The following is a 54,840-nucleotide window of genomic DNA, read 5'->3' as shown; positions in this document are numbered from 1 at the left end:
AACATACCTATGAGCCTCGGCAATCTGTTTCAAACGATAACGTCTGCCGCTCACTGATTTCATCGTTCCTGCCTCAATCAGCTCTTTGAGGAAAATTAGGTCTTCTTTACCTCCAGCTGTTACCCTAACAATGACACGCTTCCGCAGCGGTTTCCTATTGGGCATAGGTAGTCGTCTTATAACAAATTGGGTCGAACGGTTGCAGTCATGGAGTTTCCTCTACACAGGTTACAAATGGGTGTTGTTTGAGTTTTTTAACTCAAACAACCAATGTGCTGCAAGGAACGTTATGGAAGCGTTTGCAAAGGCGTGATAATGCAGACTCAAGCTCCCTAACAATTGAATCTTTAGATCAGGCTGGTCATTCATTAGGGAGAATAGGTGTTACTTATCGAGATCGAGAATTAATCTCACAAAAGCTATCCTCCCTAGTATTATCTACGAACTTGACTAAAGATAGCTAAGGGCAACTCAAAAAATATGAATCTTATTGAGAGTAGTAATAAGATTGCAGGGTTTCTAGGTTCTATAATTTAGAGATAGAGATAAGGTAATTAATTGAGGTACCCTTAAAAGGGTTGCCAGCAATATGAAGTTAGAGGGAAATATTGACCCTCGACGGTCAAGGGTAGCACTACTAGCTAGTGGAGATCGCTACAAACAGTGGACAAAAACGAAGCTGTCGTAGGCCGTATTAGGCAGCTCACAGATTAGTTGCCCCGCGCCGCAAAGCAGCATCACAATTGCTCTCGGCAGATCTTTCGTGAGACGTTCCAAAATTTGTCCAACGCGACGTTTGACACCTACCACGCAGCTGCATCGACGTAAGCCAGATCGGCTAGCTGCGCAACTACTCGACCCACAAGCTTTGAGCAAGTTAAAGCCATTGAGCACTCAGTTTGCTCGATAGTCATCTCAGCTACCTCCCAGCAGTGCCATTCTGCCCATTCAAAGTCGACTTTTCAGAAAACAGGTTGATTGCAAGAGGTCTAATGTCCCTGTTAAGCAGCTGCTAACATTCACAGCTTCTATACCAAGATTCCTTTTCAATCCGCTCTAATAGGGTTGTTATGTCGATTTTCAGTAATAACAGCCCTCACATATCCAATTCGGCCCAATCTCGTCAAAATCAATTACCTCAGGGGTCGATTGTGCTTATCCACTAGAAGTTTGCTTGAGTGAACAGAACTTTTGACAGTTTCGGTCAGCGTTCAGAAATAGTTTCTCGGAAAATAGAAGATGGAGGACGAAAGCTAATCGGTTCGTCCTCCATCTTCGTGTGCCATAACTAAAAACGCCTTAGAAGTTCGGTGAATTTTGCTGACGCACCTGTTGATCTAACTCGTTCAACTTAAATTGGAGGTCAGCAGAGTATTGCTGAATGTGAATTTTATCCCCTTCGATTAAACGTGCCTGCAACTGCCCGATCAAGATTTCAATACATTGACGGAGACTTGGAGCAAACTGCATCCCAAAATCTACGCTGCCAGCTTTAGTTGTTTTTGCGCTTGTAAGATTAAGGCTTCAGCACGAATACGCTTCTCGATCGAATCGTAAATCATAGCGTCACTCCAATGTTTTGAAAGAGAGGAAATTATTTTCTCTAACTATAACGTTTCAATTGCTTGGTGCATTAAGCTGTTAGGACAACTAGTAGTGTAATTCCTGCTTGATAATGATCAAGATAAGCAGCGGCATAACGGTCCGGGTCAGCGATTGCTAGAACCTTCGGATTCAACCAGAGCGGCTTCGGGAAAGCCGCTACGCCCGAATTGTTAGACATACTGTAGCCTACAACTCGATTTGCAAAATTTTATTGCAAGTTTTTTAGTAGAGATTGTAGTTGCAGAGGCGCATCATTAGCCATGATATGTTTCCCATAGCGCCGCCATAATAATGATTCAACTAAGGTAGCTTTCTTCTTTTCACCTAGGTTATTTCCCCAAATAGCTAAATCTGGATCACCCTTAGCTTTCCATTGCTCAAATACTTTTGCGAGATGCTGATCAATCTCCAGACTTTGTAGTTCTTTCGATTTTTCACTAGCAGTTCTTGAAGATACTGAAAGGTATATTCCTAATTTGATCAAGGCATCCCCTGCCTGCGCCTCGGCGTATATTCCATCCCAATTTACTAACAGCTCTGGATATATGTTGCGCAGGATATTAATGGTAGACTGCGCTGCTATAAGCTCAGCATCAACTCTTCGTTGGCCTTTTCCAGTTCCTTTAACTGCACGCCCATCTGGGAATATCACTGTTACAACAGTAGAATGCTGAGAGTTAGGAGGGGGTGATAATAGTGTCTTTTGAAAGGCAGCGTGCTCTTCAAGGCATCCAAGATTTTTGAGTATTTCAAAAAGCTGGTTCTTTGCATTTTTGCTCATACACACCTTCAGATTTCGGCTCAAGCACTATTCTTATTGGACAGAACAATCCTAGGTTCAGTGGAACGCTTATAGCAGAACCATGAGTCGGTTGCAAAGGGAGACACCCAGTCAGATAGCTCTGAATTCTGGAGTAGCTGCCTCACGCCACAACCAGTCCATAGCTAAATAGCATTACCAACTATGTCCGATAAGGCATGCCAGAAACCAGAGAGGTTTGACGTTGATTAGAGAGCTATCAGGCTTTCATGGGTGGGTAGATGAGGCGGATCGCACTGTGCATGACGGCAAAGCGGCAAAACACGGTGCGATCGCCCCTCATGAGTTGATGTGGAGATTAGGCAATGGCCAAACTGGTCAAATTACCGTTGAAGCCAGTAATCTCGATGACGGCATCGCTGGCCTCCTGAAATCCGGCCGTATCGTTGTTCAAGGCGATAAAGGTGCGGGAGCCTAGGCTAAAGGTCGCCGCTCGATTGATCCCAAAGGCACCAGCCGTCAGTACGGCACTAATATCTGCTTCAGTCAGAGACGCAACCGCACTTAGCTCGGCTACGTTGGCCGCGCTGACCGCAGCAGGACCATCAATCACATCAGTGCCAATTTTTAGGTCAGTAATGCGGTCAATGTTGCTCAACAGCGAGTCACTTAAGCTAGAGACGACAAACCTGTCAGTACCATTGCCTCCAGTTAAAGCATCGCCCGCAGCATTACCCACCAGACGGTCATCGCCATTGCCGCTGTTTAGGTTGTCATTGCCTGCGGTGCCGATGAGGGTATCTTTGCTGTTGCCGCCGGTGACGGTTTTGCCCACCACGATGCTTACCGTAGCGGTATCGCTCAAACTGCCGTCGCTGAGGGTGTAGACAAAGCTAGCCGTACCGTCAAAGCTGGCGTCGGGAGTGAAGGTGACAAAATCGTCAGCAAAGTCATTAGGGGTGTCATTGTTGCTCAGCGCCACGCGGCCGCCTGTGGCACCGCCTACAGCGGTGATGCGCAGTACGGTGTTGGCATCAGGATCGGTGTCGTTGGCCAGCAGCGCCGTCGCGGAAGTTACCAGGGGGGTGCTTTGGTTGGCTGTGAAGCCGCTGTCGTCGAGGGCGTCGGGCGCAAAGTCGTTTGCCCTGCCAAACACTACATAGCTCTCACCAGCTAAATAGTTGCCGTTGGGGGCTGCTCCGGATGCTCCAATGAGCAGGTCATCAATGCCGTCATTATTGATGTCCCCCGCACTGCTGACGGAGAAGCCCGACTCGTCATTGACATCGATGCCATTAATCACAAAGCTGTTGCTGCCATTGAGGTCAGAGAGGTTGAGGCTGCCCCCAGCGCCCACACCAGTCCCACCAAACACTACATAGCTCTCGCCAGCATCCTCAATGCCATTAGGGTCTGCTCCGCTTGCCCCAACGATCAGGTCGTCAATGCCATCACCGTTGATATCCCCCGCACTGCTGATAGAGAAGCCTGAGAAGTCATTGACATCGATGCCGTTAATCACAAAGCCGTTGCTGCCGTTTAGGTCAGAGAGGTTGAGGCTGGCCCCCAGCGCCCACACCGACCCCACCAAACACCACATAGCTCTCGCCAGCCTCACTGGTGCCATTGGAGTCTGCTCCGCTTGCCCCAACAATCAGGTCGTTGATGCCATCATTGTTGATATCCCCCGCACTGCTGACGGAGATACCTAAGTAGTCAAAATCATCAATGCCGTTAATCACAAAGCCGTTGCTACCGTTAAGAGCAGAGAGGTTAAGACTGCCCCCTTCGCCCATACCGCCCCCACCAAACACCACATAGCTCTCGCCAGCATCATTGGTGACATTGGGGTCTGCACTGGGTGCTCCGATGATTAGGTCACCGATGCTATCGCCGTTAATGTCGCCTGCACTGCTAACGGAAAAGCCCGACTGGTCAAACTCATCAATGCCATTAATTACAAAGCCGTTGCTGCCGTTAAGCTCAGAGAGGTTGAGGTTGCCCCTGCACTGCTAACGGAAAAGCCCGACTGGTCAAACTCATCAATGCCATTAATTACAAAGCCGTTGCTGCCGTTAAGCTCAGAGAGGTTGAGGTTGCCCCCTTCGCCCACACCGCCCCCACCAAACACCACATAGCTTTCGCCAGCATCATTGGTGCTATTGGGGTCTGCACTGGGTGCTCCGATGATCAGGTCGTCGATGCCATCGCCGTTGATGTCGCCTGCACTGCTAACAGAAAAGCCCGATTGGTCAAACTCATTAATGCCATTAATTACAAAGCCGTTGCTGCCGTTAAGGTTAAAGAGGTTGAAGCTACCGCTGCTGCCCATACCAGCCCCACCAAACACCACATAGCTCTCACCAGCCACATTGTTGCCGTTGGGGCTTGCAAGATAGGCCCCAATGACCAGGTCATCAATGCCATCGCCGTTAATGTCCCCCGCATTGCTGACGGAGTAGCCTGAGTGGTCAAACCCATCAATGCCGTTGATCACAAAGCCGTTGCTGCCGTTGAGGGTAGAAAGGTTAAACACAGGGTCGAACATGGAAGAACTCCATAGATAACATTCAAACTAAGCACTGAGCAGAACTAGGAACAGCCGGGAGTGTGTGGGCAAACGGCGCAGATCAAACCAGAAATAATGCCTGTTGAAACAGAAGCAATCTCCCCTTTCCCTCAGGAATCGAGTTCCCGATGCGGACAATCGTGCGATTCTCCCCACAGAACACAATGCTCTCCGTTGTTCTAGCGATACCAATACAGCTTGCTCAGTCAGGACAAGCCACCTTAGCCTGAATTAATTCATCAGTCAGAATCCGCATTTTTACGGAAACAGTCAAGCGCAAGCTTTGTCCTTTATACGAGTTTTATAAGTCATCTACGAAAGATAGCGTCAGGCTCTGTAGTTTCTCGCGCCTTAGCCGTTGCAGAGTACGTTTGCTCCGCAGCAACTCACCCTGCCAGATCTGCGAGCTCACGCTACGGTTTTTTCCCTTCCTTAGAGGAGTGTGCAATCAACACAAGGTATTGAGCCGTTACACAGGATCAGGGACAACGGGCCTGTCGAGCTTGCCAAAAAGGGAAACAACCTTAAGTCCTGATTTAACTGCCCCGCGCCGCAACCACTCCGCAGCTGAGTTCCTGCGGAAACCCCTTCAAAACAAGGCATCTAGGCCAATCGAGAGGTTTGGCTGCGACTTGTAGATAGAACGGTAAAATCAGGCCTTTAGACAACTGGCACAAGCCAGCCCATGCCAAACTTAGTCCATTTTTCTGCGCTACTGGCACAGAGCGTATGTGCTTATAGCCTATGAAGTGAGATAACCAACGGTTCATTTTGTACAACCGTCGCGCTAAGCATTGATGATTCTACCTACACCGAATCATCCGCCCAACCACAATGCCCACAGTCCCAATGAATCTGGCCCTCAGTTGCTTTGGGCACCGGCATCTCACAATTAGGGCAACGGGAGGTAAACAGAGGGTGAACATCTAACATCTCCAACCGCTGCTCCAAAGTCAGCCGCTGCACCGGGTCTAAGATCAGCTCACCATCGTAGTAGCTAGCCCCCTCTGGCTGCCATTCCTCTCCGTACCAAGCCAACGAGTCATTAGGAATGGCGATCGCCTTAGTGGCCAACCTGAAGCCTGAACAGCTATCTTCCTCCACTCTCTGGGGATGCTCTACACAAACTAGGTAAGGACTATGGGCGCAATATTCACAGAGGTCGCAGCAGTCGAGCTTAGCCGTTAAAATCCGCAGTTCTTTGCACCAAAAGACTTAGTGATCGTACCGTCTGGTTCCAGCGTTGCGCACTAAATGCCATCGGCCTGCCAGAGCTGGTAATGGTCAATGCCCTCAACAAGAAGGACTGCCCCAACCATGATCAGGACGGCCTCCGCTACACTCGTTCCCAATACTCGCAAAGGCCAAACTGTAGTTGGAGTAATCGGTCGAACGTCCTTCATTCTGCACCCTAAACACCTGCCCGTAGAATGCCCAGATTCTAATGAAGCTGCGAGTAAGCTAATCTGCTGTCAACTCACCTGTCGCTTGTTGTTGGCATAGGCGTTGTAGTCTTCGTGAGAAAGAACCATCAGGGGAATAATGCAGCCCTTGTCTTCCCGGCAAAGCATTCGGTAACGAAGACCGACCGGAATACGAACTACAGATTTGTCGAAGTGCATTCTCTTACCGCTGAGCTTTTGGAAGTGCTTGCCCTTGTGAAGGTCTGCCAAGATGCAACGTGATTTCAGAACGACATGCTCCGGTAGCCCTCTGAGGTCTACAGCATCCTGATCAAAGCTTGCCACCCACTCATTCCGCTGCCGCTGCCGTTCTGCCTGCTCCTGGGCCTTTCTGGCAGATTCATGGGCCTCCTGCCGACAGTAGGCGCACTCTTTGCCGTGACCCTTATGTCCACAGAGGAAAGTCTTCTTGTGCTTACGTTTTGACAAAACCTCAGTAGCTCCAGCCCAAGTGTGACAATTAATACTCAGTATTGCCTTTGCCTAAGCTTCTGTCGTGGGGTTTTCTTTACTCAAAAAGATCGGTTTCCTATTCGGTTGGACAAGCTTTGCCTTGGGATGGTAAATATTCCCGGACCGTTTTAGCACTGGGCAGAAGAGGAAGTAGCTAAATGCGAACTCCCATATCAGAAAGGGCACTCTTTGAATGGCGGTTTGAGCTTAGCTACAGATCAAATAATTTCTAGACATTACGGAAAGTTAGATATGGTTGCTGCGAATCCAATGGAGTTAGCTAAGCAAGGCGATGCAGATGCGATCGCAGCGCTTATGAACAAGGCTCTACAGTCTAAAGGCATTAAAGTAAGTGGAAAAGCAACCAAAGGTTGCCTAACAATTGTTGCCGAGTCTAAAGAAGCTCCTGACCAAACTTTTTTGACTGGTTATCTTAGCAAAGGCGTTAAGTCAATAAATCCTACATCCCTTGAGCGAATGGTAGTCCAAGGGAAAGAGATTGGGCAATCAAAAATTGTCTGGCGGGAAAATGTCAACCTTAAAGTCTCGGAGCCCACCAAAGAAGGGAAGATCGCTGAGGTAAAGAATAAGCTTGGCGTGTTTAGAAGTGTATTAGATATTGCAAACACTGCCCTTTTAGGTGGAATTTTTCTCACGCTGTTAGGTAGCCAGCTTAAAGCTTCTCCCACTCAGGCATCATTTTGGGAATACAGTGTTGAAGGTGTTAGTGATGAATCTTTCACAGAAACCATGCTAGAAATGGGTGCAAAAGGATGGGATCTTGCTTCCGCACGCAGGGCAGTGAGTGGAGAAGGATCTTACAGCGAAGGACTATATGAAGTCATCTTCAAGCGCCCAATTTCTGAGTCTGAAGCAGAAAGCAATCTAAAGAATATAGAAATTATTGGCAAGGAGAATGGAATTGAGTCATTCCTGTCATTGACTAACAGTGAACAGGAATTGAATTATATTCAAAATGACATTCTATCTCGTGATTTTAGTAGCACCGAAGCATTCTTGCAAGATGACTCAGATAACTACGATGTCGAAATAGCACAGTCATTACCGGAGCTATTTGTTGTCAATGCAACTCCGAAGAGCAATAATCTTAGGAGTTTTGTCAGTGCAGTGGCGGTCGTTGATGACTCTACCAAATCAATAATTTGCAAGACCGATGAGCCTGGAAAAACTTTGCCTGATCCCCCTCAGGTTGTAGATGGTTCCTTGGAATGCGCTGCTGGCTCATTTGAACCCTAACATTCCTTTCGAGAGATAGGGCTTGAACCGCAAGTAAGCTATTCGGCACAGTTAGGCTGCTTCCTGTGTCGAATATTTAGGCATAGCGATCGCATCCACAGACCAGGCTACTACCACCCGGTTGTAGTCCCCCGGTATTGGAATTCCCGCTGCTTCAAAGTGCTGCACTGCCTCGATCACCATTCCCTCCACTGGGGCAATCCAGTCCTCTCGCTCGACTAGCTCCCAACGGGGCTCTCCATACTCATTAGCGATCAGCCCCTTAGCAGTAGCATGAATCACCAGCAGAGGGCCGTTACCATCATGCCAGGGCTCACGGGCAGGTACTGAGCCATCGAGAGAGGCAATTGCCAAGTGAAATGATTCTAGGGCTGTCTCATACTGATTCAGAGGCTGATAGGTCTGCACTCGTGCGATCGCCCACTGCTGGCCATAAGCTTCAAACTGCTGGCCCACTATCGGAGTTGCTTCAGCAAAGGCCAAGTCATAGTCTTCAATGCTGCTCTCTGGCACATAGCCCTCTGGGGCATCCCAACCGCTGGGAACGTGGCCAGGGGGATAGCTCATCACAGTCTTGATCAGATGCGTCATGGCTCACCTCATCCTCTGAACGTACAAACCCAGCGAGAACCCCGCTAGCTGGCTCTCCTGACCCGCACCACAGTAACTAGGCTACCGCCTTGGCCAGTGTACTGCTCGGCCAAAAGGCTACACTTTCGGCGGACCTGCTGCTCGTTGTCGGCCCAAACATAGTCCTCCCAATCTTCTACCTGCTGCTCAGGGTTGGGAGTGTAAGACAAGACCGGAATCCGCAGCTCCTGCCCATTGTTGGACAAAACCCAATACGTCACTCCAGCGATGGCTACTACGCCGACTACACAACCAACACTGGCAACGCAGGCAGCTACCGCTGGCACTGCTACTGGATTAGCTCGGACCTGTGCCGCTTGCCCCATCACCAGGGCACCAGAAACTGTGAGTGCTGCTGCACCCTTCCAATGGTTCATAATGCTGCTCCTAAACGAAGCCCCCGGCGTGGCCGAGGGAAAATGCCGTGTTGTAGTTCTTAAGCTACTGAGGCCGCTTCTTGCTCAGTCTCGGGCTCTAACCGAAGGAACCCTTTCTCAGCCAAATGCTTAATGCGGGAAATCAAAGGTCTGCGATCGCTCAGGCCCAGAGGCACCAGAAGTTCGGTTACAGAAACCTTCCGGCCCTCAGCCAGCTTTGCTTTCAGCAGGTCGTAGGTTTCAAGCTGAACTGTAGTGGCCGTTGCGCGGTTAGCACCGTCTAGAAATTCAATGATCATGCTAATCATCTTTGATTTCCACTCCTGATGATACTAGCGTACTCCAGTAGTCTTCAATCTCGCTTTCGGTAGAAGCCTTTACGTCAGACTGGGTTTCCTGACGATAATCCTTCTCAAAGTCGCCCCAGTCCTCAAAGGTGCCTTCGGGCGTTACCCCCTCCTTCATGTTGCAGTTCTGCTGATGCCGCCCTTCGGCGTCCAAATCGTCGCCATTTAACTTCCTTGCCATGCCAATGCTCCCTACTCTGTCCTATAGCTCGTGGCCTGCGGGCCTGAATACTCGATCACAATCCAGCTGCTGCCTTCTAGGCGGTAGTAGTCCCCGGTCTCTGTGCGATAGGTGGGAAAGCCAAAGTTGTTGACCATATCGGTGTAGGTCTGAGGCCAAGCTAGCACTTGCAGATAGACCAACTGTTGCTGAGTGATGCCGCCATCCACTCCGTAGGGCTGCTGGCCAGGGGCAAACTCATTAGTGCTAGCTGGGGTCGCTGTAGTGCGGGCTTCTGCCATCGCGCAACCCGTCACCAGTCCGCCTAGGCCAGAGAGACTGCTACTCTCATGGCTGCTCCTGCCCAGTGTCCTCCTGCATTCGCTTTTTCTTGAGCAGGTTATAGGTGCCAAGCTCAGCCTGCGTCTCGACCTTGAACCGGCGAACTCCTCGCAGGGCTCCCTTAGCGCGAAACATATTCAGCTCGGCCTCGCTAAAGTCGTCCTCAACCTCGCTCAGCTGATCCACGAAAGCTTCGATGTCGGCAATCTCGGCGGCAAGCTGGGTCTGGAGGCTGCTGCCCTGGGTTTGAAGCAAGGCCAGGGCGTTGCCCACCTCTTCAGGCATGAATTCCCCATCAATTACTCCGGCATTGCCCCACTCATGGGAGAACCGAGCTTTAGCATCTTCCACCCAGGCTTTGGAGTCCATACGATCGCGCTTCACTCTCTGAGCAAAGTCGTCAAACAGCTCTGCGGCCAAGTCGGTGTACTGATGCCCCACCTTCAACAGTGGCTCTGGGGCTACCCGCTCCAGCCACACGTACCAGCGGGTTTTCATGTTGGAGCTGTAGAGGTTGTTTCCTGTGCGTCCTAGTGTGCGGTCGCCCTGTGCGGGAGTGTGCGACTGCACAGTATCCGTTACTTTTCGATGTGCAGCGGTGCGTACTTTGGTGCGTTTTCCATCCGTGCGTCCTCCTTTAAGAAAGCGGTAAAACCTTTGAAATAGAAGCGTTTTTACCTGTTCGACCACTGCACTAGCGCTGTGCTTGGGGTGTTTGTCCCTTGTGCGGCTAGCTGTGCAAAAAAGTGCGGCAGGTGTGCGCTTTCCTGTTCGATAGCACGGTTGTACTGATTGTCCAATAAGACAATTCGGTAAGCTTTGGAGCAATGCTGGTTTCAGGTTTTGGGGGACACTATCTGTCCCCAGAACAGTTCAGGGAAAGAATTCGCCCAATAAAAAAAGCCCTAAGAACATCACTCTAGGGCTGGTGTGTTTGTGTTTTTTGGTAGTTCAATTGTACTGCAAAAAGAGTGTTCTGGAGTTCACAAATCCTGCCATCGTGGCTATGGTGGCAAGACAATACATTAGACAGTACAGCGAGAGCGCTTGGGATTAAAGGCTTTCTAGTGCCCTGTCTGAGCTAGACAAAACACCAGCCATGACAGAACCAGTAGAGTGCGCTTTGGTGGATGAACTGCCTCTTAAAAAGCCTACCCAACCGCTATGGAGTTGCCCGTTCTCAGATCTACAACCGCACCAATGTCCTCGGGATTGTGACGGTCAAACGCGATAAAAACAAAGCCTACGTAACGGCGGATCACATCAAGTTGCTGGATCAAATCCACGAACTGATTCAGCAGGACTACACGCTAGAGGCTTCTGCCGCTGCCATTCTAGGCCAACCTACGAGACAGTCCCATGAGACACCAGTACCTCATTCATACTCCTAGCCCAACTCCAGAACAGTCTCACGGGGCAACAGGACAGCTAGAGATGCTTCAGGCTTTGGTGCTGCGATCGCCAACCAACAGCCCTCATCTGCACCACCGGCACCGCCGAACCCACTCTCTCGCTTTGAACAACTTCAGGCGATCGCCAACAACGACTGGCGGCCTAGCACCAGTGAACTAACCGATATCCTTGGCCTCTCATCTCTCTATGAGGCAACCTTCGAGCGCTATGGCTTTCGCTTCACTAGGGCAGGAAAAAACGGGGCACAGTCGGCTTGGAAAGTGGAGAAGATCCATGAGTAAGGCCAAAGCCAAAAAATTGTCTCGTTTATGAGGCATTCGGTGATGATGGACACGGACTCAAGCCCTTTGACCATCCTACATGTACTGAAAAGCTCTACTAGGCCTATATTGCCTTCATTTTTGAACTTCCTATTTCAGAATGCCGCTCTAGTTTCCGGAATCATCTTTTATCAGGTTGTTTCTTTCTAAGTAAGTTCACGGGCAGTAAGCAAGGTCCAGTTTTCAAGCAAAGACGCGACCGCCTACCTTGACTTAATCATGTGCATTAACAGTATTGATGAGGATGTTTTGATGCCTTCGAATTCAATGAAGAAGTATTTTTCTGTTCTATTTCGCTTGATTGCTTGTATATTCGCAATCTTGATTCTGCCCCTAGGCAATGTTGCTCTGGCTCAGTCTATCTTCGAAGACGGAATGGATATTGGACTAACCAGTTTTTATACTGATGCGTCAGGTCAAGAAAGCAAGGTGAAGGTACTAAAAGACATCCTGGACTACGATATTTCAGTTCCCCTCAATGTCAGAGACCTCAATCCGACTCAAGTAGGCAATGGTAAATTTCAAGGTGCCGACCTAGATTTTTCAACAGCTGAGCCTAAAATTCCTGGCACTGCCACCCGAATTCAGTTTTCGGGCCCGGTAACTTCTGAAAACGGCCAAAACAAGACGGGCTTTATCTACTCAGTTGTTGGGGGCAAAACTAAAGAAAGCAGTTGTCCTGTTGAGATCAAGGATACGCAAATCGCCTTCTTCGAAACCGCATCCGAGGCTGAACAAGCAGCCAAGAGCCTAGAGAATAAAGGCTATCTCGTATATGTGTCTGTCAATTCAGAGGCTCAAGACAAAGCGATCGAAAAGATTAAGGAATTAAACTGTCGTCCCAATGCTGAAGGCATTGTAGTCAACGGCAAGACCCAGCAAGTCACAGTCGACTTCACTAAGGTCTTCAACCTACTGCCACCCCGCTTGCAACAAGCGGCTCGGGAACAACCCTTTGTTTACTTCCCCAAAGGTGATGCTATTTACCTCGTCAATGCGCGTAAAACATACGGTATTACAGACCTCGAAGTCGGGTTGTTTGATGCCGATACTGATGAACTCATTACCATCATCGATGATAATGATATTATTCGCGCCAGTGATATCGCTAATCGCAATGTGACCATTGCCGCTGTTGTAACTCCTGATAGTGCCTTCAAAAACAAGGTTGGCAGTATCGTATTCAATCTCAACAACGCTCAATTAACCAAAACGGAAAATATTTCACCCTACGCTATTTTCGGCGATGACCCCACTGGGAATCTTAATGGTGGAAACTTGAACCTCAAGCAGGAAAACACGATCTTTTTGAAGGTCTATGAAAGCCGCCAAGCAAAGGGCAATCTACTAGGCGAGGCAAAAGTCAATTTCAAAGTTAACAACAATTAGAGGAACCTTGAACAGGCACTTATCTGGACAACTGCAGGAGCACTCTTTGTCCTCAACCGAAGTTAGCTATTCAACTTCATCACTAGTCCGTTGAATTGTCCGGAATCAACTCACTGCTAGCTCTCCAAACAATATAAAAGCTATCGCATCTGATAGATGCGATAGCTTTTTAAGCACTCGGTCGAGTAGCTTAGAACAACAAACGATACTAAGGCTAAATCCGTGCCGAAAAACTCTCTAGCAATTCACTCATAAGGTCTTCTAAAGCAGCATTTCTTTTATCAGTTAAGGTGAGCAGAGGCCAATCAAAGAAGGGATTAACAACGTGATTGACCAACTGAACGCCTAGCGGCCTGAGATGTCCACCATTGAGATATTTTTGATTTTCTCTAGATGGTTTTTTAAGCACCTCTAAAAACCACTGACAGGTTTCCGCAGCAATCTTGTCAGATTGAAAACACACTAACCCAAGTAAGCCAAAAAGATCAGATTGTTTAATCAGGGCACAGGTAGTCGCCGTCGTCGGTTTAACTCCCATTCCCCATTTGTCGACTAGTCGAGCAAAGGCCTTGGGTTTGACTGCACTGGAGGTATCACTGGTGCAAGGTGCCAGTAAAACAGAGGGCTGATTCTTAATAAACAGGTTTAAGAAGATCGATTCAGCACTTTCATCGTAGGACTGCCCAATGCTCTGCTGATAATCATGAATGAGTTTCTGGGTGCTTTTCGCCTCGATCTGCAAATCTCCAAACAAGCGGTCAATTTGAGCCACTACCTTCTCAATAGCTGTCTCGCTATACGACTCGTCCGGCAGATTTTTGAGCAGTTCACGGATAAATTGAGTCGCCTCGCTTTTATCATCGGGCAGGGCACTAAATGCTTCCAGCAGCGAGACATACTTACATCCGATGCTATGGGCAATCCAATAGTAATTTGAGTCCTTCAGATAAAATTGGTGGTCATAGCCTGCAAGCATCGCCAGTCTGACTAAGTCAGGCAGAATGTGGTACTGCTCTTTAACCAAGAAAATGGCTTCTCGGTAGTGATCAAACGAAAAATTGAATGGTAACAATACGATAGTGTACGACTTTTCATAAAGGTATCGAAGTAAGTGACGGTAAAAGAACATCGGCCCAAAAGTACCGAAAAAAGCCCCACCGACAAATTGAATTACTCCCTTAGGATTGGGATGTAGGGCCACCCAGCTATGAGAGATGGGCTTAAATCGTAATTTTGAAGCCATAGTTGTCCCTAAATTCCTTGATTTTACTGCAGGCAGCTAGTTGACAGAATTGTGTCCTTCATTCTTGCATGCCAAGAAAGTACAGGTTCATTCTCCCTACCATCAAAGCAATAAATTCCAGGTTTTTAAGCCCCATAGGGGCCCTCCCCGTCCCTAGCGATGCCATCGAGCAAAGCCTCAACTCAATCACCACCCACCCATAACCCCGCTGCCACCTTCTTCATGCAGGTCGAGGGAGCTATAGCGGCGGATCAGGATGGGTAGCTAGGGAATTTGCTGGTGGTCGATCGCTCCCAACCGGCCCAGGACGTCTCTCTGGTGGTAGCGACGAACGCTGGTGCAGGCTATGGACGACCTCAACCGCAAGCTCAACCCCAATGCGGTCAAGTTTGGGGCGATGGGCCTAGGGCCCACTTGGGCGATGCGCTCAGAGTAGTTCACACTAAGATATACGACCACTGGGGGAGATTCCTAGCGTGAGGGTTGGTTAGGCGAAGCGCGATCTAGCAACAAGACTGCCCCGTGAGACATTCCTTAAGAACTATTAATAGTCCGGATACTCTTCTGAGCAAGCGCTTAAATTCTTATTTTTTCGTAGGCTAAACGGTTGTGGAACAGGTCTTAATCTCTTAATCTCTTAATCCTACCGTTGCCTGTCTGCTTGTTAAAAATCATTCTAAGTGTTGAGCTATGAAAAGCGCTCTATGGTATTAGAACAGAATCTATTAGCGTGAAGAACAAAACCGTATGACAACAACACCTTTAGATTTCAAGCAGTTTCCAGAAGAGACGCCCAAAGATTTGTCTCAGATTCCAATTGGGTTATCTTTATCAGGGGGCGGCTACCGTGCAGCAGCGTTTCATCTTGGAACCCTAGCCTATCTTGAGCGCATTAAACTACTTACTCAGTTATCTAGGTTATCCACAGTATCAGGGGGAACGTTCACAGGATCAAAATATATCTTGTCATTGGTGGAGGGAATTGGATTTCTTGAATTCTTCCAAAACTTCTATCGCTTTCTCCGTGATCAGGATTTATTTAAAGCTGGATTAGCAGATTTAAGTCAAGGCCCTAGTCGAGTGCCTTCAGGTCAGCCAAAGCTGATATTATCGATGGCAAACGTGTATGCTGACACTTTTCTAAAGTCCCCTCAAGGACATCCATACACTTTAGGTGAAGTTCTTGACGCAGAGATCTCTATTAAGGAAATTTCATTTAATACAACTGAATTTCGAACTGGTGTAGCTTTTAGGTTCCAAAAAAGCGCTAATGGCCGTGCTCGTATAGGTAATGGCAATGTGTCCATTCCTAAGGATGCCGCAAAAGAGATTCGACTAGCTGATATTGTAGCAGCCTCATCTTGTTTCCCTGGTGGGTTTGAGCCACTAGAATTTCCTCAGGATTTTGCCTGGCCCAACAATCAGATTCCTCCTAAGGTGAAGGATGCTGTTGGCGAAAATGGGCAGTTCCGCTCTTTAGCGTTAATGGATGGTGGCATTTTCGATAACCAAGGAATTGACAGCTTGATCTTGTCAGATAGTTGAAAAGATTCAGAATCTCTGGGGCTATTTATTATTTCAGACGTAGATTCTCTTCAGGATAACTTGTATGAGTATCCTAAAAATGACAAGCCATCTGGCAATTTAACCTTAGGGCAATTAGACTGGTTTATCCGTTTTTTTCTACTTGTTTGTATCTCAACGGTGGTATCGGTAAGTTATGAGCTTTGGAGGGAAATCCAACAGGGGACATTCATCTTTTGGCAGCATTTCTTCTCGGTATTGATGCCACTGATTTTAGCTTTTGGAGTCATCGCTAGTCTTTGGTGGGGACGAGAGTTAGTCAAAAACCAGTTATTGCCACGTATACCCCAGGCAGGACTAGCAGGATGGCAAGATCTGAAATTGTTAAAGGTAGATGAATTCTTATATTTAGTAGAGTTACGCGTAACATCTCTACTAGCGCTAACCAATGCTGTTTTTATGGATCGTATTAAAGCATTGATTTTCGCTCGGGCATATAGCGATAAAAGATACCAAGGAAAGCTTATTTCGAACCGGATTGATCGGTTAGTGAAACCTAATGTAAGTCTTCCTGGGGTAACGTCTCTCAGCTCACAGTTAAAGCAGGTTGCTGAGAATGCGGCAGCAATGCCTACTACTTTATGGTTTGATAGGCCTCAGCAGCTAGCAGATGTAACCGTAGCAGGGCAAGCAACTATTTGCTTTAACCTGATGCAGTATATTTGTCGAGTTTACAAAGATTCACCAGAGAACTATCCCCCAGCAGTTAAGAAATTATGGGATGAACTCAATCAAGATTGGGAAAGACTAAATATAAATCCCTATGATTTATTAGAGGAGTTGATGCCAGAGGAGAAGTTGCTTCGGCTCTAACAGAGTATCTTGAATATGATCCAGAAAACTGATGGAGTTTTTTTAGACTAAGCTCATATTAGGCCAAATAAAAATTTGACCGTTTGAGTTAGTTACTTTCACGGAACTGGCCAACTTCAAAGCAAATATCTAAAGTTTATATTAGTCATAGCAGAGGTCGGTAGTCACAAGCAAGAGAGAGTAATATGGCTGGTAAAGGCTAGGCAAGACCAGTGGCACTTATCGCCTCAGATAAAGTCAAGAGCATTAACTTCAATTGCTTTAAAAAAGCAAAGGCTAGAAGATTACACTCCTAGCCCATTCTGAGAATTCATCGAGCAAGTGGCTTAAAAGCTAGCAGCCATAAATGCCATTCCAGCCCCTACAGCAATGTATCCGGCCAAACGCAGAAAATCAGGGTAGCTAACGCTAGACTTTATGGCTTCTGTAGCTATCTTGAAGGAAATCAAAGAAATAATTGCCTGAATCAAAGTAAACCCAGCTAGATAAGCTGCTAAAGGAACTGCCGTAGCGCCAATAATGGCTTCTCCATAAGCATAGCCATGAAACAATCCTGCAATACCTGCCAAAACTGTAATGATGGCTGTGCCAGGTTTCTCTAACTTTGCTAACAAGATGCCAGAGACAAGCACTGAAGCTGAAATAACTATTTCAACTATAGGCATATCTACCAGCATTAATTGAAGCCCTGTTCCTACAAGAGCTGTTGAGACAAACACAACAGGAACCCAGAAACCTCTGGCAACAGTTGACGCTAGCAATCCCACAGATATAACAAAAACTAGATGATCAAACCCAATGATTGGGTGACCAAGCCCTGACAAAAATCCCTCCATAAAAGTAGCCGATATTACACCTCCAGATGGGTGATGGGCAAAGGCGGGAGAAGCTACTCCTAGAAGGGCAAAGATACCTATAATAAGCTTCACGAAACTGCTCAGACCCAGGCCAGCCCGATGTCTAATGCCAGTAATCTTTGATGCCACTTTTGTGTTCCTCACGATTAAATTGGCTGCAAGAGAGATGCCCAAATGACAAACAACCTTCTAGGAGGGTTGAAAGTATTTGAAGAAACAGAACAAAGCTAGGCTAAAGGTACGAAACGGGAAGAGTTAGCTCAGGTTAAATCGAGGTTTTATTGGCCTCAACCAGTATCTGACGAGTTCGTTCTTTTAACTCCTCTTCGCTGACAAGGGAAGACTCAAGTACTAAATTCTCTAGAGATGCAAGCCAACGAAGATAATAATCCCAATCTGGGTCATCTTTACAGTGAGTCGCTTCCCACTCAGCTATTGATGCTATGAGCCCTTGCCGAAAGTCTTCCCACTCGTAATGTCCTTTTTTGGACAGAGCAATTGCCATTCCAAAGGCACGGCCTTCCCAGGGCCTTTGAAACAGAATCTCCCCATTATCGCGTGGGGGAGAATCAGCGCTACCCAGCATACTAGCGGCTGCGAACTGTTCAAATTTAATCTGCATGGCTACCTAGTGATTCTTAGACGTTGCTTAATGATTAAGCTGGCACTACTACCCTGGCCGCCCCTTGCATGGATTCAGGAGTGACAATGGCCGCTAGTTGCTCTTCTGTCCACCCTTCCGTTCCTTCAGGGCGTTCTGGCAGAACAAACCATCGAATCTGAGCACTGGTATCCCAGACCTTAACTTCAACAGACTCAGAGACATCTAGACCAAACTCTTTGAGCACTTTCCGGGGTTCACGGATAGCCCTGGCTCGAAAGGTAGGATCTTTAAACCAATAAGGCGGCAGGCCCAACACTGGCCAAGGGTAACAGGAGCACATCGTGCAAACAATCAAGTTATGGACGTCAGGAGTGTTGGCAACAGCGGCCATATTCTCGCCTTCCGCCCCCGCCATACCACGGGGAAAACTCATCTCCGCAATTGCTGAAGGAGTATCTGCTAGTAGACGTTCCTTAAATGCTGGGTCAACCCAAGCTTTAGCAACAATTCTGGCACCATTAAATGGCCCCATATCCTTCTCAAAGAAGTCAATCACTTTATCGACAGTTTCGCTAGTGATGATTCCTTTTTCGATCAGCAGAGACTCTAGTGCCTTAACGCGGGCGGCACTATATGTTTCGCGGCCAACATTCTCAGTCATACCTAATTACCCAAGAATACTTAATAAAAACCCATGAACTATTCTGGATCTTCTAGATAGCCCTCAAAAATCTGAACGTAGATTTTGGTATTGGGCTCAGTAATGTCTTTCCAAATGTCGTGGGAATCAAAGACGACATTGTAGATAGGCATAGGATCGCCTACTCCATCACCCGTTGGAAAGTAATAGTTGTAGGTACCTTCGTAGACCTCATCAACAATACCTTTCTTAGTTCGCAGATACCCTGGTAGCTTGCAGTGATCAACAGGGGGTGGATTTCTAACAGTAACGGTATCACCAACCTTAAACTTAGGTTGAGCCTCCACATCACAAGCGGGTGAGTCTCCAACCCTCAGGTACTCAATTATTTGCTCATCAATAGCTGTCTCACCGCCACTCGGTAATGGTGCATCTAAGTTTCCTAAGTATGCTGCTGTTTTTGTACTTAGCTCTTCCTCTGTTACATAACCCGATTCAACAAAGAATCCAGAAATACCACCTAACCACTTCTCATAGTATCGGTACTTAAAGTAGTCAAATGGGTTCATCCCCTCTGCACCTTGGCGGAGATGGCCCCAAGTCCAAAAGCTACTGAACTTAGTTGGGACGGACTCAACGGCCTCTAAATGGTTACTCAGCCCCATCATGGCAACGTGAATGCCAAAGATACGTTCTTCCCACGGTTGAACGAAGACTTTCTTCTCAAAGCTAGAAGGTTCAAGTCCTTCAATTCCACCGATGTAATGCTGTAGCTTCATTTTATTTGTCCTAACGAAAGCATATTGAATAAATTCGAGCTATTAGGGAGGCTTAGGCGCGAGTTTGATTACTTACAGCGGTAACTTCGCTTGTTGTCATAGCATCACCCCAAAACTCAGAGAGATAACCAAATAGCCCCCCTAAAATCATTGCTGCTGCCGCTACTAAACCCGGATTGGTCAGACCCACCGTAGTAATAGGCACTCCTGTAGCAACAGTAGTGCCCACTGTTGAAGCAAATCCCCAAACAATTGCAGGGATTGCAGTAAGTAGAGTAGCTTTAGATGCCTGGACCATGGCAGCACTTCCCAATCCAACACAGACGGCGGCAATAAACGGATTTGCACCCAAAGCGGTGATCGCAAGCAAAGTGAGCGAGGCAATCACAATGCCTGTCAAATTGGAAGCAATACTTTGTTTGAGGCCAGATGACTTCCCTCCTAAAATGAAAAACGATGCCCAAGCAATGAACGTGACCCAAACTGGCACAAGAATCACTGTTGCTGTGAGAAAAGTATCTATAGCACCTAATACTCCGATACTGACACTATAGGCATCTAGCTTCTTCATGGAACGACCTTTTCCTAATTTTTCAAACCACTCACTTTTTGGCAATACTCGTTATGCAAGGCAAGCCTGAAAGCCATCTTTGAGTTCCATCTCTGATAAGTTACGACCGATGAATACGAGTTCATTCCTACGCAACTCATCACTTTTCCAAATGCGCCCAGGTCTACCATCTAATAGCATGTGAACTCCCTGGAAGACGAAACGCCTATCTTCTGAGTCAATATCTAGAATGCCTTTCATACGAAAGATATCTGCCCCTCTATCTTGTAAAAGCTGATAAATCCAGCGGTTAAACTTATCGCCGTCTACGCTACCTTCTTCAACGATAGAAACCGAATAAACTGACTCATCATGCTCATGAGCATCTTCGTCTAGAAAGTCTGGATCTATATGCAGAGCCTGTTTCAGATCAAAGGCTTTGATGCCAAGAACGGAGTCCATGGCAATATCACTGTCCTGAGTTCTATAAACCTTGGCAAAGGCTGTCATTCCGCGAACTCTTTGCTCCAGTTCATCAACGACCTCTGAAGATACTAGGTCAGTCTTGTTAAGCAATATCACGTCTGCGAAAGCAATTTGCTCTTGAGCTTCGTCACTTTCCCAGTGCTCCCAAATATGCTTTGAGTCAACGACTGTAATGACTGCATCTAGCTGAGTCTTAGTCCTCATCGTTTCATCTGCGAAAAATGATTGAATGACGGGTGCTGGGTCAGCTAACCCTGTCGTCTCAATCACCAAATGGTCAAACTTATCCTGTTTTTCTAGAAGGCTATCAAAGATGCGAACTAAGTCACCTCTGACAGTACAGCAGATACAGCCATTATTCATTTCCAAAATTTCTTCGTCAGCATCAATGACTAGCTGACTATCAATTCCTACCTCGCCAAATTCATTGACTATGACAGCAATTCTTTTGCCATGCTCCTCAGTGAGCATACGATTAAGCAAGGTTGTCTTTCCCGACCCTAAATACCCAGTAATGACACTTACAGGAATTGGTGAAGCATTAAGGCTCATGAGTTTCAGGAAGTGATTAATTTAAACATCAAAAAGCCAACCTAAAGTACACTGTTGCTCTAAAATTTGGGTTTAAGTAACCGAACCCAAAAGCATTTTTAGAAGCGTAAACTAAGCGAACTTTAAGCCAGTTATTATGACAACCTATCCTAGGAGGGAGGACAAGGAAGAGTTGTATCAACCAAGACATTTTTCACTTCTCACAGGACAGTCTTATAGGACAGCTTCAAAACCGGGCAACCTAGGGTTTATGCCCTTCCTGGCTGTTCTCTCTCCAAAATGACATGCGGTTTATATTCCTGAAGCTGCCCTCACTCATCACTCGAACACTGTTTTACCTAGCAGTCTTCCTATCCCCAGTGCTAGGCGTGTGGTTAGCTTCCTCTCTTGTCGCCTATGTCAACGGTCCTAAGCTACTGACAGTTTTCTCAGGTATCCTCTTATTCCCCCTAGTGCCCATCCTGTGGGATATGCGAGGCCGCAAACGGCAAAAAGCACCCAGCATTCTGACTTGGGGCGATCGCATTGTCTTGAGAACGCTGTTGCTCAACCTGGCCTTCCTCTTTTTGCTGCTGATCCTGCGACCTCAGACCTCCTTCCTGGCCCTGTCTACCCGTGGCGATTGGTTCCTTGATGGCATGCAGGGGCCACAAGCAGAACTGACTCGTAAGGGCCTGTTTACGCTTGCCAGCGGCCTCGAAGGGCTATATCTGCGATTCCACAACAATCCTTTCGACCAATACGCCGATACAACGCAGGTGCGACCCCAGCCTGCCCCGTCAACTCGTCCGGCAGGGCAGGACAAAGGATGGCCTTGGACAGGGGCCGAGCTACATCCCGCCGTAATCGGCATGCCTCCTAGCGCTGAAACCAGCATTGCTTCTGTCGCTCGGTACATCGCCAGCCAGGAAAAGAATCCAATGCTGCGCATCAAGGCACTCCACGACTACGTAGCGGATCGCATCGCCTACGATGCCCCCAACTATTTTGCGGGCAACTATCCTCCTCAAGATGCTGAGACAGTCTTCCATCGCCGAGTAGCCGTTTGTGCAGGCTATGCCAAACTGCTCGAAGCTCTGGGCCAGGCAATTGGAGAAGAGATTGTTTATGTAACAGGCGACTCCCGCAACTCCACCAGCGATCTAGAGGGCCAAAGCCATGCTTGGAATGCGGCAAAAATAAACGGACAATGGTATTTGATTGATCCAACCTGGAACAGTGGTTATGTGGATCGAGAGTCAGGTTTCACTAAGGCCTACAAGACCGATTACCTCTTCCCGCCCCCAGAGGTGATGGGCATTAGCCACTTTCCTGAGGACCAGGCATGGCAACTGCGCCCACAACCCATTACCCGTGGTGAGTTCCTGCGCCAACCGATGATGAAAGCCCAGTTCTTTGCCGAAGGGATGAAACTGGTTGCTCCCATGCGATCGCAATCAGATACTCATCAAACTGCGGTGATTCAGCTTCAGAATCCTAATCAACGCTGGTTGCTGCCTAGCTACTCTCTCAAAAGCTCTACCCAAGCTGAGCATTGTCTAGAGAGCGCTACCCAAGGCCCCCAAATAACCTGCTCCCTTCCTGGCCCTGGAGCCTATGAAGTCAGCTTGTTCAGCGGTGATGAACAGTATGGAGAGTTCGTCTATGTAGGCCAGGTTGAGTTCAATCGGCGCTAAACCCTGATTTACTTGAATTTCCAGATAACCTTAACCACAGGAATCATGCCGCTTTTCACCCTTAAAGACAAACAAATCGCAGCAGTAAATAGCACTCAGTTTGGAGCGGAAGGTATTCAGGAGCGTACTGACTTGCAAGCTGCACTCAGAGACAACATCAACGTTATTTCACCCGATACGATGGTGTTATCTGAGGAGTTCTCAGGCTGGACTGAGGGAGCACGGCGAATCGACCTACTGGGTATCGATAAGCAGGCCAACCTAGTTGTGATTGAACTCAAGCGTGATGAAACTGGGGCTCATATGGAGCTGCAGTCTCTGCGCTATGCCGCGATGGTTTCTACACTGACCTTCAAGCGAGCCATCGAGATTCACCAGCAGTACCTCGATAAGCGGGGCATTGCGAAAGATGCTGAGGTAGAAATCCTAGGCTTTCTGGGGTGGAGCGATCCGCAGGAGGAGCAGTTCCCTACGGATGTCAGAATTGTGCTGGCTTCTGCCAATTTTTCAAAAGAGTTGACCACAGCCGTCATGTGGCTGAATAAGCGTGACCTAGACATTCGCTGTGTTCGCCTTCAGCCCTATAAATTCGGAAACGAATTGCTGCTAGACATTGAGCAGATTATCCCCCTGCCGGAGGCAGAGGAATACCAGGTAAGAATTCGGGAGCAGGCAGAGGCGCAAAGAGCGGCCGCTCGATCTAGTCGAGATAACACTCAATATGAGTTCCTGGATCAGGTGTACAACAAGCGCAACTTGGTGCTGGCCGTAGTTACTCAATACATTCATGATCACCCCCAGACAACTTTAACTGAGCTGAGGCAGGTATTTCCCAACTTCCTCCACAGGTCCTTTGGGGTGGTAGCTCCGATTGAGAGAGCCTTAGAGAAGGGTCAAAAGCGCTACTTCCTAGATGAGAGTCAGATTTTGCGGACAGGGGATAATCAAACCGTTGCAGTCTGCAACCAATGGGGCATCGGCAACATCGTCCCTTTCCTCGATATAGCAAAGCAGCTTGGCTATGAAATAACAGCGCAGTAAGCCAGTGCTAGCCTCCGATAAAGTGATCAGCACCATTCTCAAGCATGATACGAAAGTAACGAGCTACAAGATCGCGCTGCTGCGAGCTATCAATGACGTAGTGCTAACCTACCCCGACCTAAGAAGCTATCAAAGCGACGTGGCGGTTCCTCTCAAACTGCTAGCCGAGTTCTGGATCGCTTACTACTGGCCCTTCGTAGATATTGACCAGCCCATTCAACAGGGACAGCGGGCACAGCGTCAGGGGCAGATCATCAACAATGTGGCTTTCAGACCTGCTCTGACCAAACTACGGCGGCAGTGGGAGCAGGTGATTGGAGGGTTGAAGAATCCCGCCGATGGCTTCTTCCTCATCAACGAATTACGGTCCCCACGCAAACACCAGTGCTACCCCCAATTAGGCACCGCTTTTACCTGCCCCTGGACAGAGAAGCGTATTGCCCAGGGCATTGATTACAACCTCGACCACATCTTGCCGATAGCGGTCTACCCAACCAATGAGCTGTGGAACTTGGTGCCGTCTGACCCAGACTTTAACTCTCACAGGAAGCGCGATCGGCTACCAACGGCTGAAAGGTTGGTGACGGCTTTTCCATGGTTAGAGTTGGCATATTCGAATTATGGTGATTCTATATCGTCAATAGAGGTATTGCAGGAGGATATATCACTACGTTTTGCAAGAGTTCGACCAGGAGAATCTTTTGCTACAAAGGTTGCAATTGCGGTTATAGACTTGGTAGAGGTAGTAGCCAAATCTCGGAATTTAGCTAGATTTTAAGACTTGAAAGAGTCAAATTTTTAGATAATCCTTTTCAGCAATATGACACACAGCTAAATTTTCAAAAAACCAATTTTCTTTTGACAGGAAAACGATCACATGAACTTCTTAAATAAGAATCCGTTGACTAGCATTAACATTCTGATGGCAGCTTGTCTATTTGGCGGATTAACTGGTGCCTGTGTTCTATTATTGTCATGGCCGCCTAGTCAAGAACTGGAGGCATTTAGGAATACGCCCGATTTTGTCACTTGGCTTTTTATTGTTTGCATTTTGTTTTCTGCTATACCATTTGCATTCATTCATGGATTGCTTGCCCTCCTTCACTTGAAGAAGAAGTTGGCTTCAAAAAACTTTCTGAATATCATCTGGCAATTGCTATTATTAATAGTTATTTTCTCTGTACCCTTTCTCTTTTTCCAAGCTTTTGGACCAGTGTTTAGGCCTGGGGAAATACTTACACTCGATGTTCGCACTAATATCATTACTATTCTGTGTGGAATTTCGGTGTTGCCTTCTATTTTAGGGCTATTTTCTCTTTCGAGTCTTGCTTCAAAAATTAGAGTTGACGGCGAATCATTTTTAGCTGAGTATTTTCTGCTTAAAAATTATCTCAGTAGTCTTATTTTTTCGGTGAGCATAATCATTGGGCTTGGGACGTTGGCCACAGGAGGACTTCAACGTGCTTTGCAAAATTATGCTGATGCAGGCTTTACATCTTCTCCTTTTCCGCCTGTGTTGACAATTGTTTATGGTGCTTACTTTAGCTTTATTCTAGTCATTCTATATTTTCCTTCTGAAGTTATGCTACCCAAAAAAGGGAAATTATACATTCTTCAACACATAGAGATTCCTCCATTAAGTTCAAAAGACTGGTCAGAGTGCCACGAAAAAAGGTTAAAAGCGGAGGAGTGGCTAAACATAATGAAGCATCCACTATCCAATCTGTCATCTAATTTAGTGATTTTAGTTCCTCTTCTAGGTGGTTTGATATCATATTTAATACCCCAGAGCTAGCTGCCTCTTCACAACTGCTATTCACCACTTGAGAAGTTTTAGAACTTCTATTTCATCCCCATAGTCCTCTCAACGCCTCATCTGCCTCCTGCTGCCCAATCTCCAAATACCTGGCCAGGTTGCCGATGTCCTCATGCTGCGTAATTTTCTGAAGGGTTCGTAGAGAGTAGCCCTTCTCAAAGTGCATCATCGTCAGCAGCGATTGCCGGAAGCTATAGGTAGACATGCCCCGAATGCCTAGGTAATCGAGCGTTTCCCGCAGAGCTTTGTCAAAGGCTCTAGTAGTGATGTGTCTTTTGAGCCGCTCAGGGAGGTGGAGAGATATATTCCGGTACTTTGAGTGCGATCGTCAACACCGCAAACTTTCTCTGCCCCACCCGGATGAGCCCCAACGCATGGCCCTGAAAGTGCTGAGCTGCTGTAGTGAGTTGGAAGGGCATAGTGTAGGGGCGATTGCCAACCTGGCCGAGTTGTATCAGGAATCAACCAGAGCTATTTTGAAGTCTTTGGAAGGCAAGTGGTCGCTGAAGTGACAGTTGGAGGAAAGCTGTGGAAACTTAATCAATAAATATTGGTCAAGCACAAGTAGCTCAAATCCTAATTCTGACAAAGCCACTATCCTTAGAATATGGATCTATCCTAAAGGTCTCACTAATGGCTGATTTAACTGCTGATGAATGGGCAAATATCAATGCCCTGTTAGAGAGCGATCCCTATAAATACGGCATTCCTCAGCGTACTTACGGCTCTGCTGTACTGGGATCTTTTAATATCCGCAAGCTAGGTAGCGTAAGCAGTCGAAGCACAAATACTTGGAACTTTCTTGCGAACATTTGTAAGCGCTTTGATCTGCTATCCGTCCAAGAGATTATGGGCGATTTGGAAGGCTTTGACAAGCTAGTAAGCTTAATGGGGCCTGAATATGACGCTATTGTTTCTGATAAGACTGGGCAATTCCCTGGCGAACAAGGACTAGGTGAACGTCTAGGGTTTATCTATAATCGAAACCTTATTCGTCAGGGTAACATTGTCTCTGATGTCTCCTATGACCGTACCAAGCTTCTAACAACCATCGTTGCTCACTACAAGGTTTTGGTCGAAACTGCTAAGCCTTATCTAGACTACCTTCAAACTCGGGATGCTTGGCGAGCCAACCCTATTGGTTCCGAACCTAAAGCACCAAAGATTCAAATACCTGTGTTCTTGACGTTCATTCGACAGCCCTTTTGTGCCAGCTTCGAAATAGTAGGCCATCCTGAGACAAAGCCCTACCAAATCATGGCTATCAATGCTCACCTGTATTTTGGTACTTCTCTTGAGGATCGCCGTCAAGAATTCGATGCATTGATGGAATGGATTATAGGCCGAGTTCAGGAGCAAGATAACACTTATTTCTCTAACTATGTCTTGATGGGTGACCTTAACTTAAGCTTTAGCAATCCAAAAAAGGATAGGCCTCAAATAGAGAAACACATCAAAACCTTTAATCAAGGCATGCAGGCTGCTGGCAGTACCACTAACGTCAATTTTCCATTTTTAGATGTCCACAAAGGTTCAACTGAACCATTCCGTACTAATGCACGTTTGAGTGAGACATTTGATCAAATTGGCCTATTCAGCCATGACCCACGCCTTCCTTCCTATGACAAAAACCCGGAGATGGGACCTGAACCACCTCAAGGTCCAGACTATGGTGTTGTAAATTTTGTAGAACTGTTTCGTGAAGCCCTTGAGCTACCGCCTATTAAGGACTTAAGTAGCCAAGAGAAGAAAGAGTTTTATGAAAAATTTGAACATGAGGTGAGTGATCATCTGCCCATTTGGTTGCGGTTGCCATTACCGGAGGTTTAACTAAGTAGGCTTTTTGATGTGCTTATGGTTTGCCTGCTGGGCTTTGCTCTGTTCTGGGGATAACTAACCACAGTGGCTTGACTCAACATCTATGGCTCTCACCATCCCCGAAACCATTCCTTCCACCGCCAGCCAGGGTGAACAGCGGCTATTCAATATCCTCAAAACTAAGCTGCCCGAGGATTTCATCGTTTGGTATGAGCCACGTCTACAGCGCAACCTCTATCCTGACTTCACCATCCTCAGCCCGCCTGCTGATCATCGAGGTCAAGGGGTGGTATGCCGGCAACATCATTGAGGCTGGAGAGCGATTCTTCAAAGTCAAGGATAAGTATGGGACAACAGAGAGCCACCAATCTCCCCTCAGACAAGCCCACAACTATTTCTGCACCGCCGCTGAACGATTCAAGGGTTACCCCATCCTCCGCTAGCCTGATGGCAACTATGAGGGCAAGCTAGTCCTTCCCGTGGGTACCGGCGCTGTAATGAGCAACATTAACGAACCGCAAGCTCATGAGGAGAGCATCTACAACTTTCTCCAGCAGCCCCAGGTCGCCTACCGAGATGAACTACTGAAGTGGGAGAGCTACAGCCCAGAGATGCTGGTGCAGCGGCTGCGGGACATGTTCAAGGTCTACTTCGACTTCCCGACGCTTACAGTAGACCAGGTGAACACGATTAAGGGCTGTCTGCATCCCGAGACCGTTATCAAACAAAAGCCTGCTGGGCCTAAGAGCGTGCCTACTGGAGCTAACCTGCCCGAAGGCAGCACTGTGATTGTCCCCCTCGATCTCGACCAGGAACGCCTTGCCCACAACATGAAGGATGGCCACCGCTGATCTCTGGCGTAGCTGGCTCTGGCAAAACCCTGATCCTCCTAGCCCGCGCCAAAGTCCTGGCCAACAACTGCTCGACCAGCGCATCCTGATTCTGTGTTTCAACATTACGCTGGCTGCCCACCTGCGATCGCTTTTGCATGGCGACACAATGAACCCTCAGTACAGAGACCGCATTGAGGTCATGCATTTCCACGGCTGGGCTAAGTCAATCCTTGGCCGACTTCCCTTTGTGAGCAACCCAGACACCTATGATGCTCTCTTGGGTCAGCAGGTTCTAACCGCCCTCCAGCGGTTTCCCGAAGCAGACCGTTGGGACTCGATCATGGTGGATGAGGCCCACACTTTTACCCGCGAGTGGTTCCAGTGCTGTGTCGCTGGCCTTAAAGACCCAGAGAATGGCGATCTGCTGGTTGTCTCAGATGGTAATCAAAGCCTCTACAACCGTTCCAAGTCCACCTGGAAATCAGTGGGCATCAAAGCCCAAGGCCGCACGATGAAGCTGGCCCAAAATTACTGCAACACCAAGGAGATCCTAGAAGCCGCGTGGACAGTGGTGAAGAACACTGACCAAGACCTGACCGACGATGCCACATTCCCCACTGTTATGCCTGAAGCAGCCCTGCGCCAGGGGCCTCGACCAACTCTCTACCAATCAGGTACTAAAGCCAGGGCTGTAGATGTCGCCGTCGAGCAGGTGCAGCGTTTGGTGATGTTGGGCTACAGCCCCTCGGATATTGCCATTCTCTACCGTAAAAAGCCAAAGCAGGATACGGCTTCGTTCAACTCCATGCTCCAACACTTGCAAGACCTGGGCCTGCCGGTCTACTGGGTCACAGAGAGCCAGGAAACCAAAGTCAATTACAGCGCCCGCAAGCCGGGGGTAAGAGTTATAACCACGCTGTCCTCATTAGGCTTGGAGTTCAAGGCAGTGCTGCTGCTGTGGGTCGAGCAGTTTGAGGACTGTTTTGCAGAGGATTTGAATACACGATCGCTTGCACGGCGACAGCTCTATGTGGCCATGACCAGGGCACAGGATGAGTTGTATCTGATAGCTGGGGGAAAGGAGCGGGTAGTAAGCGCGCTAGAAAAAAGTGAAGCATTGAACAGCGAAACCAATCATATTATTGAACGTCAAATTAGACAGCCAAAACTCTCGGTAAAACCAAGATAACTAGCAATGGATCAAACAAAGATAAAACACAGAGACGATGTTCTTAGAGCTTATTTTCAGGGGCGAGATCGGGACAGAAATAATGAATACTACCTGAAACAAAAATTTGTAGCCAACAGCGCTACCTTTATGCCTGACTATCCCTACCTCATTGATGACGAATGGGAAGTCGAAACTAGTCGAACAGAAAAAGGAAAAGGCGATTTGCTGTTCACTGATGGGGCAGGTCGTTTTGCAGTAGTTGAGGTTAAGTGGATTGACTTAGAAGGCCCTAACGGCAGCCGTACAGGTTCAACACGGCGAGATAGTAATCGTAAGAAGAAAAAGCAAGTTAAAGACCAGCTGTCAAATACGCTTTATCTTTGAGCAAGCTGCTCGATAGCTTTATCAAAATTGAGGGCTATAGCTACACCAATGCTGACACCATGCCTCAGCTTTGGGCTAAATTAACGCCACATGATATTCCTGAACCTTATGAATAATGATTGATACCATCCTTAATTAAAACCAAGAAATTTGATGAGATAAAGTTTCAAATTTGCTATCTACAACCATGTCCCACCCCCTCAAACAAGTCATTATCTATACCGATGGAGCCTGTATCGGCAACCCCGGCCCAGGCGGCTATGGAACTGTGCTGCTCTATGGTGAACACCGCAGAGAACTCTCCGGGGGCTATCAGCTGATCACAAACAACTGCATGGAGATGATGGCGGCGATCGTCGGCCTTCAGGCGTTAAAGCACAAATGCGCTGTAACCATCTACTCTGATTCCAAATATGTCGTTGAGCCATCATGAAGGGCTGGGCAGTGCGCTGGCGGTCAAAAGGATGGAAACGAACCCAAACTAAAAGCCCCGTCAATGCTGATCTCTGGCAGCAGTTGCTAAGCCTTTGTGAACAGCACCAGGTCGAATTTCAGTGGGTTAAGGGCCACAGCGGCAATGTGGAGAATGAGCGGTGCGATCGCTTGGCGGTGGCCGCTGCCAAGCAGCTAAATCTACCAATTGATGAAGGGTATGAAGTACCGCAGGTTCTTCAACAGGAATCACTGTTCTAGACTGCTACCTTAAACCCTTTCCCGTTACCCTGATTGCGGTTCTAATCAATCTTCAGCCATTATGCCAACCCGTGGCCTCACCCTCGGCAAGTTTGCCCCCCTCCACAAAGGCCATCAACTCCTAATTGAGACGGCCTTATCAGAGATGGATGAAGTGATCGTCATGATTTATGATTGCCCCGAAACAACTGCTGTACCGCTATCCATCAGGGCTAACTGGATTCGTCAGCTATATCCTACGGTAAAGGTCATTGAAGCCTGGGATGGACCAACCGAGATAGGCAATACTCCTGAAATCGAGCAAGCCCACGAAACCTATATTCTGAAACAGCTTCAGGGCAACAGTGTGACTCACTTCTACTCTAGAGAGTTTTATGGAGAACACATGAGTCAGGCGTTAGGTGCTGTGAATCGCCTAGTGGACTGGACACCCCAATCATCCTGGGCACACCGCACTACAGTCCCTATCTCAGCCACCCAAGTCCGTTCTAATCTTTACCAATATTGCCAGTTCTTAGATCCTCTGATCTACCAAGATTTAATCACCCATGTCGTCTTCCTGGGGGCACCCTCCACTGGCAAAACTACCCTAGCTGAAGCCCTAGCCCGTCACTACAAAACCGTTTGGCTGCCAGAATACGGCAGGGAATATTGGGAAACCCATCAGGTGGAACGGCGGTTGTCTCTAGAGCAGCTTGAAGAAATTGCCACAGGTCATTTGGAGCGAGAAGAAGCGCAGCTGACCCAAGCCAATCGGTACCTCTTCACCGATACCAACGCCCTCACCACCTACCGTTTTTCGCTCTACTACCACGGCACCACCTCGCTCCACCTGGCCCATCTCGCGGGTCTCTGTTCCTCGCGCTATGACCTGGTGTTTCTGTGTGAGACAGATATTTCCTACGACGACACTTGGGATCGCTCTGGGGAGGGCAATAGAGCCGTCTTCCAGAAGCAAATCATCAGTGACTTAGTAGTGCGTAAGGTTCCATTTTTTAGAGTGAGCGGCGACTTACAGACCCGGATAGGATACGTGGAACGGATACTCGCTCAATTTAAGAAGTACCATAACCTCATAGAACAGTTCCAGGTTGCCAATGGCTGATTTTCTCAGCATCAATACCATCGCCTTTACCATCCTTGGCTATCCGATAAGTTACATCGAGCTGATAGGGACCTTGCTCTACCTAGGGTCAGTGTGGCTGATTGCCCGAAAGAATATGCTGACTTGGCCCATAGGCATAATCAGTGTCCTGCTTTACATGAGCCTGTTCTACCAAATTTAGCTTTACTCCGATGCTTTAGAACAGGTCTATTACTTGGTGGTTAGTGTCTATGGCTGGTGGTGGTGGAACCGAAAAGGCCCAGCCCAGGATGTCAAAGAAGGATTTCTTTATAGCCACCGCCGCTATGGATTGCTAACACTGGGCATTACATTAGGTTTAGGTCTAGCCCTTGTTGGAGTTATAGTACAAATCCATATTTGGCTTCCCCAGTGGTTTCCAGAAGCGGCTTCCTTTCCTCTCCTTGATGCGGTCACAACCGTGATGAGCTTTACAGCAATGGCGTTGATGGCCGTGAAACGGATAGAAAGCTGGCTCTACTGGATTGTCGTCGATATCATCGCTATTAGGCTGTACTACGTTAAAGAGGTACGTTTTCTCTCTCTTCTGTACGTCATTCTGTTGGGGATAGCGATTAATGGCCTGGTGTCCTGGCATCGAGCGTATGTAGCTTCAAAATTACAATCTTCACAGCTAGGTTAGGGGCTTCCTCTCTAGCTTTGCCAGTAGTAGGCAGCGGTGAGCGTGATGGTGTCCTGGGAGGTCATGAGTACATCAGGATCAGAAAACTCCTGAGCCGTCCAAGCTTCAAGATCCGCAAGCGCTCTGGGGTAGATGTTGTTAGGCACTCGCCACATATTGCTGTAAATGCGATCGCGGTAGGCTCTCATAAGACTGTCCACTGTACTCTCGCGGGATAGCTCAGAAACTACCGCTGTCTCTAGCGTTGCCCCCTGCTCCTGCAATCGGCTTAAAACATCCTCTGTCACACCCCCCGTGAAGCCAGAGTCGTAGCCATAGCCCGCTAGAATTTGCCGCCACTGTCGCCCAATGGCATCACGGGTAGCAGTTTTATTGGTGGGGTGGTGGAAATAGATAAATACCCCAGCGGGCTTCAGCACTCGGCGCAGCTCATCCATAGCGGTTTGCCAGTCAGGGATGAGGTGCAAGATGTGAGGGGTGATTACTACATCAAAAGCATTGGCTTCGAAGGGAAGGGCTGTAGCGTCAGCATTGATCAACGTCAACCGATGGGTCTTACCCTCAAGCTTTTGCCTAAGCTTGTCCATCATCGCCTCTGAAATATCGATCCCGTGTAGGCATAGCCCCGCTCGACGATGGGCAGAGCAATACGCCCGGTGCCGATACCAGGCTCAAAGAAAGTGGTGTCTGGGGTGGCCTGCCCTAACCTTAGAATCTCTGCTGTCAGTCGTTCAGACACCTCTGGAGCTAGGGTGCGGGTATTGTCGTAGAAGTCAGCGGCTCGGTCAAAGGAAATGGCCATCAATTCTTCCTGGGGCAGTTCTAGCTCCTAAGCTACCAGCCGCAGGTCACCCCTAGAGGTTCCACCATTCAGTTCCGCGATGCTGACACAGACTAGTATGGGCGTATGGTGGCCGAGGTCTATGCGGGTAGTCAGAACATCAATCTAAAACTGGTCAGCGAGGGCCATGCAGTGGTCTACACTCAATTCTTGAGCAGCTGCCCCGACACAGATGATGCCCTCCTAGCCGCCGAGGCCCAAGCTCAGCAGCAGCGGTTGAACTTTTGGAATCAGCCAAATCCAGTGATGCCGTGGGACTATCGGCGGAGCAACCGGGAGGGCTAGATGGAAAAAAATATGGCTTCATCAAACATGATTTAAGAACCCGGATGAAGTGCCTAACCCGTTGAATAATCTAGATGATTCTAGCGTCAACCACTAGCTGAGAGGTTTCCTATGTTGAGTCGAATATCTCTTGCCCTATGTGTATCGCTGATGGTCATTCCAACGTGTGCTGTGCAAGCGATTACCCAACCAGTAAAGGGCGAAAGCATTATCTCTAGAACGAAAGAAACCGTCACCTCTCAGCGTTTTTCTGTGGACTATCCAGACTACTGGAGCGTCACTCAAAATGACAATGACTATGTAATTATCTATAACCAGCGCCCTGCTGGTGTGACTACAACAGGTGCAACATCACTGTACGTGATAAAGACCGATGTATCCATCCAGCCCCACTCGCTTCGAGACGCTATTTTGGGCATTGGTAATGATCCAGAGGATATCCAACGGATTGAGCTAGTAGATATTAATGGACAATCTGGATTAAGGGTTTGGGAAGAAAGTGAGGGGTGGGACTTTCCTAATAGTCTCATCACATACATTCCCATCAGCGATCGAGAAGTCGCTTATATTGTCAGTTTCTATAGTTCTGAGAATCAGGCTGCAGAAGATGCCATTATTCAGATGCATAATACGTTGAGAGTCTTTAATTGAGTACATGTCCAGTAGTGGGAATTGAACTTTCGAAATCAGGATAATCCTGTGATGCCTTGAGACTATCGGCGGAGTAATTGCTAATGTTGCTCCTGAGAGTAAATCACCTCAAAAATCTCCACTGGTTCTGCCTTACCTTTTAGGTGGATGGCTCCAATTTCTTGACAATTGATGGTTGACTTCACCGCTGCATAAGTAGCCGGCCCTAGTAGGATTTGGTTTGGCTGGGCTTGGCTCTCCAGTCGAGCAGCGACATTGATCACATCCCCTAGAACGGTATAGTCCATCCGGCGATCGCTGCCGATACAGCCTGCGATGACTTCCCCAGAGTTAATACCAATGCCCACATGGATAGGTGGAGTAGCCTGGGTTAGATTGATTTTGGCTAACTTTTTGCTGAATTGCGATCGCACACTGTACTGCATAAAGAGCGTGGTTTTCTTGGGCAAGGGGAGCGCCAAATACTACCATGACAGCATCGCCAATGAACTTATCAACAGTTCCTTGATACTGAAAAACAATATCGATGATCTTTTGGAAATAGCAGTTAAGAGTCGCAAACAACTCCACTGCAGAACTTTGCTCTGCACGAGTAGTAAAGCCCCGCACATCACAGAAAAAGCAAGTTACGTCTCGCCGTTCTCCTTCAACGATGCTTTGAAAATCTGTTTGGAGCATCAGCTTGTCTACCAACTGTTGGGTGACAAAGCGACTGAACATTCCCTGCATGCGTTGAGCCCGCAGGCTTTCTTGTTCCCAAAAGTGTTGAACTCGTAGTAGATGGTTTTGGAGCACTTCTCGCTGATAAGTTTGAATGCCAACTATGCCCTCTTTGACTAATTCTCGCGACCCTTCACGTAGCGTGAAATGCTTGGAGATTGGTGGACGGCCTAAGTTACCCCGCTCCAAATAATCTTCTACGATGAGTCTGACCTCATCATCAATTTGCAATACCTCAAATAGGGCGCAACGTCCGTAGCGCCAGCCTCCACCCACACCACGGCTCTCGCACACTGGGCAACCAACCTCGCGCCAAATCTCACGGGGTTCATGGCTGTCGGGGTAAATCAATAAGGTTTCTGCCAAAGTCGCAGGGGCAGGCTGTCCACAATCACCACATAGCCTTGGTAAGAGCATTTGGGATAGCACGCCCACTAAATTCTCAACTAGGTCCGGGGTGCTGTAAGTCTATGAAGCCGCATTAGCGTATGACCAAGCCGCCCAAGAGTACTTCGGGGAGTTCGCGTTCCTCAACTTTCCACAGAGGGGCGTGGTAAATTACCACCAGGTTTACCACCAATTTCAGTCTGAGAGCAGTATCTCATTAGCTCATTGATAGTGAGCCAATGGCCGCGAGGGGAACTGAGAACCCGAAACCACGGTACGGAGAGGGAGGGATTCGAACCCTCGGTCCTTGCGGACACCCGATTTCAAGTCGGGCGCATTCGACCACTCTGCCACCTCTCCAAGGGGGGATGACTACCAAATAGTCAGTCCTAACATCTGTTATATCACCCCAATGACAGACTTCAGACCAATCTAGGTGTTTATAGACAAGGATAATTCCTGCCCTCCGAGGGTGTGCCAGACAATTCACAGGCACAAGGGAAGTCGTGAAACGCTGCTGCCTTCGTCAGAATATTTCACATTGACAATGTCAATCTTTGGAGCCACGCTGCCACCTCAACGCGAACCATTAAGGTTTGCTGGTGGCTATGCAATGTCGGCCTACTAATAAACGCTATGAGTCAATCCATGTTCTCGACCTGGCCTGTTTCCATCAGCGCCCCCAAGGCCGCTGTTAAGCCCGAACAGCTGACTAGCACGGAACTGGTAGCCCTCTGCCAGCAACGGCTACGGCCCGAGCGAATGATGTTCGCCGAACTTCTGCGCCGCTACCAAGGCCATGTAGATAAGTTGCTCTACCACCTCGCACCCGATTGGCCCGATCGCGCAGATCTTGCCCAGGAAGTCTGGATTCGGGTATACCGCAACATGCGCCGCCTGAACGATCCCGCTAAGTTCAAAGGCTGGCTGGGCCGCATTACTACTAACTTGTTCTATGACGAGTTGCGGCGGCGTAAGCGCAACCGCGCAACCCTCTCCCTCGATGCTCCCCTTGCCCTTGAGGATGGCAGCATTGATTGGGATGTACCGGCTAGTGCTCCTGGCCCGGTTGACACTATGATGACCCAGGAATTCTACGACCAGCTGCATCGCGCCATTGCCGATCTGCCTGAGGTCTTTCGCACTACCATTGTGCTGCGCGAGATTCAGGGGCTGTCCTATGAAGAAATTGCTGAGATGACTGGGGTATCGCTGGGTACTGTTAAGTCTCGCATTGCCCGCGCTCGACAGCGGTTGCAGACTGAGTTGCAGCCCTACCTAGGTAACTAAAGCCAGTACATTTGAGGGTGCTCTACCAACTAACTTTACGTCTTGTGTGATTTGCAAAGCATCGGGAACCGATTTGAGGCAAGTACCTGTCCTTATAGCAATGCCTGGGCAAAAGTAGAAGTCTCTATCTAGGGATATATGTTTTGCTTGTTAGAATTAATCCCCGGAGGTTACCGATTTTAAGGGGTTGGCATTATGATCAGTAGCGGCGGTAAGAACTGACGTATCTAGCTAATTGCTAGATTGGGTCATTGCCCGCCATGGTCGTTGTTTAGTTGCTTATTCCAGGTGTTGTTTTTGGTATGGCTACTTTTTCTTATATGCCTAGCCAGGTTCAGCGTTCATCCTCCAGCGGTGCTAGTTCAGATGAGTCTTTAATGTCTACAGCGTCCTGCTGTCATGATTTAGATGCCACTAAGCGCGATCGCTTCGAGTTACTAAGCGCCTATCTCGACGGCGAGGTTACGCCCAAAGAACGCCAGCAGGTTTTGTGTTGGCTTCAGCAAGACGATAGTGCCCGCATTTTATACAATCGCTTACTCACCCTACGCCAGGGCCTACGTACCCAAAGTGGCCCTTCCGACTGCGACCCAGAAGAAACCCTTGCGGGTGTTTTTCATAGTCTTAACCACCGACTCAGGCTGGTCACTATGGCAGGCCTTGGAGTGGCTGCCATTGGCGTGATCAATCTTCTATCAGGTGGGGTTGGGGTGGGCAATTCTTCTTGGCGTATGGCGACGAGTGCTCAGCCAGAGACTCTAAAAATTGCCCTTGATAGACCAGCTTTTCCTATTCCAGAGACATCGCCAGCTATGTCTACTGATATAGGCAACCCAGTTGAATCTGGTGGTCTTCCTATCGACTCTGAGTTGTAGCGGCTTAAGTTGATGCTTGTTTTAGCTTAAATAACGCAGCGGGTTAGGTTTCTCAAGAAGATCTAACCCGCTGCGTTTGTGAGCATGATTTGTTAATCGGTCCCTGGTATGTGAAGTGGGCCTAAAACTTTTCTAGCTGGTCAAGGCGCAGCCAGAAGTTGGGGGTTGGCACCTTGCCAAACTTGACTAAGGCATAGTCCTCACTGGTTTCTAAGATTTCCCCTTGGGTTTCAAATAGGTAAGGTGGGAACCGAGTATCGCTAGCAGTAGCCTCTAGACTACTTTCTAGCTTGTCGCGCACGGCGCGCACCAGATCGCCACGCTTTAGAGTTGCTGCCATAGATCTATTTGCTATCAACCTCAGCCTTACTGTACACGAAATCCCTAGGCGCAGCACCTTAGGGTATCCGCTAGCGTTGGCTCCTCTAGCACTGGCACTGGGGGCAGTAGTGGGCCGATCGCCCGGCTAGCTTGAGACGGCAGATAGGGGTGTCGCAGCGGCGACAGGGTTGGCCTTCGCGATCGTAGACCCAGGCAACGCCGCCGTAGTTACCGTTAATACCGTAGATGTCGCGGTAGTCGCTGAAAGTGGTACCCCCCGACTCAATGCTGGTGATGAGCACCTCACGAATGGCGCTGTGCAGCCGCTGGAGTTGCTTGGAGCCAACGCGATCGCTGAGGGTGAGCGGCCTGAGCCCGCTTAAAAATAGTGCCTCATCGGCGTAGATATTACCAATGCCTGCCACCAACCTCTGGTCGAGCAGGGCGTTTTTAATGGGGCGGCGACTCCGACTGAGACGCTGGCGCAGGTAATCGAGTGAGAACCCTTCGTCAAAGGGTTCAGGCCCCAGGGTTTGTAGGCCGGTCATGATGCTTGTGGGGGCAACTCCAGGGGGTACCCACCAGAGGCGGCCGAAGGTGCGCTGATCGACGTAGCGCAGCTCGTGATTATCACTGAGCCAGAGGCGGACTCTACAGTGAGGCTGTACTGGCGTTTTTGGGTCGAGCCACAGCAGTTGCCCTGTCATGCGCAGGTGTACCCCCAAATAGCCGCCTGGGCTACCGTCGGATTGGGTGAGCTGCCCCAGCAAGTATTTACCCCGGCGATGCCAGGCCGACAGGCTGGAGCCAGTAATGCCGGCTAAAAACGCTGCTTCATTGTCGGGATAGGCGATCGCGCGGGCCAGCAATACCTGCCCACCCTCTAGCCGATGCCCTGGCGTTACCCTCTCTAGACCGCGCCGCACGGTTTCAACTTCAGGTAATTCTGGCAAAGCTTAACCTTGGGCCGCTGCCCCCTCACGGTGTGTTCCTGAACTATAGCAATCGTGAGGATGCGCATATAGAAATGACTCTAATAATTAAGGCCCATGCCGAAGCACAGGCCTTGATTGTTGCCTACAACGCTAGTCAACTCCCTATGGTCCCGGTCAGGGCATTGAAGGCAGCTTTCGGCTGGGACTATAGGGCATCGCCTAACTAGGCCTTCTTAGCCGCCTTGGGGGCCTCAACCTCTTGAAGCTCGGCCAGCGCGAAGTTGTTGGTGTTGATGCCAGCGTAATTGACGTTATTAAAACGCACTACCGCGGGGTATTTGATGCCGCTTTGGTCGATGGTGGCAACGGTGCCGACTTCCCGGAACCAGTAAGACTCTTTGCGGAGAATGCGAACTTTAGAACCACGTTGAACCATGAACAATGCCCTCTTAAAATCAATATTAATGGCAGCTTGCCCAGGCCAAACCCCAGCCCAGACTCATTGCAAAGAGCCGTGGCTAAGCTTGGATAGGGGGTTATTCCATGTCCACCAGATTACTACGAGTCTTCAACTCCATGGCATCAGGGGGTTTAAGTTTTATTGCAGCCCCAAAAACAGGATCCACAAAAATTAAGGAAGATCGTGGACGAATCAGTCCGCGGTCAGGATGGGTAGCCTTTAGACTGCCCGGAGGACAAAAAGGTGGTGGGGCGATCGCCCAAATCTTCTCGCTACAATTTTGTTTACATTTCGCAACATAGGGGAATATTAGTAATATCACCCTGCGGGAGACTTGCTCAGCATGCTCACTAACGTCCAGGCTCTAGTCCAAGCCACCGATGGTCGCTACGCCTCCGACCAAGAGCTAATGTTTTTTCAGCAATATCTGGGCTCTGTTAGCACTCGGCTGCGGGCTTACCAAAAGATTCAGGGGGCCGAGCAGCAAATTATCAGCCAAGTCCTGAATCGGCTCAAGGTCCAAAAGCCCGACATCTTTCTAGTAGGTGGTCAAGATTTAGCCGCCAAGTGGCAGCGCGACACAGTGCGAGTGCTGCGCTACAGCGCCACGGCCCTGCTGCTTAACGATTCGGAATGGCTTAAAGACACCCTGCTGATGTGGTTTCAAAGCATCATGCGAGCCTTTGGGGCCCAGGAGAGTTGCAACCTCACCTACACCGTTATGCAGGAGGTGATGACCCAGCACCTCAATACCGAAGAGCTAAGACTGTTTTTACCCATCCTAGAGCTGAGCCGTACCCTTCTGGGTAGGTCTATTTGAGCCTAGGCAGAAGCCGAAATCACTGGCGTCAACCAATCGCATAGTCGCTACAACACCAGAGCCCAGGCCGCCAATTGCAGCGACCTGGGCGCTTTCATATGGAGTAATAATTACTACGTTTTGTGTCGTGACAGAAAAGCGTAGGTAAGCGACAATGCTTTATCTCCAGTAGCTTTAGCCCTGGGCAGACAGGTTGGCAACGGTGCGATCGCGCACCTCTGCGCTGTTAATTTTGCGTCGGCCTGGGCACATTACAGCTATCACTGAAAACAGTCTTACAAGGCCTGTTCGAGCTATGGTTATGACCACAGAGACCGCCCACCGTCTGCACCAAAAATTTCCCAAGAAGCATAACCACTATGCCCTGCGGGATTTCTTTCAATTTAACGGCGATTACGGCACTATTACCGACTGGAACGACACCCGTAATGTGCTCACTAGCGAAGACTTCATCATTGGCCTGCTGGAGGGACTGCAAGAAGAAGTCGGCGACGCCTCGGCCGCCATCATGTACACCGTGGGGTTGGAGTGGGGCAAACACGACTCGCTGATATTTGAAGCCTGGTTTGAGCGCGAGTTTGCCATGAGCCCCCGCCGCGCCAACCTGATGTTTTTGCTCGAAACCTGGTGGTGGCCCTTCATTTCCCAGGGCTGGGGCCGGTGGGAGGTCGACATGAGCGATCGCAAACAGGGCTTCATGTTTATCAACGTGTTCGACTCCGCTGTGGCTCGCACCCTGGGTGACGTAGGCAAGCCCGTCTGCCACCTCTACGCCGGTCTGTTTGCCGGTTTTTTTACCGAGATGGTGCGCAAGCAGCTGAGCTGCATTGAAATTCAGTGCTACTCCATGGGCGAGACCTACTGCAAGTTTTTGCTGGGGAGCCGCGAGCGCATCGATGCCGCCTCCTTCTGGATGAATGAAGGGGCCAACGCCCGCGACATTGAGAAGCGCCTGCGGGCTGGGGAAGGTGGCCAATGAGCATGTTTCCCGAAGAGTCTCAAGCCCCTCAACCCTGGCTGAGGGAAACGGTACAGGCTTTCTTTGAAGCCGTAGCCTGGGATGGGCGATCGGTTCTCGCTATGCCAAGCCTGGGTGCCCCTGTTCGGTCAGAGTCAACCATGACTATGACTGTCGGCGATTTCTTCCAAAACATCGCCTGGGATGGACAGCCCATCGTCGGGGTACCGATCTCTCCCCTAGCCACAACGACCACTCCTGCGGCTGACCCCAATCTCGATTTGACCCTGGACGATCTATTTGGCTAGTCCTTGCCATTGCTTAGCCTGCTAGCCGACGGTAAGCGCCATCAACCCGACCACCTGCGCCCCACTTCCCCGGAGATTTGCCATGACCTTCAAGCTCGATACCCTATTTGACTCGCCTGAAAAGCAATACCTCGACGCTAACGACCTCAGCGTTCTGAGCCAGTACGTCAGCTCAATTCCGGAGCGGATGGCAGTCTACCGCACCCTACGGGACCAAGAAATTGCCATTATGCAGCCTATTGCCGATGCCCTGCAGCAGCAGGCCGGACACCCCGAGCCTTTAGTCGAGCGCAGTGTGCGCAATGGGCTGATGGTGCTGCGCTACGCCGCCATGGCCATGCTGCTCGACGACGACGGCTTTGTGGAAGAGCGCTTGCAGGGCTGGCTGCCCGAGATGGTTAAAGCTTACGAAACCCAGGCGGTCGATCAACAGCTGTTTCAGCTGCTGATGCAGCAGTTGGCCAAGGTCTTTTCGCCGGCCCAGCTCAACCTGCTCAAGCCCAGCATTGAAAAGGCTAAAAGTCTGATGCTCAATACTCGCGAAACCGTCACCCTAGCCGGGTTGCTCTAGGCATAACTAGCGGTTTGGCCGTTGGGGGTTGCCCCCGTCCCGCCAGTGCTCGGCGGGTCTGACCACCATCATCACTACCCTGTGAAGGACGTTAACTATGGTTTCTGTTGCCGATTTACTCACCGATGGCCGGCTGCCCGGCAACTACTTTGCTCAAGATCTTTATGTGCGGGGCTCGACCGAGCTGGGCCTGCTGGAAAATCGTCGCGGCGATCGCCTGTTGGCCATCCCTGACTCGCTGCTCCAGGCCATTTATTCTGGGCTAGAAAAGGAAACCGGTCAGGCGTCGGGGCTAGTGCTCTACAACTGTGGCCGCTGGTGGGGCAAAAATTTCTACGCCCGCTTCTGTGAAGAGCTAGCCGACTACTACAAGCAGCCCCTCTCCAGCCTGTCGATGGCCGAATTTCTTCAGTCGCTACAGCAGTGTTGGAAGACCCACGGCTGGGGCCAGATTCATCTGGATATTACCTACCGCGATCGCGGCTTTTTAGGGGTAGAAATCTGGCATTCTCCTTTCACCGCCGCTGCCCCCCAGGGCCAAAAAACGGCGGGCGACCTAGAGCGCGGCATTCTTGAAATCTTCTTTAGTCAGCTCACCGGGCGCGAGCTGCGCTGTGCCCAAACTAGCTGCACAGCCAAGGGCGACGACTGCAATCGCTTTGTTCTGGGTCTACAAAAGCGGCTACAGCCCGTAGAAGCTCTGGTGGCCAATGGCCAAGCCCACCAGGCCATTATGCAAACCCTCATGCAGCAGGGGTAAACACACGGTGGCCCTCACCCGGCAAATTCGGCGATCGCAGTATTACACCCTGGGGCTGGTAGGGCACGGGCAGTTTGGCCGAGTCTACTGCGCCATCCACCGCAAAACTGGGGAATTGGTGGCGATTAAAGACCTCCACAAAGACCGTTTCCCCACCCACAAGTTTTTGCGGGAGCTGCGGTTTTTAATTAGCCTTGAACACCCCAGCATTGTCACCTGCCATGCCCTGGAGCATTCCACCAGCGGTCGCCAGCTGGTGCTCGACTACTGCGAGGGGGGCACGCTGCGATCGCTGCTCGAAAGCGACACAGTACTCACCGTGCAAGAGGTACTGGGATTTACCCTAGACATTCTCGCCGCCTTGGAGTGCGCCCATCGCCAAGGCATTGTGCACTGCGACATCAAGCCCGAAAACATTCTCATGGAGCTGACGCCTGGGGGCTGGGTGGCGCGAGTCTCTGATTTGGGCATTGCCCGCCTCAGCCAAGAAGCCAAAGAGGCCGATATGGGTCACACCGGCTCCCCCGCCTACATGGCCCCAGAGCGATTTTACAACCAGCATCCTCCTGCCGCCGATCTCTACGCTGTGGGCATTATTTTGTATGAGCTGCTGCTGGGTCAGCGGCCCTTTTCGGGCACTCCCATGGAGCTGATGGTGGCTCACCTCAATCGGTCACCGATTGTGCCCGTCCAAGTGGCCGAGCCCTTTAGCCAGGTGCTGCGTAAAGCGCTGCAAAAGCTGTTGCCCAAGCGCTACTTCAGCGCCCAAGCCATGCGCGCCGACCTGACGGCGATTTATCAGACATACCAAACCCAGGGACTGCTGAGTCAACCCGCCTGTGCTAAAGCGCTGCCAGAGCTAGATTTGGCATCAGATTTGCCCTTTGTAGCGCTGCCTCACCCCACGGTGGTGATGGGCTTGGTGCCCCGACCCCATCAAAGCCATCTGCTGGTGACCTGTAGCCAGCAGCGGGTGTGGTTTTATCACTGGCCTCAAGCAGGTATGGCTACACCTCAGGCCAGTCAAGGCTTTGCGCTGCCCGCCCCAGTGCAACGGTTTTTGCCGACTCCTCAGGGGGGGCTTTTGGTCACCACAGAATCGTTGCACCTGTTGTCGATGACCCACGGTTTAGGCTGTGTTGCCCAAGGCATTTACTCCGATGGGGTGGCGGTTGCCCCCAATGGGCGCTGGTTTGCCACCGCCACCCAGATCATCAAAGATTCATTCCGCGTAGCTGTGCGTCAGTTGACAATGCCACCGGAGCAAGGGGTCAAAATATCGGCACCGCTAACAGCCGCGATCGCCGCTGCGGACGGGGATAAACTAGTTACCCTTCTCGCTCCAGACAACCGCCACGCAGCGTTGGTAGTGCGCCGGGGTAGCCGTACGCTGTTTCACGGAGTAACCCGCCGGGGTACTTATCTTGGGGCAGTTGCTGCCTCGGTGCCCATTTACAATTTGGTGCCTACCCGCACCCCCTATCGTTACCTTGCTCTAGAGGAAAATTGCCCCAATGCTCTGCTGATTGTCGACCTAAAGCCTTTTAGAATGCTGCGTTACCGGGTCGATATTTCACCGCACTGGCTGTTTGAGACCGCTGTAGGCTACGGGCTGCTCAGCCAAGAGGGAGAATTTTTGCTGATTAACGATGAAGGCCGCATCATCAATCGTACAGCTGGGCTGCCTCGACCGCAGGCTATGGTACCCCTGCACTCTAAAACTAGCCCTGACAAATCAGCGCCGATTCAATATCTGTGGAGCGTCAGCGAAGCTGCGAGTAGCCGTATTTACCCCGTTGATCTAGCCGATTTAGCTCCAGACATTCTGTTTTAATCTGAGTTTGTCATTAGGTTTAGGCAGTTCGGCAGCAGATCTATCGCCCTCATAATTGAGGTAAGAATTGGAGCTATCAAAGAGCGTGGCTAACACTTTGCCACTGCGCTTCTACAAGGGTGCAAGTGGTAGCAAAGCCTTCTTCGAATCGACAGCTAGCAAAACATTAGTAGTCTACTCCTTAGGGATGGGCCGAGTGCCGCTTAGGTAGGTTGCCTAAGTGCAGAATGTCTTGGCTCTGGAAATTTGGTAGTGACAGTAAATGTTGTGATCAGCCGTCGCCAGCTTGATTAAGAATGCTGCATTATCCTCGGTTGCGATGGCTATTGGTCAATGAACTGACCGGGTTTTGGCAGCAGCTAATATCTTAAGCGCAGTAGCCATCGCTATATTTGGTTGAATGTCATTGCGAAGTTGCGTCGCGTTCAGCCAAAGTTTAGTAGATATCAATTGTTGACGTGTATTGCTCTACTGACTCGAGGTTTAAGGCACATCTTAAATGAAAAATACTTCTGCAAGTAAATCAAAGTATTTAAATCGAAACATCTGTAGCAGCAAAAAACGAGCAATACATAAGAATTGATTGAAATTGTCAAAATATAAAAAGTTGCATAATTTCATAGTTGCTATTAGCGATTTGACGGAAATTACGGAAGCACATTCTCTATTCTATGGCAATAATAAAGAATATCAATGCCTGGGAAAGACTAGGGAAGCGATTCTCAAGCTGATTCATGTTTGAAATAGATTAGCCCAAGAAAAATGTTTTAGCTTTTTGAGCCCTAAAAAACCATTTGGTTATTTGGTCGCTTCAATCCTGTCTGAGAAAGATGCACAATCTGCATCAAAACTAGCCCATCAAGTCTGTTGCAGGCAGTAATTTTCCTGATTTCGAAAAACTGTTCATCTATACTTTAAGGCATCCATTATGTCCACCGCTGTTGTTTCACCTGTAGCTCAGTTGCGTACTGAACTTGGCGATTTTAGTAGTATTGTTTGTTTCAGAGCCTTAGTTGTTGGTACCGAAGAAGTCTTGGGTGAAAAGGCTGCTGCGATCGCCCTCATTGGCGCTGGTCGCCAGCGGGGTCGGCAAGTAGCAGAGCAACTAGGTCTCGCCGGGCAAGGTAGGTCGCTTGCATCTGTGGCTGAAGTACTTCAAGCTGCCCTGGGTAAGGATGGCACCCGACTCTGCATTGTTGATAAGATTGTCGAAGCCGAAGAAAAGATTTCAGTTTACTGTCGAGAGACGATTTGTTCGGCTGGAGAACCCGAGGGGTCTCCCCGTCAGCTCACTTTTACATTAGGAGCCATTCAGGGTGTGCTTGAGAGCGTCACAGGAAAGCGTTTGCGCGGCAAGCAAACGGAGTCTGTTCTGCGGGGCGGCAATTTTGACACGATCGAATTTGAAGTGATTGGTTAAACCAAATGCTGCTTAGAGTCTGTAGTTCTTTTGTAGGAAGAGCTACAGACTTTGGCGTAATTAAAGTCTATTTATCCTCATAATTGATTAAGAATTTTTTAGGTGTGGGTTGGATGAAACTAAGTGTATTCCTACCCCAAACTGGGTTTCGTTAGGTTCTGCTAGTGCGCCACCCAACCTGCTCCTGATTGTTGGGCAGTAACAATTATGAGCAATATTTACGGGTGAAATGGTGCTTTGCTGCCAAGGGGGGAATGGAGCATGGCTAAAACAGTGAAGCCGACAACGCCCCCTACACTGACTAGCGATCGCCTTCAATAGGGCATGACTGTGGCAGGCAGACGGTGAACGTTGTGCCCTCCTGCGCCGTCGAAGCGACCTCTACTGTGCCCCCGTGGGCGACAACGATCTCGCGCACAATGTACAAACCCAGACCGATGCTGCCTGGAACCCGCTGGACTACTGATTCTGGTATGGTGTGGCGCATGAGCGGGTCGAAGATTCTTCCTAGCATATCCGCCGAGATCGGCGGCCCTTCGTTATGCACGCTTAAGACCACGCTCGGTCCTTCTGAAGCGATCGATAGCTCGATCGGCTGCTCGGCTGACCCATGCTGAATTGCGTTGCCCATCAGGTTGGAGACGACTTGGCGGAGTCGGGCCGCATCCCAGTCGCCCATGAGGTGGCCGTCTGAGTGAAAGCGCAACGTTCGCTGCGGGTAGGCAACGCAGAATTCCTCGAAGACTTGGCGACAGAGTGTTTCTAGATCAACCGGACCGCGCGTCAGCGGCATCGCGCTGCCCAGCCCCGTTGAGGCAAAGTCGATTAGGTCGCGGATCAACCGCGTGACCGCTTCCGTGTTTGTCTCGATCACCGACAGCGCTCTGGGAGAGTCTGGGTGTTTGTCTGAGGTGCGTGAGATCAGTTGTGCGGCCATGCTGATGGAGTTCAGCGGGCTGCGCAGGTCGTGGCCGAGGATGGCCAAGAACATGCGACGCGACTGATCGACACGACTGGTATAACTGCCAACGGCTGCGGCGAGCGATTGGTCGATCGACTCGTTGAAGCGGGTGATGTCGTCGATGTCGTCAATGTCGAGCTGCGGGCGGCTCGTGTGCCACAGGCGAAGCACGCTGGCACGCAGGGCGCGGTATTCAGAGACGACCTCCATGATGTCAAAGCCCGAGCCCACGCGCGCCGCACCGTGCAGTACCGAGGCGTTGTCGAGCTGGTCACTCTCCTCACCAACAGCGCCGCCATGGCCTTTGGACTTGCTCGCATGCTGCGCAGGGCTTTGTCCGATCTGCATGTCTCGCGCGGCTGCCAGTAGCATCGCCTCGGCGTCATCACGCAGGGCGAGCTTTGTCATCTTCATGCCGGGTGTGAGGCTGCGCGCAAACGCTTCCCATTCCACGAGGATGGGCTCGACGTTCCCAAGAATGAAGTCTGCCAGTCGCATGGATTTCTCCGTTGGGAACATCTTCAGAATAGGGGCATGATACCGCTGAGGGCGGTCGAAAAGATATCAGCCTAATGCCTCTCTAAGAGTGATTAGAGGGGTAATCGAGTAGAAACACGTCAGCTAATTGCGCCTGAGGGTGATTAGGTGGGAAAAACTCAGTGTAACTACCCCAAAGACTCACTATTCGGAAGGCAGTGCGTGTGGCTAATAGCTGCGATCGCCCTGACCTGTTAGGGGACGGAGAGCGATCGCACTGGAGCGCCACCCAACCTACACGACGGCTATATCAGCACGGCTTTATTAGTAAACGTGCCCTCGGCATCTACGTCATAAATAATCGGTACGCCCGTGGCCAGTTCTAGGCTGGCTACGGCCTCTTCGCTGAGGCGATCGAGCACCATCAAAATCGATCGCAGCGAGTTGCCGTGGGCGGCCACCATCACATTTTTTCCGGCCTTTAGCTCTGGCAAAATAGCTGCTTCAAAAAACGGCACCGTGCGCTTTACCGTATCCTCCAGGCTTTCGCCCCCCGGCGGTCGCACATTGAAGGATCGCCGCCAGAGGTGAACCTGTTGCGACCCAAATTTTAGCGACATTTCGGCTTTATTCAACCCTTGAAGATCGCCGTAGTAGCGCTCGTCTAGAGCGGGGGAGCGAATGATTTTGAGTTCTTTGTCGGGTTCGCCAAAGTGGCGATCCCAGCCGTGCCAGTCGGGTTCTGCCGGGTCGTGCCAGATGTAGGGTAGGCGGCCACCGCACACCTCACCGCACTCGGTCAGACAGACGATCGCCGTTTCGATCGCCCGAATCAGCATGCTAGTGAAGCAGATATCGACGGTGTATCCAGCATCGCGTAGTTTGCACGATGCGATCGTCGCCTCCGCCCGCCCCCGCTCACTCATGGGGATATCGACCCAGCCGGTGAATTTGTTGACCGCATTCCACAGGCTTTGCCCGTGGCGGATCAAAATGAGTTTAGCCATAGCGCAGGCCCGTGGGAGAGAACTATCTATAAGGGTAAGTATCCTTCCTTTGTAACCTTTAGAAATGTTTGACGGGACAAAGCCAAAGCAACACTGGCGACAGGTCGCTGCTTTGGGGCAAAGCTCTCAAGATGCCAACCTGCAAGATTTTTTGCAATACTTTAGTAATACTCTTGTTGCTAAAGTCCCCTCGCTCAACTTCAGTTTTATGACTGCTGCCAACCCCCTGCTTGCTCTCGACTATCTGCCTGCCCTAGAGTCTCTGGGGGATGACTATTACGACATCGTAGCCGCCGCCGAATTTCCCAAGCACATCCTGCGGTTTCGCAACGACGATGTGGTGCGGCAGCTCGGCCTCGACCCGGCCAGCGTCAGCGATGATGACTTTATCAAAGCGTTTGGCAAATTCCAGGGGCGCGAACCCTTTTTGGCCCTGCGCTACCACGGCTATCAGTTTGGCGAGTACAACCCCTTTTTGGGTGATGGGCGGGGCTTTCTCTACGGCCAGGTGCGCGGCACTGACGGCAACCTCTACGACTTTGGCACCAAGGGCTCTGGCACCACCCCCTACTCGCGCGGCGGTGACGGCATGCTCACCCTCAAGGGCGGCGTGCGCGAGGTGCTAGCGGCAGAAGCGCTCCACGCGCTGGGTGTGAATACGTCTCGGGCCTTTAGCCTAGTCGAAACGGGGCAAGCTCTCTGGCGCGGCGATGAGCCTTCCCCTACGCGATCATCGGTGCTGGTGCGCTTTAGCCAGTCGCACATTCGCTTTGGCACTTTTGAGCGACTGGAGTACCACAACCGCCCCGATCTGATTGCCAAGCTGCTGGAGCATGTGATCGATATTTATTACCCCGAGGCGCGGCTGTTTACCGATACCCAAGAGCGGTATCGGCATTTTTATGGGGAACTGTGCGATCGCGTCGCCCGCCTCGCCGCCCAGTGGATGTCGGTAGGCTTTTGCCACGCCGTGCTCAACACCGACAACATGTCGATCACGGGCGAAAGCTTCGACTACGGCCCCTTCGCCTTTATGGATGGCTACGACCCGCGCTTTACCGCCGCCTACTTTGACTATGCTGGGCGCTACAGCTACGGCAACCAGCCCATCATCTGCCAGATGAACCTCAAGGCGCTGCAAAAGCCCCTCAAGCTGGTCATGCCCGAGGCGGATCTGGAAGCGGCTTTAGAACCCTTCAAAGATCGGTACGCAGCCTATTACCAGCAGCGCATGCTCTACAAACTGGGCTTTGAAGCCCTCACGGACGATCTGGCCAGCACCTTAGTCAACCAAACCATTGAATTGCTAAGCGCCGTGGAGGTTGGCTATCACGATTTCTTCCTGGGTCTGACCCAACAGTTTTCGGCTGACTGGCGCGACGATGCCAGCCAAATTTTCAGTGCTACGCTGCAAGCCTCTGACTCGGCAGCGGCGACTCCGCTCGAAGCCTGGAGCCAGGCTTATCACCGTTGTTTGCAAAGCCTGGCTCCAGAAGCTATGGAAGGTGTTGCCTCGCTACTGCAACATACCAACCCCTCCACCGTGCTCCTGCGCCCCGAAATTGAGGCGATTTGGGAACCCATCACCACTGACGACAACTGGCAACCCTTCTACGACCTGCTAAATAAAATTCAGCATCCGTTTGTTCAGGGCTAGGCGTTCTATGGGTTGGTCTTAAGAATGGTGGGCATCACCTGCCCTACGGATCGTCAGCATCTCTTTTGGCAGGGGTAGGGCACGACCACCCCTAGGTAAACTGAGATACAAACGTTTTGAGTAATTTACTCCCATGGCTGACGACCCTACTTCTAGCCCCCTGGCTCCTCCGGCCACCGGCAAAATTTTGCAGTGCTTTAGCGGTTCTTTTGTAGCAGGCACCATCGCTATGCTGGCCTACCGCATGATGCTCTCGATCGCCGCTAACTTTGCCGCCCGCCCCGTGCTGACCGACAACCCAGCCGTGGCGAATATTTCATCCGCCGTGCGCACCCTAGTCGTCGGCATGGCCGCCCTAGGGGCCGGAATTTTTGGCCTAGCGGCCCTGGGGATATTCTTGCTGGGTATTCAGCTGCTGTTTCAGCGCCTGACCGGACGCCCCTCCACCCTGCAGGACTAGCCGTTTCCTCGGCCCCATCACTCCCCTAGCCCATCCCCCCGCTCCCCACTACTACGTAACAATAAAGCAGGCAGTTTTGAGGATGCAGCGCAATGACCATCGGGGTTTGGGTACTGGGCAATCAGCTCTGGCACAATCAGGCTGCACTAGCTAGCTGCGAGGGCAGAGACGCTTCGGTTCTATTCATAGAAGCTCAAACCTTTGCTGAGGCACGCCCCTACCACAAGCAAAAGTTGGTGCTGGTGTGGTCTGCCATGCGCCACTTTGCTGACGAGCTCAAGGATGCTGGGTGGGCGGTTACTTATGCGATCGCCAACGACACCGAAACTACCCTACATAACTGGCTTAAAGTCGAGGGCATTACCGAATTGCGGTTGATGGACGCTACAGACCATCCGTTCACTGCCTGGTTGCAGGAGCTAAATCTGCCCTGTAAGCTAGTGATTCTCGACAACAATCTCTTTCTCTGGCCGGCTGAGGACTTCAACGCCTGGGCCGACAAGCGCAAGGGCCTGCTGATGGAGAGCTTTTACCGCGAAGGCCGCCAGCGCTTTGACCTGCTGATGACAGGCGACCAGCCGATGGGCGGTCAGTGGAACTTTGACAAAGACAACCGCAAGCCTCCTAAAGGAAAGCTCAACACCCCAGATCCCCACTGGTTTGAGCCTGACGTCACCACCCAGGCTGTGATCGACAGGGTGGAAAAGCTAGAGATTTCGACCTTTGGCGAAGCTACTCCCTTTCGCTGGGCCGTCACCCGCGAGCAGGCTTTGCAAGTGCTGGATGGGTTCATTGCAGAGCGGCTTCAGACCTTTGGCCCTTACCAAGATGCGATGGTGACCGGCGAAGACACCATGTGGCACGCCCTGCTCTCGCCCTACCTGAACCTGGGCTTGCTGCATCCCTTAGAAGTGGTAGAGCGGGCCGAGGCGGCGCTGGCTGAGCATGACCTGCCGCTCAACAGTGTGGAGGGCTTTATTCGTCAGGTGATGGGCTGGCGAGAGTACATGCGCGGTCTGTACCTTCACTTTGATGCCGACTACGGCGATCGCAACTGGTTTGACCATCGCCAGCCGCTGCCCGAGTTTTTCTGGACTGGCAAGGTAGAGATGAACTGCTTACACCAGGTAATTGCTCAGATTAGCCGCATGGGCTATGCCCACCACATTCAGCGGCTGATGATTCTCAGCAACTTTTCGCTAATTGCTGGGTTTACGCCCCAGGAGGTCAAAGACTGGTTTCACGCGGTGTTTATCGACGCCTACGACTGGGTGATGCAGACCAATGTAATTGGTATGGGTCTGTTTGCCGACGGGGGGCTGCTGGCTTCTAAGCCCTATGCCTCGTCGGCCAACTATGTGAACAAAATGAGCGACTACTGCAAAGGCTGCCGCTACAACCCCAAACAGCGCACTGGGGAAGACGCTTGCCCGTTTAACTTCTTTTACTGGGATTTTCTCCATCGCCACCGCGACAAGCTGCGAGCCCAGGGCCGCATGAGCTTCATTCTCAAAAACCTGGACCGGATGGATAGTGAGGAGCTAGAGGTAATCCATCAGCAGGCCCAGGATTGGCATAAGGCCCACCCGTAACTAGAAGTTGTGTTTTGTGACGGTTTGGGAGGGCGATCGCAGCCCCCTGGGCCCTGGGGCTAAAATGCAGATTCGAGGGGTAAATGGTGATTTACCCCCGTAGCGATTGCATTCTTTGTTGAGACCTCGGTATTTTCATGGTTCAAACTGCGCCCCAGACCCCAGCCGACACCCTACCCGCTGATAGCTACCTGGTGGTAGGGCTGGCCACCTGCTACCTGCGCCAAGAGGGCGAGACTATCGAGATTCAGGTGCTGGAGCCAATTCCTTCATCCTATCTAGAATCGGTGATTCAAGGGGTGCCGACCTCCTACAGCGCCATCTGCGGCACCACCATAGCCAAGGCCCTAGCGATGGAACTACCCGAGATCGCTGCGGCCCCCGCCCAACCCTGCGCCGATTATGAAGAGCGCATCTTGGCCGCCGCCCGCACCTACCAGTCTCGGCCCGCAGCGGCAGAGCTAGTGCCCGCAGGCACCCTGCGCCGCGATCTCAACTATTCCACCGAGAGAAAGCGGGTGCTCAACAGCCAGCGCAAGATTTCAAAGAACGACAACGTTAAACAGCACAAATATACCCACGAAGTGCTGTAGGCGGGGTTTGGGTGCAAGGTTTAGGGTACAGGGTATAAGGCTAAGCACAGACCTTAAACCCTATACCCTGCACCTTGAACCTCATTAAATTGGCACAATCGATCGCTGGCAGCTGGGGCAAATGCCGTGAATCAGCAGCTGACAATCCAAAATGTGGTAGCCAGAGCGATCGGCGGTTTTAGACCCTACCTTAAGCACCGAGTCATTTTTGAACTCGATGGTTTTGTTGCACCGCACGCAGATCAGGTGGTGGTGGTGGTGGGGGGCAGGCTGGTTGATCTCGTAGCGTTTTTGGCCCTCGGCCAGCTCTAGCTCGCGCAAAATGCCCATGCGCGCCATCAGCTTGAGGTTGCGGTAAATAGTGGAGAGGCTGATAGGTTCGCCTTCTTTCTCCAGCAGGTCACACAGATCTTCGGCACTGAGGTGAGTGCTCTCAGGCAAATTTTGAAAAGTTTTGAGCATGGTCTCTCGCTGGGGAGTCATGCGCCAGCCGCGCTCGTTGAGTTCGGCTTTAAGGGCTGATGGAGTGTAAGCAGCCATGGCCTGGTTTCTCCCCGCTAGATTTCAATAACTGATCCTTAATGAGAATACTAGCGAACTTTTTGGGGTATTTGCAATAATTTTTCGCTATTGAGAATGACTCCGAAGACTGCTTTAGATGTCTTCAAATTTGCGTTGGGCATGGACCGCCATGACCAGGGTGAGGGCAGCCAGTGGAGCTGTGACGGCCCGTAGAATGTGAGGCCCTAGTGAAACTGGCTGAAAACCGGTGGCGATCGCTCCCTCTACCTCAGCCTCAGTCCACCCCCCCTCTGGCCCGGTGGCAATCACGGCGGGGCGAGTGAGATCGCTAGCCTGAGCCACCGTCAGCAAGTGGGGGGCATCTCCCCGCGCCACGCAAATCCAGCGGCTGCCCTCGCTCACCTGCTTGAGATAATCCCGCCAAGGCATAGGGGGCAAAATTTGGGGCAGCAGCAGCCGTTCCGACTGTTCAGTAGCTTCGGCGGCGATGCGCTGCCAGCGCTCTAGCTTTTTTGGGTTGGGCTGGTGCAGGGTGCGATCGCTAATCACCGGCTGTAATGTGCTCACCCCCAGCTCAGTGGTTTGGCGCACGACATCGTCGAAGCCGCTGCCCTTGGGTAGGGCGATCACCAGGGTAACCGGAGCTTGGGTAGCTGAGGATGGCCGGGAGAGGGGCGCGATCGCCGCCACATCTGGCTTCGTAGTCAAAGTAGCAATCCACTGCTGCCCCTGGCCGTCGAGGGCCACAAACTGCTGCCCAGCCCCCAGTCGTAGCACTCGATACAGATAGTGCTGCTGGCTGCTGCTCAAACAAAGCTGGTCAGCCACCACCTGATCAGGCTCAACCATTAATCGCTGCACCGCTTCTCCTATTGCCTGTCACCGCCATAACCCTTATACCGTGAACCCCAAAAACTAAGGCCCCCAGCTAGAAAGCTGGAGGCCCTGGTTCTTATTAGATGTTTCAGTATAGTACGTACCCTATAGAAGCCTTAGCGGCTTATGACTAATGTAGGCGAATGTACGTAAAGAAGAAATAAGCCCTATATGAAGTTCTGCTAATTTTCTGCGGTATTCACCTAGGCATCAGCGCTATCCCTTGAGCTGTGGGCGTTTCATCCTTCAGCTCCAGGAGCGCAGTACCCCAAACACCCTAGACAATATCCCTTGAAGACGTTCATTTTTAGCGTACTTTTGCTTCGTCAGCTGGAGGGCAGCCTTGCTATTCACCTCCGCCAGGGTGGGGTAGATGTGAATCATACTGGTCAGCGCGCCGACCTTGAGGTTGTTGCTCATGGCCAACACAACTTCGTGAATCAGCTCCCCGGCGTGGGGGCCAACTAGGTGCGCCCCGAGAATCTTGCCGTTGCGACGAGTGATGATCTTGGCAAACCCTTGACCAGAGGCCTCTGCTAGAGCGCGATCGACCCCGGCAAAATCCTGCTTGAGAATATAGACATCGTCGTAGCGTTGGCGGGCCTCGGCTTCGGTCAGGCCCACTCGGGCCAGCTCAGGGTCGGTGAATGTTGCCCAAGGTATAACTCGGTAGTCAGCGGTTTTGGTGGGAAACAGCAGGGCGTTTTGCATGGCCACGGCTGCCTCGTAGCCAGCCACGTGGGTAAACCGATAGCCACCAACCACATCCCCAGCAGCATAGATACGGGAATTGGTGGTTTGCAGCTTAGAGTTCACCGTAATGCCCTCCTTACCCACGGCTACCCCAGCGGACTCCAGGTTGAGAGAC

At 50.3% G+C, this 54,840-nt stretch carries 62 protein-coding genes, 1 tRNA gene and 4 pseudogenes (2 of these 67 only partly in view); 33 read left to right on the top strand and 34 right to left on the bottom strand.

What is annotated here, in order from left to right:
- The 7 genes and pseudogenes from H6F59_RS27525 to H6F59_RS03480 all read right to left on the bottom strand — a co-directional run.
- Nucleotides 1-165, bottom strand: the 5' portion of a protein-coding gene (locus H6F59_RS27525; protein WP_190695184.1) for a zinc-binding dehydrogenase. 108 nt of this gene lie to the left of the window's left edge; the window shows 165 of its 273 coding nt (coding positions 1-165); it begins with the start codon at nt 163-165; its stop codon lies off the left edge, out of view.
- A gap of 1,648 nt (nt 166-1,813) precedes the next feature.
- The gene (locus tag H6F59_RS03500; protein ID WP_190695182.1) at nt 1,814-2,386 is read right to left on the bottom strand and encodes a hypothetical protein; all 573 of its coding nucleotides are present in this window, start codon (nt 2,384-2,386) and stop codon (nt 1,814-1,816) included.
- Between the two features lie 337 nt (nt 2,387-2,723).
- Nucleotides 2,724-2,864, bottom strand: a pseudogene (locus tag H6F59_RS27520) (bluetail domain-containing putative surface protein); the annotation flags it as partial.
- A gap of 108 nt (nt 2,865-2,972) precedes the next feature.
- Nucleotides 2,973-4,862, bottom strand: a pseudogene (locus H6F59_RS27515) (cadherin-like domain-containing protein); the annotation flags it as partial.
- An 879-nt stretch (nt 4,863-5,741) separates the two neighbouring features.
- Complete coding sequence (locus H6F59_RS03490) at nt 5,742-6,038, bottom strand: hypothetical protein (protein WP_206755191.1); 297 nt, start codon at nt 6,036-6,038, stop codon at nt 5,742-5,744.
- A gap of 146 nt (nt 6,039-6,184) precedes the next feature.
- On the bottom strand, nt 6,185-6,337 hold the full coding sequence (locus H6F59_RS03485) for a hypothetical protein (protein WP_190695180.1): 153 nt from the start codon (nt 6,335-6,337) through the stop codon (nt 6,185-6,187).
- Between the two features lie 69 nt (nt 6,338-6,406).
- Nucleotides 6,407-6,826, bottom strand: coding sequence for a hypothetical protein (locus H6F59_RS03480; protein ID WP_190695178.1), 420 nt, complete (start codon nt 6,824-6,826; stop codon nt 6,407-6,409).
- A gap of 213 nt (nt 6,827-7,039) precedes the next feature.
- Between H6F59_RS03480 and H6F59_RS03475 the strand changes: the two genes are divergently transcribed.
- Nucleotides 7,040-8,107, top strand: coding sequence for a type IV pilin-like G/H family protein (locus H6F59_RS03475; RefSeq protein WP_190695176.1), 1,068 nt, complete (start codon nt 7,040-7,042; stop codon nt 8,105-8,107).
- A 51-nt stretch (nt 8,108-8,158) separates the two neighbouring features.
- Here H6F59_RS03475 and H6F59_RS03470 read toward each other — a convergent pair whose 3' ends face one another.
- The 6 genes from H6F59_RS03470 to H6F59_RS03445 are packed head-to-tail and all read right to left on the bottom strand — an operon-like array spanning nt 8,159 to nt 10,461.
- Entirely contained in the window at nt 8,159-8,698 is a 540-nt protein-coding gene (locus H6F59_RS03470) for a hypothetical protein (RefSeq protein ID WP_190695174.1), read from the bottom strand.
- 44 nt (nt 8,699-8,742) lie between these two features.
- Complete coding sequence (locus H6F59_RS03465) at nt 8,743-9,114, bottom strand: hypothetical protein (protein ID WP_190695173.1); 372 nt, start codon at nt 9,112-9,114, stop codon at nt 8,743-8,745.
- Between the two features lie 59 nt (nt 9,115-9,173).
- Nucleotides 9,174-9,422: a hypothetical protein gene (locus tag H6F59_RS03460; RefSeq protein ID WP_190695171.1), complete on the bottom strand. Its 249-nt coding sequence runs from the start codon at nt 9,420-9,422 to the stop codon at nt 9,174-9,176.
- Complete coding sequence (locus tag H6F59_RS03455) at nt 9,415-9,642, bottom strand: hypothetical protein (protein WP_190695169.1); 228 nt, start codon at nt 9,640-9,642, stop codon at nt 9,415-9,417. The genes H6F59_RS03460 and H6F59_RS03455 overlap by 8 nt, the downstream gene beginning before the upstream one ends.
- Nucleotides 9,643-9,653: 11 nt before the next feature.
- Nucleotides 9,654-9,923, bottom strand: a complete 270-nt coding sequence (locus H6F59_RS03450) for a hypothetical protein (protein WP_190695167.1) — start codon at nt 9,921-9,923, stop codon at nt 9,654-9,656.
- A 46-nt stretch (nt 9,924-9,969) separates the two neighbouring features.
- Nucleotides 9,970-10,461, bottom strand: a complete 492-nt coding sequence (locus H6F59_RS03445; protein WP_190695165.1) for a hypothetical protein — start codon at nt 10,459-10,461, stop codon at nt 9,970-9,972.
- Nucleotides 10,462-11,093: 632 nt separating this feature from the next.
- Between H6F59_RS03445 and H6F59_RS03440 the strand changes: the two genes are divergently transcribed.
- Entirely contained in the window at nt 11,094-11,354 is a 261-nt protein-coding gene (locus tag H6F59_RS03440) for a hypothetical protein (protein WP_190695163.1), read from the top strand.
- 561 nt (nt 11,355-11,915) lie between these two features.
- A complete protein-coding gene (locus H6F59_RS03435) occupies nt 11,916-13,085 on the top strand; it encodes a hypothetical protein (RefSeq protein ID WP_190695160.1) in 1,170 nt (389 codons plus the stop codon).
- Between the two features lie 214 nt (nt 13,086-13,299).
- Here H6F59_RS03435 and H6F59_RS03430 read toward each other — a convergent pair whose 3' ends face one another.
- On the bottom strand, nt 13,300-14,328 hold the full coding sequence (locus H6F59_RS03430; protein ID WP_190695159.1) for a DUF1350 family protein: 1,029 nt from the start codon (nt 14,326-14,328) through the stop codon (nt 13,300-13,302).
- 346 nt (nt 14,329-14,674) lie between these two features.
- Here H6F59_RS03430 and H6F59_RS03425 point away from each other — a divergent pair, with 346 nt between their 5' ends.
- The 3 genes from H6F59_RS03425 to H6F59_RS03415 all read left to right on the top strand — a co-directional run bounded on the left by H6F59_RS03425 (nt 14,675) and on the right by H6F59_RS03415 (nt 16,725).
- Nucleotides 14,675-14,764 carry a DUF4113 domain-containing protein gene (locus tag H6F59_RS03425; RefSeq protein WP_190695157.1) on the top strand — a complete coding sequence of 30 codons (90 nt, stop codon included), beginning with the start codon at nt 14,675-14,677 and terminating at the stop codon, nt 14,762-14,764.
- Between the two features lie 311 nt (nt 14,765-15,075).
- Nucleotides 15,076-15,873 (top strand): patatin-like phospholipase family protein, encoded by a 798-nt coding sequence (locus H6F59_RS03420; RefSeq protein ID WP_190695155.1) that lies wholly within the window; start codon nt 15,076-15,078, stop codon nt 15,871-15,873.
- Nucleotides 15,874-15,933: 60 nt separating this feature from the next.
- Nucleotides 15,934-16,725 carry a hypothetical protein gene (locus tag H6F59_RS03415; protein ID WP_190695154.1) on the top strand — a complete coding sequence of 264 codons (792 nt, stop codon included), beginning with the start codon at nt 15,934-15,936 and terminating at the stop codon, nt 16,723-16,725.
- A gap of 326 nt (nt 16,726-17,051) precedes the next feature.
- Here H6F59_RS03415 and H6F59_RS03410 read toward each other — a convergent pair whose 3' ends face one another.
- From H6F59_RS03410 to H6F59_RS03385, 6 genes are all read right to left on the bottom strand, one after another.
- Entirely contained in the window at nt 17,052-17,711 is a 660-nt protein-coding gene (locus H6F59_RS03410) for a HupE/UreJ family protein (RefSeq protein WP_313887102.1), read from the bottom strand.
- A 136-nt stretch (nt 17,712-17,847) separates the two neighbouring features.
- Nucleotides 17,848-18,204, bottom strand: a complete 357-nt coding sequence (locus H6F59_RS03405; RefSeq protein WP_190695152.1) for a nitrile hydratase accessory protein — start codon at nt 18,202-18,204, stop codon at nt 17,848-17,850.
- A 34-nt stretch (nt 18,205-18,238) separates the two neighbouring features.
- Nucleotides 18,239-18,847 (bottom strand): nitrile hydratase subunit alpha, encoded by a 609-nt coding sequence (gene nthA, locus H6F59_RS03400; protein ID WP_190695150.1) that lies wholly within the window; start codon nt 18,845-18,847, stop codon nt 18,239-18,241.
- A gap of 38 nt (nt 18,848-18,885) precedes the next feature.
- Nucleotides 18,886-19,605: a nitrile hydratase subunit beta gene (gene nthB / locus H6F59_RS03395; protein WP_190695148.1), complete on the bottom strand. Its 720-nt coding sequence runs from the start codon at nt 19,603-19,605 to the stop codon at nt 18,886-18,888.
- Nucleotides 19,606-19,657: 52 nt separating this feature from the next.
- A complete protein-coding gene (locus H6F59_RS03390; RefSeq protein ID WP_190695146.1) occupies nt 19,658-20,176 on the bottom strand; it encodes a DUF1097 domain-containing protein in 519 nt (172 codons plus the stop codon).
- Between the two features lie 51 nt (nt 20,177-20,227).
- A complete protein-coding gene (locus H6F59_RS03385) occupies nt 20,228-21,193 on the bottom strand; it encodes a GTP-binding protein (protein WP_190695144.1) in 966 nt (321 codons plus the stop codon).
- A gap of 470 nt (nt 21,194-21,663) precedes the next feature.
- On the opposite strand from H6F59_RS03385, the gene H6F59_RS03380 reads away from it, so the two are divergent.
- The 4 genes from H6F59_RS03380 (at nt 21,664) to H6F59_RS03365 (ending at nt 25,705) form a co-directional block, all read left to right on the top strand.
- The gene (locus H6F59_RS03380; RefSeq protein WP_242021243.1) at nt 21,664-22,869 is read left to right on the top strand and encodes a transglutaminase domain-containing protein; all 1,206 of its coding nucleotides are present in this window, start codon (nt 21,664-21,666) and stop codon (nt 22,867-22,869) included.
- Between the two features lie 45 nt (nt 22,870-22,914).
- Nucleotides 22,915-23,910: a hypothetical protein gene (locus tag H6F59_RS03375; RefSeq protein WP_190695140.1), complete on the top strand. Its 996-nt coding sequence runs from the start codon at nt 22,915-22,917 to the stop codon at nt 23,908-23,910.
- A gap of 22 nt (nt 23,911-23,932) precedes the next feature.
- A complete protein-coding gene (locus H6F59_RS03370; protein WP_313887101.1) occupies nt 23,933-24,688 on the top strand; it encodes an HNH endonuclease domain-containing protein in 756 nt (251 codons plus the stop codon).
- A 99-nt stretch (nt 24,689-24,787) separates the two neighbouring features.
- On the top strand, nt 24,788-25,705 hold the full coding sequence (locus tag H6F59_RS03365) for a hypothetical protein (RefSeq protein WP_190695136.1): 918 nt from the start codon (nt 24,788-24,790) through the stop codon (nt 25,703-25,705).
- 52 nt (nt 25,706-25,757) lie between these two features.
- On the opposite strand, the gene H6F59_RS03360 is transcribed toward H6F59_RS03365, so the two are convergent.
- Nucleotides 25,758-26,030, bottom strand: coding sequence for a tyrosine-type recombinase/integrase (locus H6F59_RS03360; protein ID WP_190695217.1), 273 nt, complete (start codon nt 26,028-26,030; stop codon nt 25,758-25,760).
- 329 nt (nt 26,031-26,359) lie between these two features.
- On the opposite strand from H6F59_RS03360, the gene H6F59_RS03355 reads away from it, so the two are divergent.
- The 8 genes and pseudogenes from H6F59_RS03355 (at nt 26,360) to pnuC (ending at nt 32,391) form a co-directional block, all read left to right on the top strand.
- Nucleotides 26,360-27,556 carry an endonuclease/exonuclease/phosphatase gene (locus H6F59_RS03355; protein WP_190695134.1) on the top strand — a complete coding sequence of 399 codons (1,197 nt, stop codon included), beginning with the start codon at nt 26,360-26,362 and terminating at the stop codon, nt 27,554-27,556.
- Nucleotides 27,557-27,647: 91 nt separating this feature from the next.
- Nucleotides 27,648-27,854, top strand: coding sequence for a hypothetical protein (locus H6F59_RS25945; protein ID WP_199325558.1), 207 nt, complete (start codon nt 27,648-27,650; stop codon nt 27,852-27,854).
- A 187-nt stretch (nt 27,855-28,041) separates the two neighbouring features.
- Complete coding sequence (locus tag H6F59_RS25940; RefSeq protein WP_199325556.1) at nt 28,042-28,395, top strand: hypothetical protein; 354 nt, start codon at nt 28,042-28,044, stop codon at nt 28,393-28,395.
- Nucleotides 28,382-29,566 (top strand): 3'-5' exonuclease, encoded by a 1,185-nt coding sequence (locus H6F59_RS25935; RefSeq protein ID WP_199325554.1) that lies wholly within the window; start codon nt 28,382-28,384, stop codon nt 29,564-29,566. The genes H6F59_RS25940 and H6F59_RS25935 overlap by 14 nt, the downstream gene beginning before the upstream one ends.
- 6 nt (nt 29,567-29,572) lie before the next feature.
- A complete protein-coding gene (locus H6F59_RS03345; RefSeq protein WP_242021242.1) occupies nt 29,573-29,932 on the top strand; it encodes a hypothetical protein in 360 nt (119 codons plus the stop codon).
- A gap of 187 nt (nt 29,933-30,119) precedes the next feature.
- A pseudogene (rnhA, locus tag H6F59_RS27510) lies at nt 30,120-30,625 on the top strand (ribonuclease HI).
- A gap of 61 nt (nt 30,626-30,686) precedes the next feature.
- Nucleotides 30,687-31,730 (top strand): AAA family ATPase, encoded by a 1,044-nt coding sequence (locus H6F59_RS03335; RefSeq protein ID WP_190695132.1) that lies wholly within the window; start codon nt 30,687-30,689, stop codon nt 31,728-31,730.
- A pseudogene (gene pnuC / locus H6F59_RS03330) lies at nt 31,723-32,391 on the top strand (nicotinamide riboside transporter PnuC). The gene H6F59_RS03335 and the pseudogene pnuC overlap by 8 nt, the downstream one beginning before the upstream one ends.
- 11 nt (nt 32,392-32,402) lie before the next feature.
- Here the strand turns inward: pnuC and H6F59_RS03325 are convergent.
- Both H6F59_RS03325 and H6F59_RS03320 read right to left on the bottom strand, forming a co-directional pair.
- A complete protein-coding gene (locus H6F59_RS03325; RefSeq protein ID WP_190695130.1) occupies nt 32,403-32,978 on the bottom strand; it encodes a class I SAM-dependent methyltransferase in 576 nt (191 codons plus the stop codon).
- On the bottom strand, nt 32,978-33,193 hold the full coding sequence (locus H6F59_RS03320; protein ID WP_190695128.1) for a hypothetical protein: 216 nt from the start codon (nt 33,191-33,193) through the stop codon (nt 32,978-32,980). The genes H6F59_RS03325 and H6F59_RS03320 overlap by 1 nt, the downstream gene beginning before the upstream one ends.
- Before the next feature lie 105 nt (nt 33,194-33,298).
- Between H6F59_RS03320 and H6F59_RS03315 the strand changes: the two genes are divergently transcribed.
- On the top strand, nt 33,299-33,517 hold the full coding sequence (locus H6F59_RS03315; protein WP_190695126.1) for a thermonuclease family protein: 219 nt from the start codon (nt 33,299-33,301) through the stop codon (nt 33,515-33,517).
- Nucleotides 33,518-33,667: 150 nt separating this feature from the next.
- Entirely contained in the window at nt 33,668-34,168 is a 501-nt protein-coding gene (locus H6F59_RS03310; RefSeq protein WP_206755189.1) for a PsbP-related protein, read from the top strand.
- An 80-nt stretch (nt 34,169-34,248) separates the two neighbouring features.
- On the opposite strand, the gene H6F59_RS26675 is transcribed toward H6F59_RS03310, so the two are convergent.
- The 3 genes from H6F59_RS26675 to H6F59_RS03295 form a co-directional block, all read right to left on the bottom strand.
- Complete coding sequence (locus H6F59_RS26675) at nt 34,249-34,515, bottom strand: adenylate/guanylate cyclase domain-containing protein (RefSeq protein WP_313887100.1); 267 nt, start codon at nt 34,513-34,515, stop codon at nt 34,249-34,251.
- Nucleotides 34,499-35,254, bottom strand: coding sequence for an adenylate/guanylate cyclase domain-containing protein (locus H6F59_RS26670; protein WP_190695120.1), 756 nt, complete (start codon nt 35,252-35,254; stop codon nt 34,499-34,501). Before H6F59_RS26670 ends, H6F59_RS26675 begins: the two co-directional genes overlap by 17 nt.
- Before the next feature lie 298 nt (nt 35,255-35,552).
- Nucleotides 35,553-35,635, bottom strand: a tRNA-Ser gene (locus H6F59_RS03295).
- 276 nt (nt 35,636-35,911) lie between these two features.
- On the opposite strand from H6F59_RS03295, the gene H6F59_RS03290 reads away from it, so the two are divergent.
- Both H6F59_RS03290 and H6F59_RS03285 read left to right on the top strand, forming a co-directional pair.
- A complete protein-coding gene (locus H6F59_RS03290) occupies nt 35,912-36,565 on the top strand; it encodes a sigma-70 family RNA polymerase sigma factor (protein ID WP_190515663.1) in 654 nt (217 codons plus the stop codon).
- A gap of 302 nt (nt 36,566-36,867) precedes the next feature.
- Nucleotides 36,868-37,440, top strand: a complete 573-nt coding sequence (locus H6F59_RS03285; protein ID WP_190695118.1) for an anti-sigma factor — start codon at nt 36,868-36,870, stop codon at nt 37,438-37,440.
- A gap of 121 nt (nt 37,441-37,561) precedes the next feature.
- On the opposite strand, the gene H6F59_RS03280 is transcribed toward H6F59_RS03285, so the two are convergent.
- From H6F59_RS03280 to H6F59_RS03270, 3 genes are all read right to left on the bottom strand, one after another.
- On the bottom strand, nt 37,562-37,780 hold the full coding sequence (locus H6F59_RS03280) for an NAD(P)H-quinone oxidoreductase subunit O (protein ID WP_190515667.1): 219 nt from the start codon (nt 37,778-37,780) through the stop codon (nt 37,562-37,564).
- 85 nt (nt 37,781-37,865) lie between these two features.
- Nucleotides 37,866-38,714 (bottom strand): DNA-formamidopyrimidine glycosylase, encoded by an 849-nt coding sequence (locus H6F59_RS03275; protein WP_190695116.1) that lies wholly within the window; start codon nt 38,712-38,714, stop codon nt 37,866-37,868.
- Between the two features lie 205 nt (nt 38,715-38,919).
- The gene (locus H6F59_RS03270) at nt 38,920-39,132 is read right to left on the bottom strand and encodes a photosystem I reaction center subunit IV (RefSeq protein WP_190515672.1); all 213 of its coding nucleotides are present in this window, start codon (nt 39,130-39,132) and stop codon (nt 38,920-38,922) included.
- Nucleotides 39,133-39,499: 367 nt separating this feature from the next.
- Here H6F59_RS03270 and H6F59_RS03265 point away from each other — a divergent pair, with 367 nt between their 5' ends.
- The 7 genes from H6F59_RS03265 (at nt 39,500) to H6F59_RS03235 (ending at nt 45,827) form a co-directional block, all read left to right on the top strand.
- Complete coding sequence (locus tag H6F59_RS03265) at nt 39,500-39,976, top strand: phycobilisome protein (protein WP_190695113.1); 477 nt, start codon at nt 39,500-39,502, stop codon at nt 39,974-39,976.
- 301 nt (nt 39,977-40,277) lie between these two features.
- Nucleotides 40,278-40,955, top strand: a complete 678-nt coding sequence (locus H6F59_RS03260; protein WP_199308685.1) for a V4R domain-containing protein — start codon at nt 40,278-40,280, stop codon at nt 40,953-40,955.
- The gene (locus H6F59_RS03255; RefSeq protein WP_190695112.1) at nt 40,952-41,242 is read left to right on the top strand and encodes a hypothetical protein; all 291 of its coding nucleotides are present in this window, start codon (nt 40,952-40,954) and stop codon (nt 41,240-41,242) included. The genes H6F59_RS03260 and H6F59_RS03255 overlap by 4 nt, the downstream gene beginning before the upstream one ends.
- A gap of 82 nt (nt 41,243-41,324) precedes the next feature.
- A complete protein-coding gene (locus H6F59_RS03250; RefSeq protein ID WP_190515684.1) occupies nt 41,325-41,813 on the top strand; it encodes a hypothetical protein in 489 nt (162 codons plus the stop codon).
- A gap of 97 nt (nt 41,814-41,910) precedes the next feature.
- Nucleotides 41,911-42,573, top strand: a complete 663-nt coding sequence (locus tag H6F59_RS03245; protein ID WP_190515686.1) for a V4R domain-containing protein — start codon at nt 41,911-41,913, stop codon at nt 42,571-42,573.
- 7 nt (nt 42,574-42,580) lie between these two features.
- Nucleotides 42,581-44,407 carry a serine/threonine-protein kinase gene (locus tag H6F59_RS03240; protein WP_190695110.1) on the top strand — a complete coding sequence of 609 codons (1,827 nt, stop codon included), beginning with the start codon at nt 42,581-42,583 and terminating at the stop codon, nt 44,405-44,407.
- Between the two features lie 928 nt (nt 44,408-45,335).
- Nucleotides 45,336-45,827 (top strand): hypothetical protein, encoded by a 492-nt coding sequence (locus H6F59_RS03235; protein ID WP_190695108.1) that lies wholly within the window; start codon nt 45,336-45,338, stop codon nt 45,825-45,827.
- Nucleotides 45,828-46,128: 301 nt separating this feature from the next.
- Here the strand turns inward: H6F59_RS03235 and H6F59_RS03230 are convergent, their stop codons facing one another.
- Nucleotides 46,129-47,286, bottom strand: coding sequence for a sensor histidine kinase KdpD (locus tag H6F59_RS03230; protein WP_242021240.1), 1,158 nt, complete (start codon nt 47,284-47,286; stop codon nt 46,129-46,131).
- 284 nt (nt 47,287-47,570) lie between these two features.
- Entirely contained in the window at nt 47,571-48,272 is a 702-nt protein-coding gene (locus tag H6F59_RS03225; protein WP_190695104.1) for a 2,3-bisphosphoglycerate-dependent phosphoglycerate mutase, read from the bottom strand.
- A gap of 208 nt (nt 48,273-48,480) precedes the next feature.
- Here H6F59_RS03225 and H6F59_RS03220 point away from each other — a divergent pair, with 208 nt between their 5' ends.
- The 4 genes from H6F59_RS03220 to H6F59_RS03205 all read left to right on the top strand — a co-directional run bounded on the left by H6F59_RS03220 (nt 48,481) and on the right by H6F59_RS03205 (nt 52,574).
- A complete protein-coding gene (locus tag H6F59_RS03220) occupies nt 48,481-49,929 on the top strand; it encodes a YdiU family protein (RefSeq protein WP_190695102.1) in 1,449 nt (482 codons plus the stop codon).
- Between the two features lie 133 nt (nt 49,930-50,062).
- Nucleotides 50,063-50,389: a DUF3082 domain-containing protein gene (locus tag H6F59_RS03215; protein WP_190695099.1), complete on the top strand. Its 327-nt coding sequence runs from the start codon at nt 50,063-50,065 to the stop codon at nt 50,387-50,389.
- Between the two features lie 92 nt (nt 50,390-50,481).
- Nucleotides 50,482-51,981: a cryptochrome/photolyase family protein gene (locus tag H6F59_RS03210; RefSeq protein ID WP_190695097.1), complete on the top strand. Its 1,500-nt coding sequence runs from the start codon at nt 50,482-50,484 to the stop codon at nt 51,979-51,981.
- 137 nt (nt 51,982-52,118) lie between these two features.
- Complete coding sequence (locus tag H6F59_RS03205; RefSeq protein WP_190695095.1) at nt 52,119-52,574, top strand: hypothetical protein; 456 nt, start codon at nt 52,119-52,121, stop codon at nt 52,572-52,574.
- Between the two features lie 84 nt (nt 52,575-52,658).
- On the opposite strand, the gene H6F59_RS03200 is transcribed toward H6F59_RS03205, so the two are convergent.
- The 3 genes from H6F59_RS03200 to H6F59_RS03190 form a co-directional block, all read right to left on the bottom strand.
- Entirely contained in the window at nt 52,659-53,114 is a 456-nt protein-coding gene (locus H6F59_RS03200; protein ID WP_190515707.1) for a Fur family transcriptional regulator, read from the bottom strand.
- A 114-nt stretch (nt 53,115-53,228) separates the two neighbouring features.
- Nucleotides 53,229-53,957, bottom strand: coding sequence for a 16S rRNA (uracil(1498)-N(3))-methyltransferase (locus tag H6F59_RS03195; protein WP_313887099.1), 729 nt, complete (start codon nt 53,955-53,957; stop codon nt 53,229-53,231).
- A gap of 261 nt (nt 53,958-54,218) precedes the next feature.
- Nucleotides 54,219-54,840, bottom strand: the 3' portion of a protein-coding gene (locus H6F59_RS03190) for an NAD(P)/FAD-dependent oxidoreductase (RefSeq protein ID WP_190695094.1). It continues 806 nt past the right edge of the window; 622 of the gene's 1,428 nt are visible here — the last part of the coding sequence; the start codon falls outside the window, past its right edge; it ends in the stop codon at nt 54,219-54,221.

This window comes from Nodosilinea sp. FACHB-141 (assembly GCF_014696135.1).
In the GTDB taxonomy this organism is placed as follows: Bacteria; Cyanobacteriota; Cyanobacteriia; order Phormidesmidales; family Phormidesmidaceae; genus Nodosilinea.
Note: the sequence above shows the minus strand (reverse complement) of the source record. Positions and strands in the feature narration are given on the sequence as shown.

Coding starts and splice junctions, on each gene's coding strand:
- H6F59_RS03280 (WP_190515667.1), bottom strand. CDS start 37,780: ATGGCAGCAACTCTAAAGCGTGGCGATCTGGTGCGCGCCGTGCGCGAC.
- H6F59_RS03485 (WP_190695180.1), bottom strand. CDS start 6,337: ATGAAGGACGTTCGACCGATTACTCCAACTACAGTTTGGCCTTTGCGA.
- H6F59_RS03390 (WP_190695146.1), bottom strand. CDS start 20,176: ATGAAGAAGCTAGATGCCTATAGTGTCAGTATCGGAGTATTAGGTGCT.
- H6F59_RS03355 (WP_190695134.1), top strand. CDS start 26,360: ATGGCTGATTTAACTGCTGATGAATGGGCAAATATCAATGCCCTGTTA.
- H6F59_RS03220 (WP_190695102.1), top strand. CDS start 48,481: ATGACTGCTGCCAACCCCCTGCTTGCTCTCGACTATCTGCCTGCCCTA.
- H6F59_RS25935 (WP_199325554.1), top strand. CDS start 28,382: ATGGCCACCGCTGATCTCTGGCGTAGCTGGCTCTGGCAAAACCCTGAT.
- H6F59_RS03285 (WP_190695118.1), top strand. CDS start 36,868: ATGGCTACTTTTTCTTATATGCCTAGCCAGGTTCAGCGTTCATCCTCC.
- H6F59_RS03215 (WP_190695099.1), top strand. CDS start 50,063: ATGGCTGACGACCCTACTTCTAGCCCCCTGGCTCCTCCGGCCACCGGC.
- H6F59_RS03450 (WP_190695167.1), bottom strand. CDS start 9,923: ATGGCAGAAGCCCGCACTACAGCGACCCCAGCTAGCACTAATGAGTTT.
- H6F59_RS03270 (WP_190515672.1), bottom strand. CDS start 39,132: ATGGTTCAACGTGGTTCTAAAGTTCGCATTCTCCGCAAAGAGTCTTAC.
- H6F59_RS03225 (WP_190695104.1), bottom strand. CDS start 48,272: ATGGCTAAACTCATTTTGATCCGCCACGGGCAAAGCCTGTGGAATGCG.
- H6F59_RS03375 (WP_190695140.1), top strand. CDS start 22,915: ATGCCGCTTTTCACCCTTAAAGACAAACAAATCGCAGCAGTAAATAGC.
- H6F59_RS03290 (WP_190515663.1), top strand. CDS start 35,912: ATGAGTCAATCCATGTTCTCGACCTGGCCTGTTTCCATCAGCGCCCCC.
- H6F59_RS03255 (WP_190695112.1), top strand. CDS start 40,952: ATGAGCATGTTTCCCGAAGAGTCTCAAGCCCCTCAACCCTGGCTGAGG.
- H6F59_RS03335 (WP_190695132.1), top strand. CDS start 30,687: ATGCCAACCCGTGGCCTCACCCTCGGCAAGTTTGCCCCCCTCCACAAA.
- nthA (WP_190695150.1), bottom strand. CDS start 18,847: ATGACTGAGAATGTTGGCCGCGAAACATATAGTGCCGCCCGCGTTAAG.
- H6F59_RS03345 (WP_242021242.1), top strand. CDS start 29,573: ATGGATCAAACAAAGATAAAACACAGAGACGATGTTCTTAGAGCTTAT.
- H6F59_RS03210 (WP_190695097.1), top strand. CDS start 50,482: ATGACCATCGGGGTTTGGGTACTGGGCAATCAGCTCTGGCACAATCAG.
- H6F59_RS03430 (WP_190695159.1), bottom strand. CDS start 14,328: ATGGCTTCAAAATTACGATTTAAGCCCATCTCTCATAGCTGGGTGGCC.
- H6F59_RS03420 (WP_190695155.1), top strand. CDS start 15,076: ATGACAACAACACCTTTAGATTTCAAGCAGTTTCCAGAAGAGACGCCC.
- H6F59_RS03325 (WP_190695130.1), bottom strand. CDS start 32,978: ATGGACAAGCTTAGGCAAAAGCTTGAGGGTAAGACCCATCGGTTGACG.
- nthB (WP_190695148.1), bottom strand. CDS start 19,605: ATGAAGCTACAGCATTACATCGGTGGAATTGAAGGACTTGAACCTTCT.
- H6F59_RS03230 (WP_242021240.1), bottom strand. CDS start 47,286: ATGCGACTGGCAGACTTCATTCTTGGGAACGTCGAGCCCATCCTCGTG.
- H6F59_RS03260 (WP_199308685.1), top strand. CDS start 40,278: ATGACCACAGAGACCGCCCACCGTCTGCACCAAAAATTTCCCAAGAAG.
- H6F59_RS03250 (WP_190515684.1), top strand. CDS start 41,325: ATGACCTTCAAGCTCGATACCCTATTTGACTCGCCTGAAAAGCAATAC.
- H6F59_RS03245 (WP_190515686.1), top strand. CDS start 41,911: ATGGTTTCTGTTGCCGATTTACTCACCGATGGCCGGCTGCCCGGCAAC.
- H6F59_RS25940 (WP_199325556.1), top strand. CDS start 28,042: ATGAGCAACATTAACGAACCGCAAGCTCATGAGGAGAGCATCTACAAC.
- H6F59_RS03470 (WP_190695174.1), bottom strand. CDS start 8,698: ATGACGCATCTGATCAAGACTGTGATGAGCTATCCCCCTGGCCACGTT.
- H6F59_RS03200 (WP_190515707.1), bottom strand. CDS start 53,114: ATGGCTGCTTACACTCCATCAGCCCTTAAAGCCGAACTCAACGAGCGC.
- H6F59_RS03385 (WP_190695144.1), bottom strand. CDS start 21,193: ATGAGCCTTAATGCTTCACCAATTCCTGTAAGTGTCATTACTGGGTAT.
- H6F59_RS03445 (WP_190695165.1), bottom strand. CDS start 10,461: ATGAAAACCCGCTGGTACGTGTGGCTGGAGCGGGTAGCCCCAGAGCCA.
- H6F59_RS03235 (WP_190695108.1), top strand. CDS start 45,336: ATGTCCACCGCTGTTGTTTCACCTGTAGCTCAGTTGCGTACTGAACTT.
- H6F59_RS25945 (WP_199325558.1), top strand. CDS start 27,648: ATGGCTCTCACCATCCCCGAAACCATTCCTTCCACCGCCAGCCAGGGT.
- H6F59_RS03435 (WP_190695160.1), top strand. CDS start 11,916: ATGTGCATTAACAGTATTGATGAGGATGTTTTGATGCCTTCGAATTCA.
- H6F59_RS03310 (WP_206755189.1), top strand. CDS start 33,668: ATGGTCATTCCAACGTGTGCTGTGCAAGCGATTACCCAACCAGTAAAG.
- H6F59_RS03460 (WP_190695171.1), bottom strand. CDS start 9,422: ATGATTAGCATGATCATTGAATTTCTAGACGGTGCTAACCGCGCAACG.
- H6F59_RS03425 (WP_190695157.1), top strand. CDS start 14,675: ATGGACGACCTCAACCGCAAGCTCAACCCCAATGCGGTCAAGTTTGGG.
- H6F59_RS03205 (WP_190695095.1), top strand. CDS start 52,119: ATGGTTCAAACTGCGCCCCAGACCCCAGCCGACACCCTACCCGCTGAT.
- H6F59_RS03440 (WP_190695163.1), top strand. CDS start 11,094: ATGAACTGCCTCTTAAAAAGCCTACCCAACCGCTATGGAGTTGCCCGT.
- H6F59_RS03500 (WP_190695182.1), bottom strand. CDS start 2,386: ATGAGCAAAAATGCAAAGAACCAGCTTTTTGAAATACTCAAAAATCTT.
- H6F59_RS03465 (WP_190695173.1), bottom strand. CDS start 9,114: ATGAACCATTGGAAGGGTGCAGCAGCACTCACAGTTTCTGGTGCCCTG.
- H6F59_RS03265 (WP_190695113.1), top strand. CDS start 39,500: ATGCTCACTAACGTCCAGGCTCTAGTCCAAGCCACCGATGGTCGCTAC.
- H6F59_RS03315 (WP_190695126.1), top strand. CDS start 33,299: ATGGTGGCCGAGGTCTATGCGGGTAGTCAGAACATCAATCTAAAACTG.
- H6F59_RS03320 (WP_190695128.1), bottom strand. CDS start 33,193: ATGGCCATTTCCTTTGACCGAGCCGCTGACTTCTACGACAATACCCGC.
- H6F59_RS03405 (WP_190695152.1), bottom strand. CDS start 18,204: ATGCAGATTAAATTTGAACAGTTCGCAGCCGCTAGTATGCTGGGTAGC.
- H6F59_RS03380 (WP_242021243.1), top strand. CDS start 21,664: ATGCGAGGCCGCAAACGGCAAAAAGCACCCAGCATTCTGACTTGGGGC.
- H6F59_RS03455 (WP_190695169.1), bottom strand. CDS start 9,642: ATGGCAAGGAAGTTAAATGGCGACGATTTGGACGCCGAAGGGCGGCAT.
- H6F59_RS03365 (WP_190695136.1), top strand. CDS start 24,788: ATGAACTTCTTAAATAAGAATCCGTTGACTAGCATTAACATTCTGATG.